This window comes from Enterobacter sp. S-33 (genome assembly GCF_028735835.1).
In the GTDB taxonomy this organism is placed as follows: Bacteria; Pseudomonadota; Gammaproteobacteria; order Enterobacterales; family Enterobacteriaceae; genus Enterobacter; species Enterobacter vonholyi.
In genome coordinates, this window is the sequence record NZ_CP117838.1 from 3,031,879 (window position 1) to 3,089,549 (window position 57,671).

Sequence of the window (57,671 nt, forward strand, 5' to 3'; positions counted from 1 at the left end):
ATTATAACATTTTTCCCAGGAAAACTTTTTCGCTTGAATAAAGCCTTCATTACGTAATTGATGGTAGAGCGCCGTATTTTGTATATCGTTAAGAGCTTGAGAAATTGTGGCTGGGTTAGGCTGTTCCAGTAAAACAGCAGCATTTCCAGCAACTTCTGGAATAGAGGAAACATTAACAGCGATTACGACACACCCGCTGCGCATCGCTTCAATTACAGGTATGCCAAAACCTTCATATAACGAAGGATAAAGTAAACAGAACACACGGTTATAAATTCCATTGAGTTCTTCATCAGTGACACGACCAAGATGTCGGTAGCGTCCAGGGATTTTACTTTCGAGAAGCGCTATTTCGTCACTTGTTAGCTGTCCGCCACCAACAATACTCAATACAAGTGAAGGAGAAAGCGCGAGAGCATCGACAGCCATGGAGAAGTTTTTATAACCACCTCTGGCACCAACAAACAACACTTCGTTAGTTTTAATAGTGTTATCTATTGGATAATATTTTTCCGAAACACCATTATGGACAATACGGATTTTATTTTCAGATACAGGACAAAATCTCATTAAATCATTGGCGGTATTTTGAGAGACACAAAGGATGAGATCGCTATTCCTAATCGCTCGATTTTTCTGCCAAGTATGCATCCATTGAGCTGGGCCACTACGGAAAAGCTCATAGGTAAAATCATGAACCGTCGTAATTATTTTTGACTGTTTCTTATTTACTGGCAAACGATAATGGGTAGAATGAAATATCGCGTCTTGATCAAATTCATTAATATTAACATCACGCCAGCGTTCTTGAATACGTAAAGTGCGATGAGAAACATGAGTATCATTACCGCTTAGCGTTATATTCTCATGACTGTTATTATATCTTATATAGTTTAATTTATGATTATCTTTTTGATAAAACGATAATATCTGCTCAAAATAAACCGTACAACCACCGCCATTTTGTAGGTTCTCAATGATTCCATCAATGACTAGTTTCATAAGAAATCTCTTTTCGCACAACTTTATTAGTTATGAAATATAAAACCGAAACAATTAAAAAGAACATCCCAGGTGTAAAATAACCAGCCCCTCGAATAAAGAATTCAAGGAAGCTTGCTAAATAAAAACTGGAAAAAAGCAATGTCTTTTTATCTATATTAAAGCGTTCTCGTCTCACTGCTATAAAAACTCTGACCCATCCCACAAGATATAGCATTACGATGAGAATACCAAAAAACCCAAATTCACCAATAATCTTTGGCGCAGTTGCACCGCCATCGAACTGATTAATATAAATATTAAGCATTTCGAAAATTTTATTAGATATATTCCCGTATATAGTGGATATACCATATTGCTGAAAACCTGCACCGATTGGACTCTGGTGCAAGGTCAAAAACGCATTATCCCATCCCTGCATGAGAACAAGTGCAGATAAATTATTAGTATCACTGGATAAATCCAACCGTTCTCGATAATAGACAAAAAAATCACTTTCGATAAATATATAAACAAGGATCGCAAACAAACAAAAAATGACAAATGCTGGTAAAAGATGTTTTGCTGAAATTACGTAGGCTAATACCACTGCAAGAATCATAGTGAAATTCTGAATATATACTCCCCAAAGCCCAAATATTAATAGCAAAATTAATCGTAACGGGCTTCTAATATTGCTAAATGAAAAATATATGAGTAAGGGTGCACAGACCAGAGCAAAATGCGAAGGTTCCTGGAATAAGAAGGTCGGTTTTTCCAACATCGTATTGAAAAAATCTATTTTTGTAAGGCTAATCATCGCATTGAAAATAATAACATATAATATGAATAAAACAGTAGAATGGATATCTATTTCCGATGTGTCATTAATTGCGTTTTTAACAACATAAGCAGCACTTGCTGATATAATAATAAAGATGAAACTCAAGAGGAACTTAGGAAAGTCGGGTTGAGCTAACTCTCCACCAAATATTAAATTCACTAGAGTAAAATGCAGAACGATAAAAAAGAAAAAGGATACTAACAGCAGAACGACCATTACATCCTTATTACTAAATACAATTTTTTGCTTATTAACCAGAACTCGCAAAAAAATAATAACAAGTGAACTTATTACTATTCCTATTGTGAATGAAGACTGATGCGCTAGTATCATTAGTAATGAAGGTAAAAATATTACCATGGAAGCCATCAGGGACAAATTGACAACATTCAATCGAATTTTCATTTCATTTTTAAACCATCAATGAGACCTTTGCAAATTGCTTTTTTCTGAGTATTAGAGGTCATCAACACAATATAGATTCTAGTAAGGAGTACAAAACTTAAGGCAATATATCTTTTGAATCCCTTCAAATTTTTTCGAATAAAATAAAGACGATTACGCGTTAAATGATACATTCCGAAATAAGAAAGATCTCCACCGGTACTAGCACCAACTTTATGATAAATAATAAGTGATGAAATAACGTTCACTATAAAACCTGCTTTATAAGCACGGAAAAGGAAGTCTGTATCATCATAATAAGCAAAATATTTCTCATCCATTTCACCGACTGCTTCCCAAAGTCTACGGGATATCATTAAGAAACATGTAGGCGCATAGGCATGCTGGTGAATTTCTTGATAATCAGATATATTATATTCTTTATCGATATTATTATGTGGTGCTAACGCTTTATATTCATCGAAATAACCGCCGCAATACCATATCTTTTTTTCAGGATAATTTAAAATTGTTGGCCCAACCATATCTAGTTTTTTTGTCTCAGCTTCAAAAACTAGTCTTTGCAATATATTTGGATCTTCAAATATCAAATCATTATTAAGAAAAACGATGTAATCACATTCGTGAATATATGCCACCTTCGCCCCTTGATTATTTCCAGCTGCGACACCAACATTCACGCCATGATTATCAATAAAATGGGTTGGAATATTAAAATCTGCACTTAATTTTTTGGCTAACTCTATAGGCTCCGGCGATGAGCTGTTATCTACTACATACAAGAAATAATTATTATAGTTTTGAAGAGCAAGGCTGGAAAAGAAATCTGATAAAACGTCGGGTGAATTATATAAAACAGTCACCAGCCCAATCTTAGGGTTATTCATATTTATAGCTTTCCCATGTGTTACTCTTTAAATTCAATGATTTTATAATTCGTGCAGGATTACCAGCCACTACGCAATTATCCGGTATATCTTTTGTAACAACCGATCGTGCCCCGACTACACAATTTTTACCTATTTTAACGCCAGGGTTGATATGTGAGCCAAAACCGATGAAACTATTATCACCGATTGAGACCGGCAATACTTTATTAGAAATACGATTACCAATTTTGTCTATTTCGTATTGCTCATCGAAAGGATGGATGATATCAACAATAGAGCAACAACCTGTGATAGAAACATTATTTCCAATTTTTATATGGTCTTTTGCTACGATATGCACATACTGTTCGATATTAACATTATCACCGATATCAATAACAACTCCCTTGCCACTATTCAAAACCTCAATTCTGGCACCATTGCGAATAAGAACATTTCGACCTATCGCAACACGCGAAGTATTCACCATAAGTAATGGTTTAATTATACGACTCCCATTGCCAAATTTAGCCATGATAATCCGATATCGTATAAGATCGATAAAATACATAATCTTATTACAGATTTTTTTTAATATCATGGCGCAACCCATTCACCGGTATTTTTATTGTAGTGTTTAATTATACGTGCCGGATTACCAGCAATCATAACAAAACCATCGGGAAAAGATTTTGTCACAACAGCGCCTGTCCCAACGATAGTCCAACTACCCAAGACTACCCCAGGTAGAACTTTTGCACCAAACCCAAGGAATACATTGTCCTTAAGCACTATTTCCCCTTTATCAATATCTTTCTGGGAAAGAATTGGACCAGCAGAAGGCGCCATTCCATGCGCCAATGTGCTTAAAAAAACATAATCGCTTAGTACCGAGTTCTCACCAATGACAATTTTTGAATTTGTATGAATATTAGCATATCGACCGATATAAACGCCGGACGCAATCTCTATTGAAGCTTGCGAATTATCACGGATGATGAACGTTGCGCCATGATGAATAAATGCTGATTTATCGATATTAACTCTGCGATCCGTAAAGTATAAATATTTTATTTTGTAATATACGTTTAATATTCTGCTTAGCACATTACCTCCCTAATATATGTTTTATTTTTATTGTGTTTTTTAAAATAAATATTGCAGTCAACACTAAAAGTACAAACATAGACGTGGAAAAAAGTATATATTCTGTTCCATCTGTTATGTTCATTTTTACCTTCATAAACGAAAGGATTACCGTAAACAAAACTAATGGTCCACCTGCCAGCAGTAACCTATAGCGAAGCCTACTTCCTTCCTGAGCAGAGATTCCTATTAGTTTGAATGAATATATAAGCATGATAAGGGCTGTTGATATTGCCAAGGATATTGCAGAAGCATATATACCGTACTTGCTAACAAACACATATGTAAGAACCACACTTACTACTCCTTCGAGTAATGGTAAATACATAATCTCATTTTGTTTGCCCTTTGCCAGGTAAACGAGTCCCAGCGGGGAACCAATCAATCGAGTTAAGTTAGTCAACAGTAAGAATGAAAAAATGGGGTATGTCCGTATCGCCACATCATACCCTACCCATAATTCCATTACATATTTACCAATACAGAAATTAGCGATTAGGATAAAGAAAGAAAGATATAAAAGTGTTTGTGATAACAAAAACACAAAGCGATCAAGCGAATTTTTATCGTCCCGATGAACCATTTTAATCAAAGGCTGCAATACTGGAGTAATTGCTGCATTCAAAAAACCAACCACAGCAGTTACTAATGTAATCGACAATGCATAATATGCATATTCTTTGAATGCAAACTTGCCAATCAAAACACTATTTAGGTTTACAATTAAGAATGTGGATAGATTAAAAATGAAGACACCCAAACAATAATTAACAAACTCACTGAATTTAAAATTACTTATTGAATTTTTAGCTTGCGTATTCCCAATAGTTTTTAAAACGCTAGCTTTCCTATATAAAAGGTAAGTTATTATATAGGAAAAAATATTTATCAATAAAAATACACATGCCATCGTAAGCATACTGTTTCTTGCTGATAAATATATCCCCACCCCAAGAATTATGCGTGAAGTTAAGTTTATATATGCTGGTATTTCGTTTTTCTCAACCCCGGTAAAATAACCATTATATGAACTGGTAATTAATCCTATAATAAAAGAGAGAGAAACAATAAAAAAAACAACAGGAGCAAAAGGAGAATCTTCCTGCTTTATAGCATTAAAGATTTCATAAAAATTATAATAGCTAAAACAAAGAACAGTAACTGATACCAGCACACCAAGCAAGGATATGATTAATCCGAAATTTATTACACGACGAACTTGTAGTTCATTCTGCTGTGCTTTCGCCAATGTTACGTAACGTGCAACTGATAATTGTCCAGTAAAACCAATTAATGAAAAAAATGCACCAACTTGCAAAGCCAAAGACCAAATGGCAAAATCATTTATTGATAGTATTTTAATCAATAAAGGGGATATAATTATCCCCAAGATTACATTTGAAAACCCATTTATTACATTTGATATGGCATTTTTTATGAGTCGATTAAACCCACTCATTGGTAGTTTACCATCTCAGCTCGGAAACGAGTCACCATATTTTCGATATCATCAAGTACGTTTCTTGGATTATATTCTGGCATAACAGATTTAAGAATACTGATGTCGTTAACGGGAAATACTTCTCTTGGGAAGTTACGCTCGTGCCAGGTTACTGTACAATTTGTTGTTTGAATCAGTACATCAGCAATCTGCTCTGCAGAAATATTATATCCAGCAGCTATATTATAAATATTCCCAGATGTATTCTTATTCTGTGATAAGTTGATGCAAGCTTCCGCCACATCCTCGACCGACACATAATCTTTTTCATAATGTCGATCAATGAACATGTCGATATGACCATTATTAATTGCATTACGTGTAATTGATGGTAAAAATAGCGGGCTATTCAAAGCTACCCCATAAACATTACTTGGTCTGACAATAACAATATCTTTTCCGCTTTTAAGGCATAGCTCTTCTGATACAAGTTTTGTCAGATTAAATAACCGACGAGCATCATCCTCACTAACAACCAAATCGGCATTTTCTCCTGTATCACTGCCATTCATGTAAACACGAGTAGAAGACATAAACACCAAGCGATTAAATTTCGAACGCTGCAAAACTTCAGACAGAAGTGCGCAGTTAGCCTGGAAGACATTAAATGGTGTGTTTTGACAATCACCATTGCCGGCACAATAAATGACGGTGCCCAAGTCTTTTGTAAAGAGGGTTTGCTCGTCTCGTTGTGGAACCCAAACATCGTGTTTTAGTTCTTTTAACTGTTCGACGATCTCGTTACCAATGAATCCCCGTCCTCCAATTACTGTATACTGGGCCATTTTACCATCCCTCCTTAATATTTTTAGTTATTTGTTCTAATGAAGGAAGAATTTTGTCTTTCTCAGATAGAATTGGATCTTTAATTGGCCAATCAATATTCACAATTGAGTCGCTCCAGATTAATCCGCCTTCATCAGATGGATCGTAGAAATCTGTGCATTTATATTGAAAATCAGCACTATCACTTAACACACAAAAGCCATGAGCAAACCCCGGGGGAATGTAAAACTGAATTTTATTCTCTCCGGTTAACACAATAGATTCATACTGGCCAAATGTCGCAGAACCAAATCGGAGATCAACCGCGACATCGAAAACTTCGCCCTGAGTGACTGTTACCAATTTTCCTTGGGGTTTCGTTTTCTGGAAATGGAGTCCTCGTAATACGCCTCCTGTTGAACGAGAGCGGTTATCCTGAACAAATTCCTCCTTAATACCCGCGTCTTTGTAGCGTTTTGCATGAAATGTCTCATAAAAGAACCCACGTTCATCGCCGAAAACTCGAGGCTCAATAACCAGTACACCTTCCAACTTTGTTTTAATAACGTTCATGATGAAATGGACTCTTATTTTACGAGATTTAACAAGTAGTTACCGTAACCAGTTTTAGATAAAGTGTTGCCAATAGACTTGACCATTTCTTTATCTAACCACCCTTGGTTGTATGCAATTTCTTCGAGGCACGCAATTTTAAAACCTTGCCGTTTCTCGACAGTTTGCACAAATTGTGATGCCTCAAGTAACGAATCATGCGTACCGGTATCCAGCCATGCGAAACCACGACCTAGTTGCTCAACTTTCAGCTCACCCATTTCGAGATATTTTTGGTTAACACTAGTTATTTCAAGCTCGCCCCGCTCCGAAGGCTGTACTTTCTTAGCAATATCAACAACACGATTATCATAAAAATAAAGGCCCGTAACGGCCCAATTTGATTTTGGCGCTTTTGGTTTCTCTTCTATGGATATTGCATTAAAATCTTTATCAAATTCAACGACCCCAAAACGTTCAGGATCCATAACTTTGTAACCAAACACTGTCGCACCATTAAGATTTTCGACTGCATGTTTAAGTTGTTTTCCAAAAGACTGACCAAAGAAAATGTTGTCACCTAGCACCAGGCAAACACTATCATCACCGATGAAATCTTCACCCAAAATAAATGCCTGAGCGAGCCCATCTGGAGTAGGTTGAACCTGATACTGTAAATTGATACCAAACTGATTACCATTGCCAAGAATACGTTTAAAGCTTGCCTGATCTTCCGGCGTCGTAATCAATAAAATGTCGCGAATCCCGGCCAGCATCAGCACCGACAGAGGATAATAAATCATAGGTTTGTCATAAATAGGTAATAACTGCTTAGACGTACCCAATGTAATCGGATGCAAACGCGAACCAGAACCGCCCGCAAGAATAATGCCTTTCATTAATTATTATCCCCATATTGTTTTGAAAGCCATGAAGCATATGCTCCACTTTTTACATTATTTACCCACGATTCATTAGATAAATACCACATAACTGTTTTACGAATACCACTCTCGAAAGTTTCTTGAGGATGCCAACCAAGCGCATTGCCAATTTTAGTTGCATCGATTGCATAACGACGATCGTGCCCAGGCCGATCCTTAACATAAGTAATCTGATCGCGATAAGATCCTTCTTTAGGCACAATTTCATCCAGCAGGTCGCAAATCGTATGCACCACCTCGAGGTTCTGCTTCTCGTTATGACCGCCGATATTGTACGTTTCACCCGGTTTCCCCTGAGTGACAACGGTGTACAGTGCGCGCGCATGATCTTCGACATACAACCAGTCACGGATCTGATCGCCTTTACCGTAAATTGGCAGAGCTTTACCTTCCAGCGCATTCAGAATAACCAACGGGATCAGCTTTTCAGGGAAGTGGTACGGACCGTAGTTATTCGAACAGTTGGTGACAATAGTTGGGAAACCATAGGTACGCAGCCAGGCACGAACAAGATGGTCGCTTGAGGCTTTCGACGCTGAATACGGGCTGCTAGGTGCATAAGCCGTGGTTTCGGTGAAGAGCGGCAGCTTAGTTGATGCCGGATGCTCATCAGGATGTGGCAAATCACCATACACTTCGTCGGTAGAGATATGATGGAAACGAAACGCTTTCTTCGCCTGTTCCTCCAGCGTTGACCAATACGCACGAGCGGCTTCCAGCAGCACATACGTGCCGACGATATTGGTTTCGATAAACGCAGCCGGGCCGGTAATAGAACGATCGACGTGACTTTCAGCGGCCAGGTGCATCACCGCATCAGGCTTATGCTTTGCGAAGATGCGATCTATAGCGTCTTTATCACAAATGTCCGCATGTTCAAAGGCATAGCGGTCGCTTTCGCTGACTTCACTAAGCGACTCAAGATTACCGGCATAGGTCAGCTTATCCACATTGACGACATCGTCTTGGGTATTTTTAATAATATGTCGTACAACTGCTGAGCCGATAAAGCCGGCCCCCCCCGTCACAAGAATTTTCACGTTATCTGTTCCGTCTAGTGTATATGTCTGGATACTGGCGTTCTGAAACCTGAGCTTGTATAAGCGGTTTCAGAAATTGAGCACGCTACCGCCCCTGGCTTAACAGCTACCAGTGCACTGAGCGATGTTTGATTAAATGATTTTTCTCGTCTGTTTACAGACAAAAAACTGCCGTTAATTGTCGTCCTAAACGACCTCAGAAACAAGCACAAATCGCTACAAAGCGGTCCAGGAGCGGTCTGGATAACTCTATGTAAATATTGAATTTATAACAAAAAACGGCAGTCATCATTTTGGTTGGATATTAACACACCAAAATAATGACTGCCGCTTGCTCAGGTCGGAGACAGAAATATCAGTCGTTAGCCAGCAGCTTCTCAATGCGGCTTCTGAACTTCGCCCCTTCCTTCAGGTTACGCAGGCCATAGTTCACGAACGCCTGCATATACCCCATTTTCTTACCGCAGTCGTAGCTGTCGCCGGTCATTAACATCGCGTCGACAGACTGCTTCTTCGCCAGTTCGGCAATCGCGTCGGTCAACTGAATACGATCCCAGGCGCCTGGCTCAGTTTTTTCCAGTTCTGCCCAGATATCTGCGTTCAGAACGTAACGGCCTACGGCCATCAGATCTGAATCCAGCGTCTGTGGTTGATCCGGTTTTTCGATAAACTCAACGATGCGGCTCACCTGCCCTTCCGTCTCCAGCGGTTCTTTGGTCTGGATGACGGAGTACTCAGAAAGATCGCCTTTCATGCGTTTCGCCAGGACCTGGCTACGGCCGGTTTCATTGAAACGTGCTACCATTGCCGCCAGGTTGTAACGCAGCGGATCGGCAGAAGCGGTATCGATGATGATGTCCGGAAGAACAACAATGAATGGGTTATCACCCACAACCGGACGGGCACACAGAATAGAGTGCCCCAGACCCAGCGGCTGCGCCTGACGGACGTTCATAATGGTCACGCCCGGTGGACAAATAGACTGTACTTCCGCCAGCAGTTGGCGCTTAACGCGCTGCTCAAGCAGCGCCTCAAGTTCGTAAGAGGTGTCGAAGTGGTTTTCTACCGCGTTCTTGGACGAGTGAGTAACCAGGACGATTTCTTTGATCCCTGCAGCAACAATCTCGTCGACAATGTACTGAATCATTGGCTTGTCGACGATCGGCAGCATCTCTTTTGGAATGGCTTTTGTGGCCGGCAGCATATGCATGCCCAGGCCTGCTACCGGAATGACTGCTTTCAAATTGATCATTATCTCTTCCACCTTAATATGGTTGACGAAGTATAAACTGTGTCAGGAAAAATGCCTGTAGAAGAAAGTCTACTTCGTCGAATGCAAATCACGTTTGGCTCATAACTCTGATTACTAAAGCTCATTACGCTATAAGTGTGACCCAGAATCGTCGGAAACCCTACCAATAAAGAAGAAGAAAAACGTGTTTCCGACAAATCCCAGATTCTAAGTCATTACTCCGAAACGAACGTGATGTCATCTTTCTTCTCATGTACGAACTCATACTTCAACGTACGGTCCAGCCCTTGAGATAAGGTATAAGGCGCTTTAAAACCTGAGGCGTGCACTTTCGTCGCATCAAATTGAGTGGTGGCACAGAATTTTTTGACACGCACGGAACTGATCGCATACTTCTTTCCGGTGACTTTGCTAAGAATATCAAAGCAATAACCGCCAAGCATCCCTAAAGGATAAGGGAGATGAACTGATGGGATTTTTTTGCTAAGGCTCTTTTCTACCTCGGCAACGAGCTGATTCATATTCAGATCGGGTTTATCTACATAGTTGTATACGTCGTAACCAGGTTTGACGTTGCTCAATCGGAATTTGATAAACTCAACAATATTACCGACATAAGCCATAGACTTATAGTTAGTTCCGGCACCTACCATTGCGAATTTTCCACCCGCAATTTGCTTAAGAAGATTGAAGACATTGCCTCGATTGCGTTCACCAAAAATGACCGTTGGACGAACAATTGTCAGAGATCGCTCTTCTGGAGCTTTGTTGAACCATTCGCGCAGTACCTCTTCCGCCTGCCACTTACTTTTACCATAGTGGTTAAAAGGATCGTGCGGGTGAGATTCATCAGGATTGACTTTATTTAGACCATAAACGGCAACTGAGCTGGTAAAAATAATGTTCTTAACATTATTTTTTTCCATAGCTGCCAGTACGTTACGCGTTCCCTGAACGTTTACATCGTAGTAAAGCGAGGTTGGGCTAACATCATCACGATGTTCGGCAGCGAGTAATACTACCGTGTCGAAACCGGCAAGAGCATGATCGAGTTGCTCCTGATTGCGTACATCTCCGGAGACAGTAATCTCAGGGTAGAAATGGCTTTGCTGCTTGTCGAAGTTGGTAACATCAAACTCAGCCTTAGAAATCTCGATCAAACGAGTCCCAACGAAACCGGACGCGCCAATAAACAAAACTTTATCGTTCATAAACCACTCAGTGCGTTATGTGTGTTTGGCAAACCTCCGGTAATCACTGTATTCCCTGAGGTATCGCTAAAGATAAGACAGAACTGACGAAAATGTGGCACGGATTATAAACCCTAAAATCGCTGAGTTCAGTAACAAATTTTAGGGGTTACCGCGCACTCAATGAGATGTGACGTCAATACTTACTTTCTGAAGGAAGGAAGCGCAAAGTTCAGCCTTTCCACATTCACTACCTGCTGGTCGACCCGGTCAATATCCACCGAACTCTGCCCCTTCTCATTCACAGCTTTTATGTTCGCCAGTGACAGCAACGTCTCGTCTTTCGCCATAAACTTGCCCCGCACATCCTTGCGCAGGTCGAAGTTGATCTTCAGGGCAGGACCCACGGCGGCTTCCTGCATCACATTGATATTGCGTAAGAAAAGATGCTGCGGTTTGTTGTGCAGTTCCAGCGTTGCACGCTGCATTTCCACATTGGTTATCGCCACAAACGACGTGGCGTTGCCGGATGAAATCTGTATTCCGCGCAATTTATACGCAAGCTGGCGGTTATCGAGGTGAATATTATTGAGCTTGAAGTTCTGCGGGATGGACAAATAATCGCCTTTTATAACCCCATAGCCGATTAACATTCCGGCACTGTTAACCATGTCGACATTATCAATAATGAAATTATCACAGCCATAAATGGCCACGGTGGCGTTGTCTATTCCCGCTTTTTTACTGAAGTCGGGAGTAATATTTTTGGCTTTGATATTACGAATAACAAAATGCTTACCGTTTTCAACATGCACCAGCTGGCGACAGTTGCTGCCGGTGATGTTTGCCACCACGAAGTTCTTAACGGTTTGTTTTTCCGGGTAGTCGTTGTCGTAGGTGCTGCCGGCGAGGCCAATACCGATGCCCCAGTTGATTTTGCCGTTGGTGCAGTTGATGTTGTCGATAACATGGTCGGAGATCAGGATATTGCGATCGTTGATGGCGACGTTCCACTCGATTGCATCGCCCTGCAGATGGCTAAATTTGCTGTTGGTGATGCGGGCGCCATCCACCTGGTTATGGAAACCCTGGCGCAGAATGGCGTAGTTGGCCTGGCTCACGCTAATGTTATCAATCAGCAGATTGCGCATCACGCTGGGTTTCTTGCCGCCGATGTAGATCTGCGTCACCGGGCCAAAACCGCTCATGGCCAGCCCTTTGATGACGCAGTCAGAGCCGCGAACGTCGAGCGTGATGTTCTCCGTGCGGCCAGCACCTTCGCCTATCACTTTGCTGCCTTCCTGCAGAACAAAGCGGCCGCGCCCGTTGCCGGTTAACGCCCCACGGATCAGCAAGGTTTTACCGTCGGGAATGAAAATGCCCGTATTGATGTTTTCGCAGGTGAGCCCGGCCGGGACCACGACGGTGTCACCGTCATTAAACGCCTGCTTAAAAGCGGCGATCCAGTCGTTGTTATTGTACTGATTGACAGAGACCGTTCTGCCGCTTGCCGCCCGCGCAATGCGGGACGACAGCAGGGGCGTGGCCGCCAGAACGGACAGAGAAGAGACAAAGGTGCGTCGGGTAATCTTTTTCAGCATACATCCTCGGCGTTACAGCGTTTGCAGCAGGCTCGCTAGCTGGCGGTTAATCACCTGCTGGTTAAAATCGGCTTCAACTTTTTGTCGGGCGTTGTGGAGCACGGGCTCCAGCGACTGCTGGTCGATGTCGCTAAAGGCGGCTAAACGGTCCGCAAGGGCCATCGCGTTATTCTCCGGCACCAGCCAGCCGGAATGGTCAGACTTAATCAGCTCAGGGATCCCGCTGTGCAGAGTCGATACCACCGGAATACCTACAGCCATCGCCTCCATCAGCGCCACCGGAATGCCTTCCATGTCGCCATCGGCACCCGTTACGGAAGGCAGCAGAAATACATCTGCCTCATCGAGCATGGCCTTGACCTCGTGGCTCGGCTTAAAGCCCGGCATCTCTACGACATCTTCCAGCTGATACTGTTCGATAAGCGTGCGCAGACGACGCTCCCACGGCCCAATGCCGAGAATGCGGTAGTGGAAATCCACCCCGCGCGCTTTCAGCTGGCGGCAGGCTTCAATCGCCACATGCAGGCCTTTCTTCTCGGTCAGACGGGCTACGGAGATGATCTGCAGCGGTTTGCCCGGCACCTTCACCGGACGGCGGGTAAAGCGCGTTAAATCGACGCCCATGCGCGAAACGGCAATTTTCTCTCCTGGGCAGCCCATGTTTTTCAGGCGTCCGGCCCACAGTTCGCTGATGGGCAGCATCATGTCGCCACGCCGGAAAAGCTGCTGGTATTCCGGCGTGTAGTGGTTCAGCACTTCGCGGCTGGAGATGTCGATACCGTGGAAGATGGTCGCAATTTTACCGTCAATCACGCCCAGTTCGCGCAGCTTCGCGGCGGTGACGCCAGCCGGGCCAAAGTGGGCGATAAATACGTCAGCACGATACGGCTGCGCAGTTTGCCCGCAGATGGCCGACAGGATCAGATTGCGAGATTCCGAACCATAGCGGGAAATATTCAGCGCCCGCCACGTCGACGCGCGGTGGATCCCGCGCAACGTCTGGCTGGCCCGGTGGCGTAGCTTGCTCAGCTTCCCGGACGGCTCATCCTGCAGCCAGCGGGTTTTAGCCTCCAGCCCATACTGGGTATATGCCGCATGGGTATTTTGGGTATCGCCCTTTTGCAGGGCGATAATCTCCACGTCATATCCCATATCGATAAACGCGGTGATTTGGTTCAGGACAAACGTTTCAGACGACAGCGGAAATTTCAGTAAGAAGAAACCAACCTTCATTTCCCCTCCCGCACGCGGTCAAGTACCGATTTCACCATTCCAATGCCTTTTTCGCGCTCGGCTTTCACCGCAACGGCCAGACGCTCGTTGATCGCAGGCAGCTGGCCGAGCGTATCCCCCACCATCGCGCCAAGGGAACCATCCAGCAGATGACGAATATCCACGGCCATTTCCGGCATACCGAGCTGCTGCATGATCCCGGCGGACTTGTGTTCGTAGTTGATGGCTATGGCAGGCGTGCCAAAGTTCATGGAGATAATCGCCGAGTGCAGACGCGTGCCGACGGTCAGGTCGCAGGCGGAGAGCAGCTTGCCCATCTCCAGGTCGTTCAACTCGTCCATCACCACATGATAGCGGGACGGATCGTTCACCAGGTTGCGCAGGTTCAGCGCCACCATACGATCGTCTTTGTTGTAGCTGTCGATGCCGGTACAGGTGGACAGCGCCAGCACCTGGTACCCGCTGTCCAGCACGCGGTTCACCACGTCGGCGAACACTTGCTCATACGCCGCCTGCGTCGTGCCTAAACGTTTATCGAAGGGCGCCAGCTCGCGCAGGGTAATCGCGACGGTTTTCTGTTTCGCCGCCACGTCGAGCCAGTGCTGCACCGCGTAGCTCGGCTGGAAGCTGTCGTCCTGGTGATCCACCAGCCAGGCAGTGTCCACGCCGTGCTCAACTTTTGAGGTGTCTATTTCGCTGCGCTTCATCATGTCGAGGCTGACCGACTCGCGCAGGATCAGCGCGTCGCAGTGGCCGAAGACATAGTTTGCCAGCTGGTTAAACTGCGGATCCTGGAATGGCCCCACGCTGTGGCCAATCATAAACAGCGGCTTTTTCGCCATAAAGGTGCAAAGCGCATGCTCAAACTGCGGCACGCCGTAGAGATCGACGAAGAACGAACCGCCAACCTGGATAATAGCGTCATAGCCGGACAGCAGACGAACAAAGTCGGTGAAGCCCTGGGCGATCGCGATGTTGCGCAGCTTGCCGGTATCGGTCACGCGGGAAAGCAGCACCTGGTGCTGGTAGCGACGACGCAGCACTTTCTTCACGCGGCCCATCACGCCCGCGGCGTTATTGTGCTGTTTCATCTGGCTGTAGAGCGGGTCGCCCATCACCGGGCGGTTCAGTAACCAGGATGAGCTAACCGGATAACGGCTCATCACGTCCACTTCGGTCTCAGGCTTAAGGGTGTTAATTGCATCCAGTAAACCGCGCAGAATGGCGCTGTCGCCACGGTTGCCGCAGGTATGGTTGCCAAGAATTAATAATTTCATAATGGCCTCTTAAATAACTAGCCTGCGCGAAGCAGCGTTTTCATTTTTTCGTTACGGCAAAACTGGCGCTTCATCTCCACCACCAGCGCATTGCGTGACAGCACAATCATCACGCCAAATGCCAGCGCGCCCGCGGCAACCTGCACCGCCAGCAGCGCGGCCAGCGGCAGGTGACCGCTGAGGATGATGCCCAGGCCGTAGCTCACCGCCAGGGTCGGCAACGAGAGATAGAACGGCAGCCACAGGCTCAGGATGTACTGACGGTAGCTGGAGCCCAGCACCGGCTTGATCATGATGAAGTAGCTCAGAACGGTATTGACGATCTGCACCAGCAGGAAGCCCAGCGTGACGCCGATGGCGCCCGCCATATGCCCGCCGACGATAATCGCCGGAATAAACAGGAAGGTTTTGAACACGTTGAACTTAAAGCTGATATCCACGCGCGCTTTTGCCATCAGCAGGGAACCAATCGGATTCCCCACGGAGCGCAGGAGCCCCACCACGCACAGCAGCTGAAGGATCGGGATGATGCCGTTCCACTTCTCGCCAAACACCAGCGGCACGAAGTTGCTGGAAACCACCATCAGCCCCAGCAGCACCGGGAAGTTGATAATCCCCACCACGGAAAGCAGCTTGTAGAAGTTGACGCGCAGCTTCTCGGTGTCGTCCTGAATCTTGGCAAACGCCGGGAACAGGACGCGGGTGATGATCGGGTTCAGCTTCATTGGCGGCACCACCGCGACGTTGTAGGCCAGGTTGTAGCCCCCCGCCACGCTCGCGCCAAGAATACGCGCCAGCACCAGCGTCGACAGGTTGGTATTCACATAGTTGATGATGCTGTCCGCCGTCAGCCACGCGCCAAAGCGCAGGTTGGACGAGACGGACGCAAGAGAGAAATGAAGCCCGGGACGGTAAATTTTGCGGCCAAAGTAGCCGAACAGCAGCGTACGCACGGCAGAGTTAACCAGGTATCCCAGGATTGCAGTCATCGCCAGCGGCCAGAAATGGGCGCTCACGACGGTAAAGGTAAAGCCCGCCAGCACGGCGCTGGTCTCGATCATGCCGATCTTGTTGAACTCCAGCTCTTTCTGCATCAGCGCGCGGAACTGCTGCCCGTGCGGGATCACCACGAAAGCAAAGGACAGCGTGCGCATCAGCGGAGCGAGATCCGGGTTGTGCAACACGCTGGCGATGGTGTCGCTCAGCAGGAATACCAGCACGAACACGAAAATCCCCAGCCCCACGTTCAGCCAGTAGAGCGTGGTCAGCTCAAGATGGCTGATCTCTTTGCGCTGGATAATCGAGTTGGCGATACCAAAATCAGACAGCGTATCGGCCAGCGCGATAATCACCAGCGAGACGGTCAGCAGGCCGAACTGGTGGTTATCAATGATGCGCGCCAGTACGGTCATCTGCACCAGGCCGAGGCCAATGATGACGATGGTCGCCATCGCTGACCACTTCGCCCCGCTGATGGTTTTTTCACGTAAGCTCATCTTAGTACGCCGCTTTGTTCACGAAACCTTTGAAGATGGTCAGAAAAACAATCTTGATATCGAACCAGATACTCCATTCACGGATGTACTCCAGATCGAATTCGATGCGTTTTTCCATTTTTTCCAGCGTGTCGGTTTCGCCGCGCCAGCCGTTGATCTGCGCCCAACCGGTAATGCCCGGCTTCACCTTATGGCGCAGCATGTAGCCTTCAATCAGCGAGCGGTACTGCTCGTTATGCGCCACCGCGTGCGGACGCGGGCCAACAATCGACATTCCGCCGGTAAAGACGTTGATAAACTGCGGCAGTTCATCCAGCGAGGTACGGCGCAGGAAGTTCCCCACGCGGGTGACGCGCGGATCGTTCTGCGTCGCCTGGGTCACCACCTTGTCATTTTCCATCACCTTCATGGAGCGGAATTTCCACACCATAATCGGCTTACCGTCCATACCGTAGCGGGTCTGGCGGAAAATAACCGGGCCGGGAGAGCTCAGCTTCACCGCCAGGGCAATGCAGCACAGCACCGGGGAGATGAGCAGTAAAATCAGCGAGGAGAGCACGATATCTTCCACGCGCTTGAGCACGCGGTTAATGCCCGACAGCGGGGTGTCGTACAGCGGTACCACCGGCACGCCGTTCACCTCTTCAATGCGTGAATGAAGGATGTTGAAGGTAAAGACGTCCGGGATGAGGATCACCGAACAGGTAGTGTCCGCCAGCTCGCGCATCAGCTGCTTAATGCGGGATTCGTCTCTCATCTGCATGGCGATGTAGACGTTGTGAATTTTACCGGCTTTCGCGTCTTCAATAAGCTGTTCGTAATTGCCCGCCCAGTCCGACGGCACGCCGCCCGGCTTCGCATCGTGGTAAATCCCGACCACTTCAAACCCTAACCACGGCTCTTTGCGGAAGCTGTCGAGCAGAACCTTACCAACCGGCAGATCGCCTGCTACGGCAACGAAGCGACGGTTATAGCCGCGGTTACGCAGCCAGCCCGCACCGAAGCGGATCAGAGAACGGCACACCACCATGCCGACGCTGCTTATTAAATACCAGCAGAGATAGGTGACGAGGCGATTATCAAAATCATGGCTGAACGCCACCAGGCCTGCGCTGAAGATCAGGCTGAGGGTCCAGTTCTGCAGCAGCAGCATCAGTTCGGTGGTCATTTTCACGCCGCGCCACGAGCGGTAGAAATCGGTCATTCCGCCAATCATCTGAAACACGACCAGCGCAATCAGGGCCATCAGCAGATGCATGTATAAGAACGGCAGCCCGCCGATCCGACACACCGCCCACAATCCACCGACCATGATGGTGATATCAGAAAAACGCTGCACCATAGAGATTAACGATGCATTCGTTCTCGCTCGTTCGCGTTTTTTTAGATTCGTCATCGTTGTTCCTGTATTCGGTTCCCCCTCCCACCGGGAGGGGCAAGTATTACTGATTCAACAGCGCCAGAATGTCCTTCGTTCGGGCTTCCATCAGCGCGGTGTCAGCACGGGACTCCACGTTCAGGCGCACCACCGGCTCGGTATTGGACGAGCGCAGGTTAAAGCGCCACTGCGGGAACGCCATGCTGATGCCGTCGGTACGGTCAATTTCCAGCGCGTGAATCGCAAAGTGCTGCTCCACGCGGGCAATCGCCTCGGCCGGCTCCGCCAGCTTGCTGTTGATCTCCCCGCTCGCCGGGAACGCCGCCATACGGTCGCGCACCAGCTCGCCCAGCGTCTGTCCCTTCAGGCACAGCAGTTCGGTCACCAGCAGCCACGGGATCATCCCGCTGTCGCAGTAGGCAAAGTCACGGAAGTAGTGGTGGGCGCTCATCTCGCCGCCGTAGATGGCGTCTTCTTCGCGCATGCGCTCTTTGATGAAGGCGTGGCCGGTTTTGGACATCACCGGCGTGCCGCCCGCCGCTGACACCACGTCGACGGTGTTCCAGGACAGGCGCGGGTCATGAATGATTTTCGCACCCGGGTTTTTCTCAAGGAACGCTTCCGCCAGCAGGCCGACAATGTAGTAACCCTCGATGAACTGCCCTTTCTCGTCGAACAGGAAGCAGCGGTCGAAGTCACCGTCAAAGGCGATGCCCATGTCCGCGCCGTGCTCAATCACCGCGTTGCGGGTGTCGTCGCGGCACTCCGGCAGCAGCGGGTTAGGAATACCGTTCGGGAAGTTGCCGTCCGGGGTGTTGTGCACTTTCACGAAGGTCACCGGCACGTTCAGGGCCTTAAAGCGCGCTTCCAGGGCATCGACAACCGGGCCGGCCGCGCCGTTGCCGGAGTTAATCACCAGCTTCAGCGGCTTCAGGTTTGCCACGTTGATGTAGCCCAGCAGGTGATCGATGTACTCTTTCTGCAGGTTGATTTTTTTGTAGCTGCCGCGCTTCGCCTCGTTCACCGGCGGGAAATCGTTGGCTTCCGCCAGGCGCTGCACGTCGCGCAGGCCGGTGTCGCCGCTGATAGGACGGGCGCCCTTGCGCACCAGCTTCATCCCGTTGTAGTCCATCGGGTTGTGGCTGGCCGTCACTTCGATACCGCCGTCCACGCCCAGGTGGAACGTAGCAAAGTAAATCTCTTCTGTTCCGGAAAGGCCGATGTCCAGCACGTCCACGCCCGCGTCCTGCAGCCCTTTCGCCAGGGCCAGCTTCAGGGATTCACTGGTCAGGCGCACGTCGCCGCCCAGCACGATGGTCTGCGGTTTTAAATATTCGCCGTACGCGCGGCCAATGCGCCACGCGATGTCTTCATTCAGCTCTTCGCCCAGCTTGCCGCGAATATCGTAGGCTTTAAAACAGGTTAATTTTTCCATGATGACCCCTTTTTCAGGCAACAGTCGGCCCTGACCACTAAATGGCCAAATTGATTTTTTTTGTCATTCGCAGGCCCGGTAAGCGTAACGCTACCGGGCATAATGCAGAGTGCTACACCCGCCCGTAGCGGTCCTGGAAGCGCACGATATCGTCCTCTTCCAGATACGAGCCGGAGCGCACCTCAATTAAGTCGAGAGGAATTTTCCCCGGGTTCTCCAGACAGTGCGTCGCCCCCAGCGGAATATAGATGGACTCGTTTTCGCCCAGCAGTTTGACTTCACCGTCGATAGTGACTTTAGCGGTACCCGCAACCACCACCCAGTGCTCGGCGCGGTGATGGTGCATCTGCACCGACAGCCCCTCGCCCGGCTTCACGGTGATGCGTTTCACCTGATAGCGGTCGCCTGCGTCGATGGAGTCATATTTACCCCACGGACGGTAGACTTCGCGGTGAATGTGGTGCTCGTGGCGTCCATCCGCCTTGATCTTCTCCACCACTTTTTTAACGTCCTGCACGGCGTTACGGTCAGCAATCAGCACCGCGTCTTTGGTCTGGACCACCACCAGATCCTTCACCCCAACCGTGGTGACCAGGCCGGACTCGGCGTAGACGTAGCTGTTTTCCGTTTTGTGGCTAATGACATCGCCGTGGTGGACGTTACCCTCCGGGGTATGGGCGCTGATCTCCCACAGGGAGGACCAGGAGCCCACGTCGCTCCAGCCCGCATCCATCGGCACCACGACGGCGTCCGCCGTACGTTCCATCACCGCATAGTCAATGGACTCTTCCGGGCAGGCGAGGAACGCCTCTTCATCCACGCGGATGAAGTCGAGATCCGGGTCCACCACCGCCATCGCTTTTTCGCAGGCGTGCAGAATATCCGGGCGATATTTGCTCAACTCTTCCAGATAGCGTCCGGCGCGGAACAGGAACATCCCGCTGTTCCAGTAATACTCACCGCTGGCGACATACGCCTGCGCGGTTTCCAGATTCGGTTTTTCAACGAACTGCGCCACGTCAAACGCCACGCTGTCGTCTTCACCCGGCGTCACGTTGCCGCGACGGATGTATCCGTAGCCGGTTTCCGGCAGATCCGGCACGATACCGAAGGTCACCAGCTTGCCGTTTTCAGCGTAAGGAATGGCTGCACGCACCGCGTCGCGGAAGGCCTCTTCCTGCTGGATGACATGGTCTGCCGCCAGCACCAGCATCAGGGGGTCACAGTTCGGGCTGCTGCGTTTTGCCGCCAGCGCCGCCAGGGCGATCGCTGGCGCAGTGTTGCGTCCGGCAGGCTCCAGAATGATGTTTTCTGTAAGTTTGTTCAGCTGACGCAGCTGCTCGGCAACGATAAAACGGTGCTGTTCGTTACAGATCACCACCGGGCTTTCACACTCCACGCCGTGGAGACGGTTCACCGTCGTCTGCAGCATGGTGAGATCCCCTTTCAGGCAGAGGAACTGTTTTGGATAGAGCACGCGGGACAGCGGCCACAACCGGCTACCAGAGCCACCAGCCATCACAACCGGATACAAAGTGGTTTGACTCATGATTTATCCCCGTATATCTGCAATAAATTGGCTCAGCACGTTCTCTTTCTCGAGCGTGCGTTCGGCATATTCACGTGCCACCGTGTTCACTTTTGGCATGGCAAGTGCTTGCTCAATTCCGGTGACCAGCGCCGGAACCGATTCCGGCTCTACGCACACCGCAATCCCCGGATAGCTTTCACACAGCTGGCCTAATTCAGTTTCGGCTTCGGCCGTAATCACCGCGTTACCGCCCACGGCCAGAATGTTGGTCAGCTTGGACGGCAGCACCGCATCCGCCGCGCCGCGCTTTTGCACCACCAGATGGCAGTCGCCCATCTTCAGCAGCGCAGGCAATGCCTCGTAAGACTGAAGCGGGAAGAATTTCACGTTGGTCAGGCCGCGAACGCTTACCATTTTTTCCAGCCGCGCTTTTCCACCGCCCTGCCCGACAATCACAAACATCCATGGATGTTCGTTCAGCAGTTGAGCCGCCTCGATCACGCTCTCCAGCCCCTGCTTTTCGCCGATATTGCCTGAGTAAAGAATGATTTTTTGATCTTCAGGCAAACCGAGCTGCGCGCGCAGCGCCTGAGCGTCTTGCTCAGTCACGTCGCGAAAACGCGCCACTTCGGACCAGTTCGGGAAGAAGATCACCTTCTCCGCCGGGACGCCTTTCTCCTGCGCCTTGTTCATCATCGAGCGCGAGATAGTTGAGACGTAATCCACGTTGTGTAAGCCACTGCGCTCAAAGGCGCTGGCGAGCTTCGCCACCTTTCCACCTTTGCTTTTGCCTGCCATCCCCAGGCCCAGCATGGCGTCCACTTCATAATCCTGAATGTGCAGCAGGGTGCGCGCGCCGGAGAGTTTGCCCAGCAGGCGCATGCCCGGCGTGCAAAACAGCGTCGGCACCACGCCGATAATGCGATCCGGCTTCCAGCGCCGCTGCGCCATCAGCGGGAAGAAGCTGCTCAGAGCAAAGCTGCCGAGATGAATCAACCGCTTCAGCGTCGAGGGCTGCTTAGGCACATACAGGGGGCAGCGCCAGACGGTCGCTGCGCCCTCTTCGCGACGGTAGCGCCAGCTTGAGTAGCGCTCCCCCACTTTCCATTCCGGGTAGTACGGCGGCGCGGTAATGACCCGCACGTCATGTCCCTGGCTCGCCATCCACTCGACCATCTCGCCGGTGTATTTCCCGATGCCGGTTAATTCCGGCGAGTAGTTGATTCCGTATACGAGGATCTTCATAAGCCCGGCACCCCGGACTGACGTTCAGCGAGGAAATAGGCGCGACTGTTGTCGTGCACATTATCGCTGGCCAGCAGCGCCTCTGGCGTCTGCCAGCGGTAGTCGTCATGCTGAGAATCAGGCAGACGCAGGTCTGCCTCACTCACCTTCAGGCGGAACCCCAGCACGATGTAGTGCGTGGTGAACCCGGTGCCTGAAAAGTTATCGTCATAGAAGTGCTGCCAGACCCCGTAAAACTGGCCCGCTGCCATCGGCAGCTGCAGACCCAGTTCCGCCAGAGTGAGACGCTCAAACGCATCGGCAAGCGTCTCATCCTTTTGCACGCGCCCACCGGGCACGAACCAGAAGCCCTGCGCAGGACGGTTGGTTCGTTTCCCCAGCAAGAACTCGCCGCGTTCGTTCTCCACGATCAGATCAATTGAGATGAGCGGAGTGGAACGCACTACCGTGGCAAAATCTTCCTGACTTAAAAACATCGTTACCCCCGGAAGCGGTGCTGGTTTTCCAGGAACCACTGGTAGGTACTGGCCAGACCCTGCTCCAGTGACACCTCGTGATACCAGCCCAGCTGATGCAGACGGGTCACGTCCAGCAGCTTGCGCGGCGTGCCGTCCGGTTTCGTGGCGTCAAACACCACGCGGCCTTTATAGCCCACCACCTGCGCGATGGTCTGCGCCAGCTCGCGAATGGTGCAGTCCACGCCGGTACCGACGTTGATGTGCGACAGCATCGGCTCGGTGTTCTCCTGCCACACCTCGCGATCCAGCTCCATCACGTGAATGCTGGCCGCAGCCATGTCGTCCACGTGCAGGAATTCACGCATCGGCGTACCGCTGCCCCACACCACCACGTCCGGGGCGTTCTCGGCAGTCGCCTCGTGGAAGCGACGCAGCAGCGCCGGGATCACGTGCGAGTTGCTCGGGTGGAAGTTGTCGTGCGGTCCGTACAGGTTGGTCGGCATCACCGAACGATAGTCGCGGTTGTACTGACGGTTGTAGGACTCGCACAGCTTGATCCCGGCAATCTTGGCAATCGCGTACGGCTCGTTGGTGGCTTCCAGCGTGCCCTGCAGCAGCTCGCTTTCGGCGATCGGCTGTTTCGCCATTTTCGGGTAAATACAGGATGAGCCGAGGAACAGCAGCTTGTTCACGTTGTGCAGATGCGCCGCGTGAATAATGTTGCTCTCAATCATCATGTTTTCGTAGATGAAATCCGCCGGGTAGGTGTTGTTGGCAACAATGCCACCCACCTTAGCCGCCGCCAGATACACCTGGTCAATGCGTTCGTTCGCAAAGAAGTCCTGTACCGCACGGCTGTCGAGCAGGTTCAGCTCGTCGCGCGTGCGGACAACCACTTCGACGTCACCGCGCTGTTCAAGCTGGCGAACAATCGCGGAACCCACCATTCCGCGATGACCGGCGACAAAAATACGTTGTTTTGTCATTCTCAGGACTCCAGCGCGATGGCAACCTCGTAGCCATGAGATTTGAGCAGGGAGTGTTTTTTCGCTGCTTCAAGATCTTTGGCTACCATCTCGGAAACCATCTCCTGCAGAGTGGTTTCTGGTTTCCAGCCCAGCTTCTCGTGCGCTTTGGTTGGGTCGCCCAGCAGGGTTTCCACTTCAGCAGGACGGAAGTAGCGCGGGTCAACCTGCACAATCACGTCGCCTGGCTTCACGCCCGGTGCGTCATGGCCGGTCACGGAAACCACGATGCCCTTCTCTTCCACGCCGGTGCCTTCGAAGCGCAGCTTGATGCCCAGCTGTGCGGCAGCCATTTCAACGAACTGACGAACGGAGTACTGCACGCCGGTCGCGATCACGAAGTCTTCTGGCTGTTCCTGCTGCAGCATCATCCACTGCATTTTCACGTAGTCTTTGGCATGGCCCCAGTCACGCAGGGAATCCATGTTGCCAAGGTGCAGGCAAGACTCCAGACCCTGCGCGATGTTGGCGATAGCGCGGGTGATTTTGCGGGTCACGAAGGTTTCGCCGCGACGTGGGGATTCGTGGTTGAACAGAATACCGTTACAGGCGTACATGCCGTAGGATTCACGGTAGTTCACGGTGATCCAGTAAGCGTACAGTTTTGCCACCGCGTACGGAGAGCGCGGGTAGAATGGCGTGGTCTCTTTCTGCGGGATTTCCTGCACCAGACCGTACAGCTCAGAGGTGGATGCCTGATAGAAACGGGTTTTCTTCTCGAGGCCCAGGAAGCGAATCGCTTCCAGCAGACGCAGCGTGCCCATGGCGTCAACGTCAGCGGTGTACTCCGGGGATTCGAAGGAGACCGCAACGTGGCTCATCGCGCCCAGGTTGTAGACTTCATCCGGCTGCACTTCCTGCAGGATACGGGTCAGGTTGGAGGTATCGGTCAGGTCGCCGTAGTGCAGGTGGAATTTCGGGTTCGCCGCGTGCGGATCCTGATAGATGTGATCCACACGTTCGGTGTTGAAAGAAGACGCACGACGCTTAATACCGTGTACTTCATAACCTTTTTCCAGCAGTAATTCTGCCAGGTAAGAACCATCCTGCCCGGTAACGCCGGTGATGAGAGCGACTTTAGACATGTTTATATTCCTCTACTTATGAATTTAATCAGTTTCAACGCGTTCGCGTATCACCACTGCGGGGTTGCCACGGCAAACTTTATTTGCCGGTAGCGATTTAAAAACGCTGCTGCGGGCACCGACTACCGTGCCATCGCCAACAGAAACACCCGGTGCAACAAAAACATCCGTTGCCAGCCAGCATTTTTCGCCAATCACAATAGGCGAGGCGGTAATATCAAAATGCTGACTCATAAAGTCATGGCTTCCGGTACACAAATAACATTTCTGTGAAACCACCGAATTTTCGCCAATCGTAATCTCGGCAAGGGTATATAACACCGCGTCATCCCCTACCCAGGCATAATCCCCGAGCGTTAATTTCCACGGATAGGTAATTTTCACCGAAGGCCGAATGACTACGTTTTTTCCTATTTTTGCGCCAAACAGGCGCAATAAAAATGCTCGCCAGCGGTACAGTATTTGCGGTGACCAGGCAAATAAGGTGGCCTGAACGGCCCACCATAGCTGCACTTTAATACCGCCCGCCCCCCGAAAACCTTTCGGTACGGAGAAACCGTTCAGATCCTGCATTATGTTTCCTTATATTCAGGCTTTGTTATATAAGGTTTTCGTTTTACTCGTGGTGCGCACGCGTAAAAAATAAGATAATTCCGCCCAGAACCCCGGCACACGTAATATTTTACGCTGTACATTTTTCGCATCCTGGCACAACTCCAGATTATTCGAGGTTGACACGCCGCCCATCGAAAATTCAGATACCAGCCCTTTAATTCGGCGGAACGGGTAACCTGACTTATACAGACTGGCTGCCAGCGCATAATCGGATGACACTTTATACTGCAAATCGTAAGGCTGTTTTTTCAGACCTTTTACCGGAAAGAAAATGGCCTGATGGCTGGCGGGCAAACTATGGTAGATATACCAGCCCGGCTTCGCGCTGCGGCACACTTTATGTCCGTCGCCAAAATCAAGCAGCGCATCGCCAATATACATGGCGTCCTCTTTCTGGCGCGCCAGCTGACGGGCAAACAGCGCCACGTCGTCATGGAAAATATCACCCGAATTCAGGAAGATGGCATAACGGCCTTGCGCCATATTGATGCCTTTGTTCATCGCATCGTAGATGCCTTTATCTTTCTCGCTGATGTAGCGTAAGTTGAACTCACCGTTGAGTTTTTCCAGAAACTCCGCCGTGCCATCGTTCGAGCCGCCGTCGACCACAATCCACTCAAAGGTGAGGCTTGGATCGCGTGCCAGGTTGCGCAGCGAGCGCCAGGTTTTTACCACCCCTTCGTAATTACGAAAAGCGACAGTAATGACGCTAAGAAACATAAATCACCTCATTTCGTCATACATTCGTAATATTAAGCGCTTTGCGCAGAATAAACGGACAGACAATCAAGAAAGCATATTCCGGGCTAAATATTGACCCGGTAAAAAACAGCGACACCGGCGTAAACAGATAAAGCTGAACGCGAAAGTTCTGGTTATCACCAAACGCGTTAATCATCATTTTGAAAACTTTAAACAGATACCACAGCGTCAACAGTACGGCGAACCACGAAAAATAAATAATTAACAGATACAGACCATTGTCTATGGTTTTACCGACATCCGCACCGTTAAAGATTCCGAATGATGCAACATATTCGTAAAGTGAGCCGAATCTTACTACACCATCAATATGGGTTAAGGAATAACCCACCATCACCAGCGGTCCAATGATGCGATAATAGGACGAAGACCCTTCCGTTCCCAAATCACCCAGACGTTCTGAGATGTACGGGAAGGCAAATATCACGCCCACCATAAATACCGTCAGGGAGATAATCGCCAGCGGCAGTTTTTTCTTAATCGCATCTTTGTTCAGGTACTGAAACGCCCATTCCAGCAGGTAAAACAGGATAAATGTCATTACCCCTGAGAACGATCCAGACAGAACAATTCCTGCAAGAATCATAGCATCGGTCTTAGGCGTTTTGATACCAAACTGTTTGATGCTGAGCCAAATTGAGATTAACGCCAGAGCGAAAAACGCCGGTTCAAAATAGAGGGCCGTGGTACGCTTCCCGCCGAACTTGATGAAGTTCAATACATAGCTGTTGCTGTAAATGAGATATTTCGAAATTATCTCCATCAGGCTGCTGCCGCCGGTAAGAATAATTTGCGCCATCTCCATGGCAGCAAGCATAACAATTAACGCAACGGCAATATAAAAGAACCTGAGGATTTTCCGATAATTGTGTGGAGAAATCGTTTTGAAGCGAATACTCCAGACCATTCCGATAATAATAACGATATAAACAAACAGCATGGTCGAGGTGACGTATTTACTGGCATCCAGCGACTGGCCAAAGATGTAGTTAAACAGCGTCAGGCCCGTGCCCAACCCTAAGGCAATCATCAGCTTCTTAAGGTTGATTTTATCGACATACAGCAAAAGCAGAACGGGCAAGAAGGTGACGATGGTTATCGGAAAGCTTTCGCCGAGCTGGGCAATTTTGACGTTGACCAGCAGGTAGATCAGCGGCAGCAGCAGATAACTACAGATTCTGATAGAACGAGACATATTCCTCCAGCATCTGTTGTCCACTGTAGGCCTTGCGGCTGCGGTTGCGGAACGATTCCAGGTCAGTGCCAAAAACGGCCTGAGCGATCTGCGCCTTCGGCAGCTGAACCAGCGGCAGAACCTCCTGCTCGGCAAAAGTTTTGCCGCCGGATTTTTCCAGCACTTCACGTGCCGCATCGCTGTGGGTGGCAATCACCGGCACGCCGATAGAGAGCGCTTCGCAGAGGATCAGCGGGTAGTTATCCACGCGTGAACTAAATACCAGCGCATCCATTTCATTAAGCGCGCTCATCAGCTTGCGCTTATCGGTTTCAAACCCGTGGTTCACCACGTTAGCCCCTTCGAACGGGGAAAATTTGCCGAAGGTATGAAGCTCAATTTTGTCACCCAGCGCCATCATGTCGCGCACCAGCTGCTGGTTGGTTTTCCCGTCGTAGCGCAGGTCATGCGCAACGATAGCGATTTTCGGTTTGCCCGCGGTTTCTGCCACCGGCGTCAGCTCGGCGAGAATGGCTTCCGTCGCCACGTCGATGCCGTTGTTGATAATCTGACAGCGCCCTGCCCCGTACAGGCTGTTGAAGGCATCGGCCACGTGCTGGCTCGGGGAGATAAACGTACAGCCGAGCGACAGCATGTCGCGGAAAAGCTGGCGCTTTCCGGCGACCAGCTGATGCGCGCGATCCACCTTCACCGGCGGGTAGTTGCTTAATGTGGGGCACTTCTGGCAGTTATCTTTCCAGCCTTCGCAGCCGTCGGTAAACGCACAGCGTCCGGTTACGCTCCAGTGATCGTGCAGCGTCCAGACGAAGCGGGTGTCGGGCTTGTGGGCCTGCACCTTCTGACAGAACGCCACCACCTCTTCCAGATTCAGCCAGTAGCTGTGCAGCACGTGAAAATGCAGCACAACCGGGCCGGTGGTACGGGTTACCGTGCGGTACAGCGTGTTCAGGTTGCCAAACAGATCGCGGTTAAACAGACGGAACAGCGCAATGTTAGCAATCGAGGTCAGGCGCGGCGTGTGCTTATGCACCTGCGGGAAATTATCGTGGCTAACGCTTTTCTTGCCGCCTTTGCCATAGCCGTAAATAAAACGAGACTGGAGTCCTTTTTGCAGCGCGCGCTGGTGCAGATCCAACGCCACCCCTGCCGCTCCGCCTTCTGCGAGGCGTACGTTAAATTGCAGAATGTTCATTTAATCACCTTCATGCGGGCTTTTTCTCCCACCACCAGCGCGTTATCCGGAATGCTGTCCAGCACCACGCTGCCAGCACCAATCGTGACGTTATTACCAATCGTAATGTCACCGATGATCACCACGTTCGCGCCCAGCTCGACGTTATTGCCGATAACCGGGCAGGCCAGGCTGTCCGGCCCGCGGTTGCCAATGGTCACCCCATGGCGGATGGTGAAATCATCCCCGGCAACCACGAACTTGTTGATCACCACCGCATAGCCGTGATGGATGGTAAAACGGCGGCCAATGGTGGCAGCGGCCTGAATTTCATAGCCAAAAAAGCATTCGGTAATGATGCGGTACAGCACCAGCACGGGTGCCGCCCAGATATTGTTCAGCACATTTTTCTTGCGCCACACCGAGCAAAAGTGCGCGATGCGGTACGCCAGAACCATGCAGCACGGACGCAGGCTCCAGCTGTTAGCGCGGCAATCTTCCAGAAACATTATTTCCCCCGAAGCCCATCAGCCAGACGCTTGCCGTTACGCACGGACAGCAGCGTCAGCAGCGTGCGCCAGTTCATGCGCTTATTGCGGATCTGATAGAGGGTAAAGAGCTGATATTTACGGCTGGCACGGTCAAACTTGTCCTTGTGCTTGCGGTAAAAATGGAAGTAGCCGGAGAACTTCTTCGGCGAGGAGGTGATTTGCATCTCCCCGTGGTTGATGTGCAGGATTTGCGTAGCCTCTTCCACTTTCCACGGCTCGCCGTATTCCACCACCATTCGCAGGAAGATATCGTAATCCTGCGCGGCCTTGAGTTCGGTATCGAACAGGCACTCTTTGAAGCGCCACGCCCAGGTGAATACCTGGTTACCAATAATGTTGCGCTTGTAGAACAGGCGGCGTGAGTACGGTGATTTCGGGTACAGCGGCAGGCTGGCGGGCTGCGAGTAAACCTCGCCCTGGCAGACATAGTCGTTGGCGTACAGGAAAGCGTGCGTAACCAGCTGTTCTTTATGCGACAGGAAAATAGACAGGCGGTTAGGCGTCCATTCGTCATCGTCGTCGATTCCGGTGAGATACTGCCCTTTGGCCTGCATAATCGCCTGATTACGCACCGCACAGGCGCCGGAGTTGATGGCGTTGTGGGTATAGACCACCCGCGGGTCGTTGAGGTCAGTCACAAACTTTTGCAGCTGTTCATACGAGGAAGAGCAGTCATCAACGATGATCAGCTCCCAGTTATCGTAATCCTGACGTAACACCGACTTGATTGCGCGGATCGCCAGCTGCTGACGATTCCATGTCGGCATATAGATTGAAACTAAAGGGCGTTGTGTGGTCATGATCTTCCCCTGATCCCTCACCCCGCCCCTCTCCCCTCGGGAGAGGGTTAGGGTGAGGGGGATTGTTATTTGCTGTCAGACTTATATTCGTACTCGTAATACCCGTAATCCTGGTACCCGGTCGCGCGGCGGAAGATGGAGTTCAGGATCACCCCTTTCACCTCAATCCCGTTCTGCTCGAAGCGGCTCAGGCTGGTTTCCACCTCTTTGAGGGTATTCACCGCGTAACGCGCCACCATTAGCGTCGTACCCGCATGGCGACCCACAACGGCAGCGTCGGTCACGGCAAGAATCGGCGGCGTATCGATCAGCACCAGGTCGTAGTTTTTGCTCGCCCACTCCACCAGTTCGGTGAAGCGTTCGCTCATCAGCAGTTCGGACGGGTTAGGCGGCACCTGACCGCGTGGGATCAGATCGAATTTCGGCACCGTTGTAGGTTTCGCGCTCTGGCTGATGTCACCTTTACCGAGCAGGATTTCCGACAGACCGTTAACGTTGTTGGTGCCCAGCAGTTCGTGGGTGTAGCCCTTACGCATATCGCAGTCGATCAGCAGCACGCGCTTGTTGGTCTGGCTGACAACGGCCGCCAGGTTGGCGCAGACGAAGGTTTTACCGATTGACGGGCTAACGCCGGTTAACATCAGGACGTTGTTTTTGGCCTGCATCATCGCGAAGTGCAGGCTGGTGCGCAGGCTGCGGATCGCTTCGATAGCAAGGTCGGTTGGGTTACCCACCGCCAGAAGCTGGCTCTGTTTGTAACGCTTAACGCCCTTGATGGTTTTCACGCTGTCACGGGATTTTTGCCACTCAGACAGCGGAATGCTGGCATAGACGTTGATACCGCTCTCTTCCAGCACCTGCGGGCTTTCGATTCCGCGGTTGAACAGCGAACGCAGCAGTACACCGACGATGGAGAGCATCAGGCCGAGAATAATACTGCCGAGAATAATCAGCGCTTTCTTCGGCTTCAGCACCCCTGGCTGGGTAATCGCCGGATCGACGATACGCACGTCACCGACGGTACTGGCTTCGGTGATTTTCAGCTCCTGCTGCTTGTTCAGCAGCTGCATGTAAACCTGCTGTCCGGACTCCACGTCGCGGGTCAGACGCACGATCTCCTGCTGCGTTTTCGGCATCGCGGTCACGCGGTCATTGAGCTTCGCCTTCTCCTCTTCCAGCGTACGGCGTTTCTCCAGCAGCGTGCGGTAGGCCGGGTGGCGTTTGGTATAAAGCTTGGAAATTTCCGCCTCTTTGAAGGTCAGCTCGTTGAGCTGCGCATCAATGTTGACCATCGAATCAAGGACTGATTTTGCCTCCAGCGGCAGGTCAACGGAGTCTTTATCCTGACGATAAGCGTTCAGCTTGTTCTCGGCTTCATCCAGATGGGCGCGCACTTCCGGAAGCTGTTTTGACAGGAACGCCAGGCTTTTCGCCGCTTCCGCCGACTTACGCTCGACGTTCTGCTCAAGGTAGTTGCGGGTAATGCTGTTCAGGATGTCGCGGATTTGATCCTTATCTTCACCGGTAAAGGTCATGCTCAGCACGCCGGTGTCCTTACCGTTTTCGGTGACGGTCAGGTTGTTTTGCAGATTGTTGATCATCCCCAGCGTGGAGAATTTGGTGACGGTGAATTCACCGCCCTCCTGGGCGTTAATCGCGCTGACCATCATGCTGACGCCGTCTTTGGTCAGCATCTGCCCCACTTCACCGCGGGCGCTAAAACCTGCGTCGCTGGTTAGCTGATACTGTTTCGGGCCAAGCACCGTCAGGGTAAACGTCTGATCGGCAGCCCCTTTCGGCAGCACGAAGTCAGTGACTTTCACCGTGTCATTGCTTCGCCCCATCAGACGGTCCCAGCCGGCACCAAAGACTGGGAAGGTATTTTTGGTAACGGAGATATCGAGCCCGAGATCGTGAACCGTTTTACCCAGCACCAGACGTGACTGGATGAGCTGAATTTCAGCGTCGGATGCCGGCGGCTTGTTCGCCAGCGCGGAGCCGATATCCTGCACCAGCGAGTTACCGGTATTCTGCTCGATCTGCACCAGCGCGTCGGCGCTGTAGATAGGGGTGGCGAACAGCGTATAAACGACGGCCGCCGCGGCGAATACGGCGGTAATGCCAAGCACCCACCACTTTGCCTCTACAACAGTGCCGACCAGGCGCCCAATATCAATTTCATCACTGCCCGAAGTCGGGGCGGCAGAAGGTCTTGTTTTTTCTGTCATTGTTATCCCTGCTGAACTTTCAGTGCCTGCGCCCACTGTTGGGCAGACTGGTCAAGTAAGGTGTAAACCGCCTCAAAGGCCTCATGGCTTTTGCGATACGGATCGGGGATTTCACGTTCATTGTCCCAGTGACCAAACAGCATCACCTTGCCGCGCATCTCCGGAGCGATATCGCACAGCGCATGAATATGGCGTTTTTCCATCGTCAGGATCAGGTCATACTCCCGGCACATGCGGCCAGTGACCTGGCGGGCCACGTGACCGTCAAGAGAGAGGTGATGATCCCGCGCTACGCTCGTTGCGCGCTCATCGGCACCTTTACCGACCAGTGCACCCAGCCCTGCCGAATCAACGGTCAGTTCGGGCTGGTAGTGTTTCAACAACCGCTCAGCCGTAGGGGAACGGCAAATGTTCCCCACGCATACCACCAGAATTTTGTTAAACATCGCGGATTACCAGGTATGAATGTCGCGCGCCGTATCCGTCATGTAGCGAACGCCACTGATGGTTGGCAGCAACTGGTTGATCAGACGGTTCCAGCGGGCAACCGGCGCGGTGGTGACGTACACCACATCGTATGGCTGGAGACGGAACTCCGTCGCCATCACCAGAGAGGTCGCATCGGACATATCCAGCTGGTAGATGTTGGCAATCTTGCCTTTCGCGCTGCCCTCACCTTTCAGCGGACGGATCACGAAGATACCGGTCGCGTTAGAGGTCGTCAGATCGATACCCTCAGCATTGCCCAGCGCTTCGGTCAGCGTCATACCGCTGAAGTCCATCTTGAGGGTGCTCTGTTTCTTCACTTCACCCATCACGAAGACTTTCAGATCGTCATTGCGCGGCACGTAGAGAATGTCGCCCGGATAAAGCAGGCGGTTCTGGGTCAGATCGCCGTTTTGCATCAGCGCCTGCAGCGAAATGCGCTGCTCCTTCCCGTTGTGGGTGAGCACGACGTTGCGCCAGTCGGCGCCGTCGGTTAACCCGCCCGCGGCGTTGATGGCATCCAGTACGGTCAGAGGAACGTTGGTGATGGCCTGCTGGCCGGATTTGTTCACCTGGCCGGAGATATAGGCTTTTTGCGAGCGGAATGCGGCGATATTAACGTCCACCTGCGGATCGGCGATGTACTGCGCTAAGCGGCCGGTAATATCACTACGGATCTCGGCAAGCGTTTTCCCCGCAACATGGACTTTACCAATGTAGGGATAGAACATGGTGCCATCTGACTGCACCCAGTTACCGGTGTCGCTTGAGCTGCGGTACTGGCCCGCAGGCGTGGTCAGTTCGGGGTGGTCCCAGACGGTCACGTTGATCACGTCACCCGGCCCCACGCGATACTGGTAGGACGCAATTTCCTGGTCCAGCGACATATTCGGCTGGGCAACATTCGGACGTGGACGTAATTGTTCGACCAGACGAGGCGTAAGTGGATAAACATTCACCATTTTGTCGAGATCAAAATCGGCATCCTGTTGCTTGATCACATCCTTACCCATTGTTGACATATTGCTGCCGGGAAAGACCGTGCAACCACTCATCAAGGTCACAGACACCAATAATGGCATCAATTTCATTTTGGATTTCATCATTGATTATTTATCACTTTGGCAGAGTAATTATCCTGTGCAATTTAAATAAGCTCGAGTCGTATTGGGTTTCAGCATGCAGTTAATCAAATAGAAATATAACTGGCATCAGTCCTAAAAAAAGCTTATTCATCCATTGGCTCTTGACAGAATAATCGAGGCTGATTCACACGCTTTCAGGCACGCTACCGCCCTTGGCTTTCAGTTACCAATCCACTGACTAAACAATGTGTTATGGATAGACACCCTCTTGAGCAAGGTCTTCTGGAAATATATCAGTCGCTTGAGAAACCCGACGAATAATGAATAACCATCCCTGAAGACCGAACATTAATAGCAACACCGAGATTTAACATTTGATGCTGGGAGAATTGTTGCAGCTAACCTAATAGCAGGCAAGGAGACAACTGTCCTAATATCGGTTTTTAAGATTAATATTAATAGCAAATTTTTGACCTTTTAGGATTTTCTTTATATTGACAAAATGAAAGCAAAAATCATCACCTGCGATATATCCTAAAATGCTTTCCCTGTAATTAAATATACGTATTTCGCTTATTTACAGATTATTGAGAATGCTCTCTTTTTTACCCGTCGTATTAAGAGAAATCTCAGCCCGGCATTGCAATTTCCCCCAGCTTTATCCATGATCGAAGTGTGACATTTGTCATATTACAGAAGGTATTGCTATTACTATGGAATGGATTGCCGATCCCTCAATCTGGGCCGGGCTGGTTACGCTGGTCGTCATCGAGCTGGTGCTCGGGATTGATAATCTGGTCTTTATCGCCATCCTCGCTGAAAAACTGCCTCCTTCCCAGCGCGACCGCGCGCGCGTAACGGGTCTGCTGCTGGCAATGGTGATGCGGCTACTGCTGCTGGCCTCTATCTCCTGGTTGGTGACACTCACTCAGCCTCTGTTCTCCATTCACGGTCTGAGCTTTAGCGCCCGCGATTTGATCATGCTCTTCGGCGGGTTGTTCCTGCTGTTTAAAGCCACGGTGGAGCTCAACGAGCGGCTGGAGGGCAAAGACAGCGAGAACCCGACCCAGCGCCGCGGGGCGAAATTCTGGCCGGTGGTGGCTCAAATCGTGGTGCTGGATGCGGTCTTCTCCCTTGACTCGGTGATCACCGCCGTCGGGATGGTGGACCACCTTGCGGTGATGATGGCCGCAGTCATAATTGCCATCACGCTGATGGTAATGGCCAGCAAGGCGCTGACCCGCTTCGTGAACAGTCACCCGACCATCGTGATCCTCTGTCTGAGCTTCCTGCTGATGATTGGCTTTAGCCTGGTGGCCGACGGCTTTGGCTTCCATATTCCGAAAGGCTACCTGTATGCCGCCATCGGATTCTCCGTCATGATTGAAGCGCTTAACCAGCTGGCGATATTTAACCGCCGCCGCTTCCTTTCCGCGAATCAGACCCTGCGTCAGCGCACGGCCGACACGGTTATGCGCCTGTTAAGCGGTAAGAAAGAGGATGCCGAGCTGGACGCCGAATCCTCCGCCATGCTGGCCGATCACAGCGACGGGCAGATCTTTAACCCGCAGGAACGGCTGATGATTGAGCGGGTGCTCAATCTCAATCAGCGGACGGTTAGCAGCATCATGACATCGCGACATGACATTGAACATATCGACCTGACGGCCCCGGAAGCGCACGTTCGCGCCCTGCTGGATAAAAACCAGCACACCCGCGTGGTGGTGACCGGCGGTGAAGAGGAAGATGAGCTGCTGGGCGTGGTGCACGTTATTGACCTGCTCCAGCAGCAGCTTCATGGTGAGCCGCTCAATCTCCGCGTCCTGGTTCGCCAGCCGCTGGTATTCCCGGAAGGGCTACCGCTGCTTTCCGCCCTGGAGCAATTCCGTAACGCGCGCACGCACTTTGCCTTTGTAGTAGATGAGTTTGGTTCAGTGGAAGGGCTGGTCACGCTCAGCGACGTGATGGAAACGATCGCCGGGAATCTGCCTAACGAGGTGGATGAGATTGACGCGCGCCACGACATTCAGAAAAACGCAGACGGCTCCTGGACGGCTAACGGCCACATGCCGCTGGAAGACCTGGTGCAATACGTGCCGCTGCCGCTGGATGAAAAACGGGAATATCACACCATTGCCGGCCTGCTGATGGAGTACTTGCAGCGTATCCCGCAGCCGGGAGAAGAGGTTCAGGTGGGAGACTATCTGCTCAAAACGCTGCAGATTGAAAACCATCGCGTGCAGAAGGTTCAGCTCATTCCGCTGCGGGATGAAGAAGAACTGGATTTTGAGGTATAAAAAAGCCGGGTGGCGCTTCGCTTACCCGGCCTACGATGTTCGGTTTTTGTAGGCCGGGTAAGGCGAAGCCGCCACCCGGCGCAACGGACATCACAGCTTATCCAGCAGCTTCTTCACATCCTTGCCGTCCTGTGAATCTTTATTACGATCCGCCCAGCCGCTAAGCCGACGTTTCGCTTCATCCTGCAGATGCTTGCGCAGGATCTGATCCACCTGCAGGCTGTAATTCAGTGCCTGCCATTTGCCGTATACGGTCAGCGGGACCGGCGTCTCTTTCAGGAAGTCGATGAGCTTGCTTTCACCCTGCCAGCCGGAAAGTACCCGAACGTTAAAGCGCGTATCCGCCGTCTCTTTCACCAGATCCAGCTTGCCTTCACCGGTCACTGATAAGAGTGAAGAGGCGCCCTGCATTCCGTCGAGAGTAAGCTGGCCGTTGTCCAGCGTCAGGTCCGCGGTGAAGCTCTCGAGGCGGGTGGCGCTGTCGTAGTTATCCTGGGCTTTTACATCGCTGCTGCGCTCAACCGCCTGCTGCACCAGCTGCTGGAAGTTAAGCCCTTCCATACGGGAATTTTTCAGATCGAGATGCGCCTGCCCCTGCCACTCGCGGCGGAAAGCATCGGCATCAATTTGCGAACCTGAGAAGTCACCCGCGAGCGTCAACTGCCCCGTCAGGGATATCGGGTAGTTAAAAGCCTTCAGGATGGTGCCTATCTCAACATTGTCGAGACGCGGCTGGAATTCGGCGCTGGCAACGTCTTTACGGACATCCAGCGTACCGGGCAGCGAGAGGTTCCCTGCGCCCATCTTACCGCTCAGTTCGGAGATCACCAGCAAACCGTTATGGTTAAACATCTGGCTGCTCACGTCGGTAAAGTCCATGCCTCGCCAGCGCAGGCTATTGGCTTTCAGCAGAATATCCGCCGTGAATCCACGCAGGGCGTTATAGTCGGGCTGATCGAGATTAGACGAGATAACCGGACGTGATACCGGAGCCTGGCTTTGCCCCGTCTGCGTGGCATCGCTGTCCGTGGCGCTGGCTGGCAGAGGCGGCAACAGGTTTTCAAGGTTGAACCTGTCAAACTGCAGATTCAGCACCCACTTCGGCTTTTCTTCGAGCGTGACGCTCGCCTGCCCCTTCAGGCTACTGTCATTAGCCTGCAGATTGAGATTATCCAGCTCCAGCTGTTTTTGTTCTTCGCGCCATACGGCCTGCAGCGTTCCCTGCCCGGCGATGCCCTGGGCGGGAAGATCGGCCCCCGTCAGCTGCCAGTTAAGCTGCTGGATATCAGCCGTGAGCTGATGCGGGTAGTCTGACGCATTCACATTCGCATTCAGCGACAGGGTCAAATCACGCTGATCGCGATTCACGCGCCCGCTAAACTCTACCGTCGCAAAGTGGTGAGCATCCTGTTCCATCTGTAGGTTAATGTCGCGAACGGTCACCTGCTCCTGGTGTTCATGCTGGAAAACCAACACGCTATCGGCAACTTTCAGCTTGCCGATATCAAAGGACCAGCCAGTATCGGACGGCTCATCAGGCAGGGTATTCTCGCGCGGCGCGACCGGCGCATTTGCATCACGCACGGCTTCGGTTTGTGGGGTGAGCTGAATCACCGCGCCTTTCAGCATCACCTGCTTAACCTGCAGCTGATGGGAAATGAGCGGGATCAGCGCCACATCGAGGCGCATGTTGTCTGCGGACACCAGCGGCTGGGACGCTCCCGGCGCGGTGAGCGACATGCGGCCAGAGAGAATGCTGAGCTGCGGCCAGACGTGCCAGCGCAGCGGCCCGTCAAGATTCAGTTGATAACCACTGCGTGCCTCGACCTGCCGCACCATGTAAGCGCGGAAATCGTTGGGGTTAACCAGCAGAACCAACGCCGAAAGGCCAGCCACCAGCACCACCAGCAAAATCATCAGCGTTGTCAGAACTCTTCTCATGGCATCCTCAATGGGCTAACGATCAGTCTTTATCAATGCGGCTGGCAACCGCGCCCTGCTGGTCGCGATATTTTGCGTCCTGGCGACGGTTATAAGGACGATCTGCCGGGCCTGACAGCGGTTCAAAACTTAACGCGCCGATCATCATTCCCGGCCGCAGCGCCAGCGGCAATTTACCGGCATTGAAGAATTCCAGCACAATACGCCCCGACCAGCCTGGATCGATACGGTGCGCGGTCACGTGAACCATCAGCCCCAATCTCGCCAGCGAAGAACGGCCATCAAGCCAGCCGACCAGGTCCGCAGGCAGGGTTACAGATTCAAACGTCACCGCCAGGGCCAGTTCACCCGGATGCAGATAGAAAGCTTCGCCCTCGTCGATAACGATTTCGTCACTCATCACACGATCGAGCGCAGCGCTGACTTCGTCCTTCGGCCCGCTGAGGTCAATGAACGGTGCGGTATGGCCGCTGAAGGTGCGGAATTTATTCCCCAACCGTACATCAACGGTCACACCATTGATACGCTCAATGGGTGGACGTGGGGTAATAGACAAACGGCCTTCATCCAGCCAGGCTTCTATATCGCGATCACAAAGACGCATGGCACTTTCTCCTTTCATGCATCGTACCCTGAGGCGGTAAGCGCTCAGGGTAAAACCAGGTTATCTCTGAACGGTACACAATTCACGCGGCTTATTCAAAAAACTGGCTGATTTTCGCTTTTAAGATATCTATAGCAATGCGGTTTTTACCCCCGCGCGGCACAATGATATCGGCGTATTGTTTGGATGGCTCAATAAACTGCAGGAACATCGGGCGAACCGTTTTCTGGTATTGCGCCATGACGGAGTCCATCGAACGGCCGCGCTCATTCACGTCACGCTTGATGCGGCGCATCAGGCAGATATCCAGCGGAGTATCAACGAAAATCGAGAAGTTCATGGATTCACGCAGGCGGGCGTCGGTCAGAAGCAGGATGCCTTCGAGGATAATGACCTTTTTCGGCTCGATGCGGATGGTTTCCTGGGTGCGGGTGTGTTCTACGTAACTGTAAACGGGCAGTTCAATCGCCTGGCCGCTTTTGAGCGCTTCTAAATGCTGGAACAGCAAGCTGTGATCCATTGCATTTGGGTGGTCATAGTTCGTTTTAACGCGCTCTTCCATCGACAGATGGGATTGATCTTTGTAATAGCTGTCTTCGGGAATGACGCCGATATGCTCATCACCTACTTGTTCACGCAGTTCGCGATAAAGCGTACTGGCAATTAGACTTTTACCTGAAGCCGATGCGCCGGCGATGCCTATAATGACGCACTGATGAGACTTATCAGTCATAAATTTAGCGACCTGATTAACCTGGATGTTAAGGAAGGACGACGCCGGAGCGTCAAACGCGGCAATTATAGGGATTTCGCGGGCGTGATACCAGTCGAATGCACAGGTTCTGCGAGACTGGCCTAAAAGTGACGTCTTATTCCCTGAGTGAAATTTAAATGAGCGTTTTTTCAGCGTTTAACCGTTTTTTTTCACGGAGCTTCTATTTAATAAGTCTGTAGTGTCAAATTCTGAGCGGTCACCATATGAATTGTAAATTGTTTGTACTAGCATAAACCAAATTATCAAATTCACGCGTTCGGACATCTTCCCTGACGGCATGGCGTCTCTGGATAAAGCGGTAATGAATAAACAATACCAGCGGGTTTTGGTTACCACCCCACATCCTTTAATACGACTTGTCTGTCTGGGCCTGGTCACCTTTATCTTTACCTTATTTTCGCTGGAGCTCACCCGGTTCGGCACCCTGCTGGCCCCGCTCTGGTTCCCCACCGCCATTATGATGGTGGCGTTTTATCGCCATGCAGGAAAAATGTGGCCGGGAATCGCCCTGGCCTGTTCGTTCGGCAATATTCTGGCCACATGGATGCTGTTTTCGTGGGGATCGATAAACCTCACCTACACCTTAATTAACGTGGTTGAAGCCTTTACCGGTGCGTTATTGCTGCGCAAATTGCTGCCGTGGTACAACCCGCTGCAGAATCTGAATGACTGGATCCGGGTGGCCATCGGCAGCGCCGTGATACCGCCCCTGGTGGGCGGCGTCCTGGTGTCTCTGCTGGCGCCCGGCCCTGAACCAGCGCGTAATTTCTTCGTCTGGGTGTTGTCTGAAGCCATTGGCGCGCTGGCGGTGGTACCGTTGGGTCTGTTGTTTAAACCGCATTATCTGCTGCGCCACCGTGACCCGCGATTGCTGCTGGAAACCCTGACCACCCTGGCCGTGACGCTGGCCCTCAGCTGGGCAGCCATTACCTGGCTGCCGTGGCCTTTCACCTGCGTTATCGTTTTGCTTATGTGGAGCGCGGTGCGCCTGCCGCGGATGGAAGCATTCATGGTGTTTCTTGTCACCGTGATGGTTGTATCGCTGATGATTGCCCGGAACCCGGTGGCGCTGACAACCCAACACGTCGGGCCGATGTTGAACGCCCCCTGGCTGCCGTTTCTGATGCTGCTCCTGCCTGCCAACGTGATGACCATGGTGATGTACGCCTTCCGCGCCGAGCGCAAGCACATTACCGAAAGCGAGGAGCGTTTCCGCAATGCGATGGAGTATTCCGCCATCGGTATGGCGCTGGTCAGCATCGAAGGTAAATGGCTTCAGGCTAACAAGGCGCTGTGCAATTTCCTCGGTTACAGCCAGACGGAGCTCCAGTCGCTGACCTTCCAGCAGCTCACCTGGCCGGAAGATCTGAATACCGACCTGGAGCAGCTCGAACAGCTGGTCAACGGCGACATCAACACTTACACCCTCGAGAAGCGCTACTACACCCGCGACGGGGAAGTGGTCTGGGCGCTGCTTGCCGTCTCCGTCGTGCGCCATGCCGACGGCTCGCCGCTCTACTTTATCGCCCAGATTGAAGACATTAACGACCTGAAGCAGACCGAGTGGGTCAATAAGCGCCTGATGGAGCGCATTACGCTTGCTAACGAAGCGGGCGGCATCGGCATCTGGGAGTGGGATCTCGAGCCAGACATCATCAGCTGGGACAAGCGGATGTTTGAGCTGTATGAAATCCCGCCGCATATCAAGCCTACCTGGCAGCTCTGGCACGATACGATGCTGCCGGAAGACCGTGCCCACGCTGAGAAGGTGCTGCGGGACTCGCTGATATCCCGTCTGCCGTTTAAGCTGGAATTCCGCATCCGCGTGAAGGAAGGCGTGCGCCATATTCGCTCCCTGGCGAACCGGGTGCTCAATAAGCAGGGCGAAGTCGAACGGCTGCTCGGCATCAACATGGACATGACCGAGGTTAAGCAGCTTAACGAGGCGCTTTTCCAGGAAAAAGAGCGGCTGCACATCACGCTCGACTCTATCGGTGAAGCGGTGCTGTGCACCGATATCAACATGAACGTCACCTTTATGAACCCGGTCGCGGAGAAAATGAGCGGCTGGCTGCAGACTGAGGCTATCGGCCAGCCGATCCTGAAGGTGTTGCACATCACCTTCGGTGAAAAAGGGCCGCTGATGGAGAATATTCACAGCGGCGATATGTCCCGTTCCGATATCGATCAGGATGTGGTGCTGAACTGCCGTACCGGCGGCAATTTTGATATCCACTACAGCATTACGCCGCTCAGCACGCTGGATGGACAGAATATTGGCTCGGTTATCGTGATTCAGGACGTGACAGAGTCGCGCAAAATGCTGCGCCAGCTGAGCTACAGCGCCTCCCACGATGCCCTGACCCATCTGGCAAACCGGGTCAGCTTCGAAAATCATCTCAAACGACTCCTGCAGACCGTTCGCGAAACGCGACAGCGCCATGCCCTTGTCTTTATCGATCTCGATCGCTTTAAAGCCGTCAACGATACGGCGGGCCATGCGGCGGGCGATGCCCTGCTGCGGGAACTCTCTTCTCTGATGCTGACCATGCTCCGCTCCAGCGACGTGCTGGCGCGCCTGGGCGGGGATGAGTTTGGGTTACTGTTACCGGACTGCAATATTGAAAGCGCGCGCTATATTGCCGGTCGCCTGATTCATGCCATCAACGACTATCACTTTATGTGGGAAGGCCGCCTGCACCGGATCGGCGCCAGCGCAGGTATCACGCTGATTGATGAAAATAACCATCAGGCGTCAGAGGTAATGTCGCAGGCGGATATTGCCTGTTACGCCTCAAAAAACAACGGGCGCGGTACTGTGACGGTTTACGAACCCCAGCAGGAGCGGGATCACAACACGCGCAGCATGATGTCGCTTGATGAACAGTGGCACATGATTAAAGACAATCATCTGATGATGATCGCCCGCAGCGTCGCCTCCCCGCGCATCCCGGAAAGCAGTAATTTCTGGCTGCTTTCGTTACGCCTGTGGACCAGCCAGGGCGAAGTACAGGAGGAGCATGCCTTCCGCTCGGGCCTGGCGGAGCCTGAGCTTTTGCACGCCCTCGACAGACGTATCTTTAGTGAATTTTTCCGTGCCTTCGCCGCGCAGGTGGCCAGTAAAGGCATGGGCGTGGCACTGCCGCTTTCTGAGGCCGGTTTAGCCAGCGTAACGCTGGTCGATGAACTTCTCGAGCTGCTGGATAAAAGCCCCATGCCGGGCCGTCTCCTGCATCTGGTTATCTCTGCCGACGTGGTGTGCAGCCCGGATAAAAACCTGCAACGGGGTCTGCAAAAGCTTCGCCAGGCGGGCTGCCGTGTGATCTTCAGCCAGATAGGACGCGACATGAACGTCTTCACGCACCTGAGCCCGAACATGGCCGACTATCTGATGCTGGACGCAGAGGTGGTCAGCAACGTCTATGGCAATCTGATGGATGAGATGATGGTGACCATTGTTCAGGGCCACGCCCAGCGTCTGGGGATGAAGACCATAGCAGGGCCGTGTAATCAGCCCATCATGATGGATACGCTCTCGGGCATCGGCATTGATTTTATCTATGGCGACACTATCGCCGAGCCGCAGCCATTAGATCTTCTGCTAAACACCAGCTATTTCGCCATCAACTGACGGTGCCCAGCCGTCGGTATACCAGATGTGCAGCAGCGCGTAGGAGCGCCACGGTTTCCAGCGTTCGGCATAACGACGAATTTGCGCGGGCGTCATTCCTGCGAAGCGTTGCTTAATCAGGTAATCATCCGGCAGAAACACATCTTTCGCCTGCCAGCCGCGCAGGGCCAGATAATTTGCCGTCCAGCGCCCTATCCCCGGCCGCTGCTGTAGCGCCTTCATCCCCTCTTCTATATTCACGGGCGGGAAAAGCGGAAACGTTCCGTCGATAACCGACTGCGCCAGATGAATCAGCGACTCCGCGCGTTTTACGGGCATGCCCAACGCTTTCAGCGCCAGCGGGTCCGCAGCCGCCAGCGCCTGCGGCGTGGGGAAGCAGAAATACCCCGGGCAATCCGCCACCGGTTCGCCGCATAACGCCACCACGCGCGACGCCAGCTTCGCCGCCATCGCCACGCTCACGAGCTGCCCGAGGATCGCCCGGACGCCCTGCTCGTACGCATCCATCGATCCCGGCAAACGTAAGCCCGACCTTGCAGCTCCGAGATCGCCCAGCGTATCCGCTATGTGCTGCGGGTTGCAGGAGAGATCGAACAGGCGTTCTATGCGCTCGAGGCATGCCTGCGCAATCGGAATCAACCCCGGACTGAGCGTCACGGTCAGCGTATGGGCAGCGATATCCGGCGTCACGCGAAATATTCCCTGATGCCCTTCGCAGGCAAAACTGCGCTCGTAGTAGTCGCTTGTGACGGTTTCAATGCCCGTCACCGCACGCGCGCCAAGAAAGCCAAACATCCACTGCCAGTCGTAAGGGGGAAGCCAGTTCAGGGTGTACATCGTCTCTCCTTTTGGGTTCTTCACAGCATAAACGGAAAGGTCCTGTTTCGCCTTGCTTTCATATTCCTGTTGTCGCCATGCGGACATTTCGTTAAAGTCTCGCCCCTTCTCACCGGCATGGGGATTCATCGTGTTTATTGGATTTGACTACGGTACGGCAAACTGCTCGGTTGCGATTATGCAAAACGGGCAGCCACGGCTCCTGAAAATGGAAAAAGAGAGCACGCTGCTGCCGTCAATGCTCTGCGCGCCGACGCGTGAAGCGGTGAGTGAATGGCTGTTCCGCCACCACCAGGTTCCGGCCACGGCGGCGGAGACCCAGGCGCTGCTGCGCCGGGCGGTCAGCTTTAATCGCGAGGAAGACATCGACGTTTCGCCGTCCAGCGTGCAGTTCGGCCTCTCTTCACTCGGGCACTACATTGAAGACCCCGAAGAAGTCTATTTCGTTAAGTCGCCAAAATCCTTCCTCGGCGCCAGCGGCCTGAAGCCGCAGCAGGTCGCTCTGTTCGAAGACCTGGTGTGTGCGATGATGCTGCATATTCGCAATCAGGCGCAGACGCAGGTCACCGATGCGATTACCCAGGCGGTGATTGGCCGCCCGATCAACTTCCAGGGGCTGGGCGGCGACGAGGCCAACCAGCAGGCGCAGGGGATCCTTGAACGCGCGGCGCACCGCGCAGGCTTCCGCGATGTGGTATTCCAGTATGAACCGGTTGCCGCGGGGCTGGACTTTGAAGCCACGCTGACGGAAGAGAAGCGCGTATTAGTCGTGGATATCGGCGGGGGCACGACGGACTGCTCGCTGCTGCTGATGGGCCCCGAATGGCATAACCGTCGCGATCGTGAAAACAGCCTGCTCGGGCACAGCGGCTGCCGCGTAGGCGGTAACGATCTCGATATCGCGCTGGCATTCAAAAGCCTGATGCCGCTGCTCGGCATGGGCGGTCAGACGGAAAAAGGCATCGCCCTGCCGATCCTGCCGTGGTGGAATGCGATTGCTATCAACGATGTGCCTGCGCAAAGTGATTTTTACAGCACCGCGAACGGCCGCTTCCTTAACGATCTGGTTCGCGATGCCCAGGACGCCGAAAAAGTCGCCCTCCTCTATAAAGTGTGGCGCCAGCGTCTGAGCTACCGCGTGGTGCGTACCGCGGAAGAGAGCAAAATCGCCCTTTCCGACCGCGCCGAGCATGCGGTCTCCCTGCCGTTTATCAGCGACGAACTGGCCACCGCCATTTCGCAGGACGGTCTGGAGACGGCGCTTGCCCAGCCGCTGCAGCGCATTCTGGAACAGGTGCAGCTGGCGCTGGAGAACGGCAAAGAGAAGCCGGACGTCATCTACCTGACCGGCGGTAGCGCCCGTTCACCGCTGATTAAGAAAGCGCTGGCCGAACAGCTGCCGGGTATTCCGATTGCAGGTGGCGATGATTTTGGTTCCGTTACAGCCGGTCTGGCGCGCTGGGCGCAGGTGATGTTTAGCTAGCGTTGTTGCGGTGCGGCCTGGTGCCCTCACCCCGGCCCTCTCCCAAAGGGAGAGGGATAAAACATCAAAAACGGCAACGGATGTTGCCGTTTTGCGTTTACCTCCATTCAGACCATTCCTGACAGTCTTCCATATTTCCTCCATTTTTCCGCTGTGTTAGCTGACTAAACTAGTATCATTCCCCGAAGTCTTCAGGATGAGAACGTATAACGATGAAAGGCAGTAACAAATCCCGCTGGGCAATCGCCGCTGGCATCATTGTGGTGGCCCTTGCCGCCGCCTGGTACTGGCACAGTCAATCCGCGAACTCCGCAGCTCCCGCCGGTGCCAGCAATCAGGCACAGCGCCCGGCAGGCGGAGGGCGTCACGGCATGCGCGGCGGAGCCCTGGCGCCGGTACAGGCGGCGACGGCGGTGAATAAAGTCGTTCCTCGCTATCTCACAGGTCTCGGGACCATTACCGCCGCCAATACCGCCACGGTGCGCAGCCGCGTCGACGGCCAGCTCGTCGCGATCCACTTCCAGGAAGGTCAGCAGGTCAAAGCCGGTGATTTACTGGCGGAAATCGATCCGAGCCAGTTTAAGGTCGCCCTCGCCCAGGCGCAGGGACAGCTCGCGAAAGACAAAGCCACGCTCGCCAACGCCCGCCGGGATTTAGCGCGCTACCAGCAGCTGGTGAAAACCAACCTCGTGTCTCGTCAGGAGCTGGACACCCAGCAGTCGCTGGTCAGCGAAACGCAGGGCACTATCAAAGCCGACGAAGCCGCCGTTGCCAGCGCCCAGCTGCAGCTGGACTGGAGCCGTATCACCGCGCCAATTGACGGGCGTGTCGGCCTGAAGCAGGTCGATATCGGCAACCAAATCTCCAGCGGCGACACCACGGGCATCGTGGTGATCACCCAGACCCACCCGATTGATTTAGTCTTTACCCTGCCGGAAAGCGATATCGCGACCGTCATGCAGGCGCAAAAAACCGGTAAAGGCCTGGTGGTGGAAGCCTGGGACCGCACCAACAAGCAGAAATTGAGCGAAGGCTCCCTGCTCAGTCTGGATAACCAGATCGACACCACCACCGGCACCATCAAGCTGAAGGCGCGCTTTAATAACCAGGACGATGCCCTCTTCCCGAACCAGTTCGTCAATGCGCGCATGCTGGTTGCGACCGAAGAAAACGCGGTGGTGATCCCCACCGCTGCACTGCAGATGGGTAATGAAGGCAACTTTGTCTGGGTGCTCAACAACGACAATAAGGTCAGCAAGCATCTGGTAAAAACCGGTATTCAGGACAGCCAGACGGTGGTCATCAGCGCCGGCCTTTCCGCAGGCGACCGCGTGGTCACCGACGGTATTGACCGTCTGACCGAAGGGGCCAAAGTGGAAGTGGTTGAACCTGCGAAACAGGGAGAGAAATCCTGATGCAGGTGCTGCCGCCAGGCTCTACAGGTGGGCCGTCACGCCTGTTTATCCTTCGTCCTGTCGCCACCACGCTGCTGATGGTGGCGATCCTGCTCGCCGGGATTATCGGCTATCGCTTCCTGCCCGTATCGGCGCTGCCGGAGGTGGATTACCCAACGATTCAGGTGGTGACGCTGTATCCCGGCGCCAGCCCGGATGTCGTGACTTCCGCCATCACCGCACCGCTGGAGCGCCAGTTCGGCCAGATGTCGGGGCTAAAACAGATGTCCTCCCAGAGCTCCGGCGGGGCATCCGTCGTGACGCTGCAGTTCCAGCTGACGCTGTCGCTGGACGTCGCCGAGCAGGAGGTACAGGCGGCCATCAACGCCGCCACCAACCTGCTGCCGTCGGATCTGCCTAACCCGCCTGTCTACAGCAAGGTGAACCCGGCGGATCCGCCGATCATGACGCTGGCCGTCACCTCCTCCGCAATGCCGATGACCCAGGTAGAGGACATGGTCGAAACGCGCGTGGCGCAAAAAATTTCTCAGGTTTCCGGCGTCGGCCTCGTCACCCTGGCGGGTGGACAGCGCCCGGCGGTGCGCGTCAAGCTGAACGCGCAGGCCATCGCCGCGCTGGGGCTCACCAGCGAAACCATCCGCAGCGCCATCAGCAACGCGAACGTCAACTCGGCGAAGGGCTCGCTGGACGGCCCAACCCGCGCCGTGACGCTCTCGGCGAACGACCAGATGCAGTCCGCCGACGAATATCGTCAGCTGATTATCGCCTACCAGAACGGCGCGCCGGTGCGTCTGGGCGACGTGGCGACCGTAGAACAAGGTGCGGAAAACAGCTGGCTGGGAGCCTGGGCCAACAGGCAGCAGGCGATCGTGATGAACGTGCAGCGCCAGCCGGGCGCGAACATCATCGAAACCGCCGACAGCATCCGCACCATGCTGCCGCAGCTGATCGAAAGCCTGCCGAAATCGGTCAGCGTGAAGGTGCTTTCCGACCGTACCACCAACATTCGCGCGTCGGTCACCGACACCCAGTTTGAGCTGATGCTGGCAATTGCGCTGGTCGTCATGATCATCTATCTGTTCCTGCGCAACGTTCCGGCAACCATTATTCCTGCCGTCGCCGTACCGCTCTCGCTGGTCGGCACCTTTGCGGTGATGGTGTTCCTCGATTTTTCGATCAATAACCTGACGCTGATGGCGCTCACCATCGCCACCGGGTTCGTGGTGGATGACGCCATCGTCGTTATCGAGAACATCTCGCGCTATATCGAGAAAGGCGAAAAACCGCTGGCCGCCGCGCTGAAGGGCGCAGGGGAAATCGGCTTTACCATTATCTCGCTGACCTTCTCGCTGATTGCGGTGCTAATCCCGCTGCTGTTTATGGGCGATATCGTCGGGCGTCTGTTCCGCGAGTTTGCCGTGACGCTGGCGGTCGCCATTTTGATCTCCGCCGTGGTGTCGCTGACTCTGACGCCGATGATGTGCGCCCGCATGCTGAGCCACGAGTCCCTGCGCAAGCAAAACCGCTTTTCGCGCGCCTCCGAGCGCATGTTCGAGCGCATTATTGCCGCCTATGGTCGCGTGCTGGCGAAAGTCCTGAACCATCCGTGGGCAACGCTCGGCGTGGCGCTCGGCACGCTGGCGCTCAGCGTGATGCTGTGGATTTTCATTCCGAAAGGCTTCTTCCCGATCCAGGACAACGGCATTATCCAGGGCACGCTTCAGGCCCCGCAGTCGGTCTCCTTCGCCAATATGGCCCAGCGCCAGCAGCAGGTGTCTGAAATCATCATGAAAGATCCGGCGGTCGAGAGCCTGACCTCCTACGTGGGCGTCGACGGCACCAACCCGTCGCTCAACAGCGCGCGTCTGCAGATCAACCTCAAGCCGCTGGATGAACGCGACGATCGCGTCAACGCCGTCATTGAGCGTCTGCAAAACGCCGTCGCGCGCGTGCCGGGCGTTGAGCTTTACCTGCAGCCGATTCAGGATTTGACCATTGATACGCAGGTCAGCCGCACGCAGTACCAGTTCACGCTGCAGGCCACCACGCTGGATGCCCTCAGCACCTGGGTGCCGCAGCTGGTGAACAAGCTTAACACCCTGCCCCAGCTGTCCGACGTCAGCAGCGACTGGCAGGACAAAGGGCTGGCGGCGTACGTTAACGTCAACCGCGATACCGCCAGCCGTCTGGGTATCACCATGGCGGACGTGGACAACGCCCTGTACAACGCCTTCGGTCAGCGCCTGATCTCCACCATCTACACCCAGGCGAACCAGTACCGCGTGGTGCTGGAGCACAACACGGAGAACACGCCCGGCCTGGCGGGGCTGGACTCGGTGCGCCTGACCAGCAAAGACGGCGGCATTGTGCCGCTGAGCGCTATCGCCACGGTGGAAGAACGCTATACCCCGCTGTCGATTAACCATCTGGATCAGTTCCCGTCCACCACCATCTCCTTTAACGTGCCGGACAATTACTCTCTGGGTGAAGCGGTGGAGGCCATTCAGGCGGCTGAAAAAGAGCTCAGCTTCCCGTCCGACATTCAGACTCAGTTCCAGGGCAGCACCCTGGCGTTCCAGGCCGCGCTGGGCAACACCATCTGGCTGATCGTGGCGGCGGTTGTGGCGATGTACATCGTGCTCGGCGTGCTGTACGAAAGCTTTATCCACCCGATCACCATCCTCTCTACCCTGCCGACGGCGGGCGTGGGGGCACTGCTGGCACTGATGCTGGCGGGCAGCGAGCTGGACGTGATTGCCATCATCGGCATCATCCTGCTTATCGGGATCGTGAAGAAAAACGCCATCATGATGATCGACTTCGCCCTGGCCGCCGAGCGCGAGCAGGGCATGTCGCCGCGCGATGCGATTTTCCAGGCCTGCCTGCTGCGTTTTCGCCCTATCCTGATGACCACGCTGGCCGCCCTGCTGGGCGCGCTGCCGCTGATGCTCAGCACCGGCGTCGGCGCGGAGCTCCGTCGTCCGCTGGGTATCGGCATGGTCGGCGGTCTGCTGGTGAGCCAGGTGCTGACGCTGTTCACCACGCCGGTGATCTACCTGCTGTTTGACCGCCTGGCGCTGTGGACCAAAAGCCGCTTCCCGAAACGTGAAGAGGAGGCATAAGTGAAGTTTTTCGCCCTCTTCATTTATCGCCCGGTGGCGACGATTTTAATCTCGCTCGCCATTACCCTCTGCGGCGTTCTGGGCTTCCGGCTGCTGCCGGTGGCCCCCCTGCCGCAGGTGGATTTCCCGGTGATCATGGTCAGCGCCTCGCTGCCGGGCGCCTCACCGGAAACCATGGCCTCGTCGGTTGCCACCCCGCTGGAACGCTCGCTCGGGCGAATTGCGGGGGTCAACGAGATGACCTCCAGCAGCTCGCTGGGCAGCACGCGCATCATTCTGGAGTTCAGCTTCGACCGGGATATCAACGGCGCGGCGCGCGACGTGCAGGCGGCCATCAACGCCGCACAGAGCCTGCTGCCGAGCGGGATGCCGAGCCGCCCAACCTACCGCAAAGCCAACCCGTCCGACGCGCCGATCATGATCCTGACGCTGACCTCGGATACGTACTCACAGGGGCAGCTGTACGACTTTGCGTCTACCCAGCTGGCGCAGACAATCTCACAAATTAACGGCGTCGGCGACGTGAGCGTCGGGGGGAGTTCCCTGCCCGCGGTGCGCGTGGGGTTAAACCCGCAGGCGCTGTTTAACCAGGGCGTGTCACTGGACGACGTGCGCTCCGCCATCAGCAACGCCAACGTGCGTAAACCGCAGGGGGCGATTGAGGACGGCAGCCACCGCTGGCAGATCCACACCAACGACGAGCTGAAAACCGCGGCGGAATATCAACCGCTCATCATCCACTATAACAACGGAGCGGCGGTGCGCTTAAGCGACGTTGCCAGCGTCACCGATTCGGTGCAGGACGTGCGTAACGCCGGGATGACTAACGCCAAGCCGGCGATTCTGCTGATGATCCGCAAGCTGCCGGAGGCCAACATTATCGAGACGGTGAACAGCATTCGCGCCCGTCTTCCGGACCTGCAGGAGACCATACCGGCGGCGATCGATCTGCAAATTGCTCAGGATCGCTCCCCGACCATTCGCGCCTCGCTGGAAGAGGTCGAGCAAACGCTGGTGATCTCCGTCGCGCTGGTGATCCTGGTGGTCTTCCTGTTCCTGCGATCCGGCCGCGCGACGCTTATTCCGGCGGTGGCCGTGCCGGTCTCGCTGATCGGTACCTTTGCCGCCATGTACCTGTGCGGGTTTAGCCTCAACAACCTGTCGCTGATGGCCCTGACGATTGCGACGGGCTTCGTGGTGGATGACGCCATCGTGGTGCTGGAGAACATTTCCCGCCATCTGGAAGCGGGCGTGAAGCCGCTGCAGGCCGCGCTGCAGGGCACGCGCGAGGTGGGCTTTACGGTACTCTCCATGAGCCTGTCGCTGGTCGCGGTGTTCCTGCCGCTGCTGCTGATGGGCGGGCTGCCGGGCCGGTTGCTGCGCGAGTTTGCCGTCACTCTCTCCGTCGCCATCGGCATTTCGCTGGTTATCTCCTTAACGCTGACGCCAATGATGTGCGGCTGGATGCTCAAGCGCAGCAAACCCCATTCGCAGCCGCGCCGCAAAGGCTTTGGCCGTTTCCTGATGGCACTGCAGGAAGGCTATGGTAAATCGCTGAAGTGGGTGCTGAACCATACGCGTCTTGTCGGCCTGGTGCTGATGGGCACCATCGTGCTCAACGTCTGGATGTATATCACCATCCCGAAAACTTTCTTCCCGGAGCAGGATACCGGCGTGCTGATGGGCGGCATTCAGGCGGACCAGAGCATTTCATTCCAGGCGATGCGCGGCAAGCTGCAGGACTTTATGAAGATCATTCGTGAAGACAAAGCCGTGGATAACGTCACCGGCTTTACCGGCGGGTCACGCGTCAACAGCGGGATGATGTTTATTACCCTGAAACCGCGCGGCGAGCGCAACGAAACCGCCCAGCAGGTGATTGACCGCCTGCGGGTGAAACTCGCGAAAGAGCCGGGGGCAAACCTGTTTTTGATGGCCGTTCAGGATATCCGCGTCGGTGGGCGACAGGCGAACGCCAGCTATCAGTACACGTTGCTCTCGGACGATTTGGCCGCCCTGCGCGAGTGGGAGCCGAAGATCCGCAAGGCGCTGGCTGCCCTGCCGGAGCTGGCGGACGTGAACTCCGATCAGCAGGACAACGGCGCCGAGATGGCGCTGACCTATGACCGCGAAACCATGTCGCGGCTGGGTATTAACGTTGAAGCCGCCAACAGCCTGCTGAACAACGCCTTCGGCCAGCGCGAGATCTCCACCATCTACCAGCCGATGAACCAGTACAAGGTGGTGATGGAAGTTGACCCGCGCTACACCCAGGACATCAGCGCCCTGGACAAAATGTTTGTGATTAACAACGACGGCAAGGCGATTCCACTCTCCTACTTCGCTAGCTGGCAGCCTGCCAACGCGCCGCTGTCGGTGAACCATCAGGGGCTATCGGCGGCATCGACCATCTCCTTTAACCTGCCCGCCGGTTCGTCGCTTTCTGAGGCCAGCGATGCTATCAACCGCGCGATGACGCAGCTTGGCGTGCCGTCCACCGTGCGCGGAAGCTTTGCCGGCACCGCGCAGGTGTTCCAGGAGACGATGAATTCGCAGGTGATTTTGATTCTGGCCGCCATCGCCACGGTTTATATTGTGCTGGGCGTGTTGTACGAGAGCTACGTTCACCCGCTGACCATTCTCTCGACGCTGCCGTCGGCGGGCGTGGGGGCGCTGCTGGCGCTGGAGCTGTTCGGCGCGCCGTTCAGCCTTATCGCGCTCATCGGGATCATGCTGCTGATCGGTATCGTGAAGAAAAACGCCATCATGATGGTGGACTTCGCGCTGGACGCCCAGCGCAACGGCAATCTGTCGCCGGAAGAGGCCATCTTCCAGGCCTGCCTGCTGCGCTTCCGTCCGATCATGATGACCACCCTGGCGGCGCTGTTTGGCGCGCTGCCGCTGGTGATCTCGGGCGGCGACGGCTCAGAGCTGCGCCAGCCGCTGGGGATCACCATTGTCGGCGGCCTGGTGATGAGCCAGCTGCTGACGCTGTACACCACGCCGGTGGTCTATCTGTTCTTCGACCGCCTGCGGCTGCGCTTCTCGCGTAAAAACAGAACCACGGTGACCGAGTAAATGACCGATCTCCCCGCTAACGTTCGCTGGCAGCTATGGATAGTCGCCTTCGGCTTCTTTATGCAGTCGCTGGATACGACCATCGTCAACACCGCCCTCCCCTCCATGGCGAAAAGCCTGGGGGAGAGCCCGCTGCATATGCACATGGTGATTGTCTCCTACGTGCTGACGGTGGCCGTGATGCTGCCCGCCAGCGGCTGGCTGGCCGATAAGGTCGGCGTGCGGAACATCTTCTTTACCGCCATCGTGCTGTTTACCACCGGCTCGCTGTTTTGCGCCCAGGCCAATACCCTCGACCAGCTGGTGACGGCGCGCGTGCTGCAGGGCATCGGCGGGGCGATGATGGTGCCGGTCGGGCGGCTAACGGTGATGAAGATTGTGCCGCGCGAGCAGTACATGGCGGCGATGACCTTTGTGACCCTGCCCGGTCAGGTGGGGCCACTGCTGGGTCCAGCGCTGGGCGGCATTCTGGTGGAGTACGCCTCGTGGCACTGGATCTTCTTAATCAACCTGCCGGTGGGCATCATCGGTGCCATCGCCACCCTGGCGCTGATGCCGAACTACAAAATGCAGACGCGGCGCTTTGATTTCTTCGGTTTTATCCTGCTGGCGTCGGGCATGGCTACACTTACCCTGGCGCTGGACGGGCAAAAAGGGCTCGGGATTTCCCCCCTGACGCTCGGGCTCCTGATCGCGCTCGGCGTTACCGCCATACTGTGGTATCTGCGGCATGCCAGAGGTAACGATAAGGCGCTGTTCAGCCTGAACTTGTTTAAAAACCCCACCTACCGTCTGGGCCTGTCTGGCAGCTTCGCCGGACGCATCGGCAGCGGGATGCTGCCGTTTATGACGCCCGTTTTTCTGCAAATTGGCATGGGCTTTTCGCCGTTCCACGCGGGCCTGATGATGATCCCGATGGTGCTCGGCAGCATGGGGATGAAGCGCGTTGTGGTGCAGGTGGTCAACCGCTTTGGCTATCGACACGTGCTGGTGGCCGCTACGCTGGGGCTGGCGCTGGTCAGCCTGCTGTTTATGGCCGTGGCGCTGATGGGCTGGTACTACGTCCTGCCGCTGGTGCTGTTCTGCCAGGGGATTATCAACTCCATGCGCTTCTCGTCGATGAATACCCTGACGCTGAAGGACCTTCCTGACGATCTGGCGAGCAGCGGCAACAGCCTGCTGTCGATGGTGATGCAGCTCTCCATGAGCGTGGGCGTCACCATTGCCGGCCTGCTGCTCGGCATGTACGGCCAGCACCATCTCAGCGTCGACACGCCGGTGGCACATCAGGTCTTTTTGTATACCTACCTCAGCATGGCGGTCATCATCGCCCTGCCCGCTTTCATCTTCGCCAGAGTGCCGGATGATACCAGCAAGAACGTCGTGATTAGGCGCGGCAAAAGGAGTGGCTCATGAAATTCTGGCGTCCGGGTATTACCGGCAAGCTCTTTGTAGCGATCTTCGCCACCTGTATCGTCCTGCTGATCACCATGCACTGGGCGGTGCGGGTAAGCTTCGAGCGCGGCTTTATTGATTACATCAAGCATGGCAATGAACAGCGTTTACAGGGCTTAAGCGATGCGCTGAGTGAACAGTACGCCCAACACGGCAACTGGCGTTTTCTGCGCAATAACGACCGCTTTATTTTCCAGATCCTGCGCTCGCTGGAGCACGATACCGGTGACGATCGCCCTGGGCCGGGCATGCCGCCGCACGGCTGGCGCACCCAGTTCTGGGTGATCGACCAGGATATGCGCCCCCTGGTTGGGCCGCGCGCGCCGATACCGCCGGACGGCACCCGGCGGGCAATTAAAGTGAATAACGCCACCGTGGGCTGGGTGATCGCCTCGCCGGTAGAGCGCCTGACGCGCAACACCGACATCAACTTTGACCGCCAGCAGCGCCGCACTAGCTGGCTGATTGTCGCCCTCTCCACGCTGCTCGCCGCGCTCGCCACCTTCCCGCTGGCGCGCGGTCTGCTCGCCCCGGTAAAACGGCTGGTGGAGGGTACGCACAAGCTCGCAGCCGGGGATTTCACCACCCGCGTCGATACCCGCAGCCAGGACGAACTGGGCAAGCTGGCGCAGGACTTTAACCAGCTCGCCAGCACGCTGGAGAAGAACCAGCAGATGCGCCGCGACTTTATGGCCGATATCTCCCACGAGCTGCGCACCCCGCTGGCGGTGCTGCGGGGCGAGCTGGAGGCCATTCAGGACGGCGTGCGCCAGTTTACGCCCGAATCGGTGGCTTCCCTGCAGGCGGAGGTGGGCACGCTCACCAAGCTGGTGGACGATCTCCACCAGCTCTCCATGTCCGACGAAGGCGCGCTGGCCTACCAGAAAGCGCCGGTGGACGTGATTAATATTCTGGAAGTGATCAGCGGCGCGTTCCGCGAGCGGTTTGCCAGCCGCAACCTGAAAATCGATCTCTCCCTGCCGGACAGCGCGGTGGTGTTCGGCGACAAAGACCGGCTGATGCAGCTGTTCAATAACCTGCTGGAAAACAGCCTGCGCTACACCGACAGCGGCGGAGGGCTGCACATCTCCGGCAGACAGGAAAACGGGCGCTTTGCCCTCACCTTCGCGGATTCCGCCCCCGGCGTGCAGGACGCGCAGCTGGAAAAACTGTTTGAACGTTTCTACCGTACCGAAGGCTCCCGCAACCGCGCCAGCGGCGGCTCCGGCCTGGGGCTGGCGATTTGCGTTAACATCGTCGAGGCGCATAATGGCACGATCCGCGCCGCCCATTCGCCTTTTGGCGGGGTTAGCATTACAGTAGAGTTACCTCTGGAACGGGATTTATCGAGAGAAGTATGACCGAGTTACCGATTGACGAAAACACGCCGCGCATTTTGATCGTTGAAGACGAACCCAAGCTGGGACAGCTGCTAATCGACTACTTACGCGCGGCCAGCTATGCCCCGTCCCTGATAAGCCACGGCGACCAGGTGCTGCCGTACGTGCGCCAGACTCCGCCGGATCTGATCCTGCTGGATTTAATGCTGCCGGGCGTTGACGGACTGACCCTGTGCCGGGAAATTCGCCGCTTCTCCGACGTGCCGATCGTCATGGTCACCGCCAAAATTGAAGAAATTGACCGCCTGCTGGGGCTCGAAATCGGCGCGGACGACTACATCTGCAAGCCCTACAGCCCGCGCGAGGTGGTAGCCCGCGTGAAGACCATTCTGCGCCGCTGCAGGCCGCAGCGCGAGCTTCAGGTGCTGGACGCTGAAAGCCCGCTGATTGTGGATGAAAGCCGCTTCCAGGCAAGCTGGCGCGGCAAGCTGCTGGACCTGACCCCTGCGGAGTTCCGCCTGCTGAAAACCCTCTCCCACGAGCCGGGGAAAGTCTTTTCCCGCGAACAGCTGCTGAACCACCTGTACGACGATTACCGCGTAGTGACCGACCGCACCATCGACAGCCATATCAAAAACCTGCGCCGCAAGCTGGAAGCGCTGGACGCCGAACAGTCGTTTATTCGCGCGGTGTATGGCGTGGGGTATCGCTGGGAAGCGGATGCGTGCAGGATAATGTGAGAATATTGCCCCGCAGCACTGCGGGGCAGAGACTCCAGACATTAAAACTGTGGCCTTACCAGGAACGAAAAGGTGTAGCATAAGCAAAAAGTCGCGCTAATACATCGCGACGCTCGATGCCAGTTATCATCGCCAGGAAAGCGAAGCTAATAACGTTCAAATCTTGCTGAGAAGGATGTTTATGCATTTTCTTCAAAATAGCATTAACCTTTTTATCATCAAAAAAACTCCAGATAGCCAAAAGTGCCCATCGTTTCCCGGCGGATAAATTTATTATATCGTCTGAAGTATCCCAGTCCGGTGGTAATTCATTAATATTGCTTACACTGTTAATACCGGCAGCAGGAATAATGAAATAATCTGAAAACATATGGACGGCATCTTTCCATGCCTGCAAGAACATAGGTTCATGGATATCATTCATCGCCTTCTCATTTGCATACTGTGCAGCTAAATTAGCATTACAGGCGTAGACCCGTGGCTCGTAGTCACTATAAACATCCGGGACTATCCAACCTGAAGAATGACGCACTGCGTCACAGGATGTGAAGGTGGGCAGTAGAGCAATAAATTGTGGTAATATATTTTGTACTGAGCGAGGAAAAAAACGCTTTGCTAACTGAAAGCCCGCATAATTTTCCAGTAATAAGGTTTCAATATCCTCTGAATTATAAATCTGGTACAAAATCCCTTTTTTAGCTTTCAGTCGCTCCAGTTTTTGCTCAAGTCCGGACGATGCAATGGTGGAATAAAATCCAACAAACTCATCACATTCAAATTCAGCAAGTCTGTCCTGAATGTCCTCTT

The 57,671-nt window shown here is 53.5% G+C and carries 46 protein-coding genes (2 of these 46 only partly in view); 9 read left to right on the forward strand and 37 right to left on the reverse strand.

What is annotated here, in order from left to right:
• From PUP35_RS14420 to PUP35_RS14575, 32 genes are all read right to left on the reverse strand, one after another.
• Positions 1-1,002, reverse strand: partial view of a glycosyltransferase family 4 protein gene (locus PUP35_RS14420; protein ID WP_210867538.1) — the 5' portion only. Its footprint begins 33 nt before the window's first position; 1,002 of the gene's 1,035 nt are visible here — the first part of the coding sequence; the start codon lies at positions 1,000-1,002; its stop codon lies beyond the left edge, outside the window.
• Complete coding sequence (locus tag PUP35_RS14425; protein WP_274240326.1) at positions 986-2,041, reverse strand: hypothetical protein; 1,056 nt, start codon at positions 2,039-2,041, stop codon at positions 986-988. The genes PUP35_RS14420 and PUP35_RS14425 overlap by 17 nt, the downstream gene beginning before the upstream one ends.
• A gap of 185 nt (positions 2,042-2,226) precedes the next feature.
• Positions 2,227-3,117, reverse strand: a complete 891-nt coding sequence (locus PUP35_RS14430; protein WP_274240327.1) for a glycosyltransferase family 2 protein — start codon at positions 3,115-3,117, stop codon at positions 2,227-2,229.
• Positions 3,110-3,634 (reverse strand): acyltransferase, encoded by a 525-nt coding sequence (locus PUP35_RS14435; RefSeq protein WP_274240328.1) that lies wholly within the window; start codon positions 3,632-3,634, stop codon positions 3,110-3,112. The genes PUP35_RS14430 and PUP35_RS14435 overlap by 8 nt, the downstream gene beginning before the upstream one ends.
• A gap of 62 nt (positions 3,635-3,696) precedes the next feature.
• Positions 3,697-4,206 (reverse strand): acyltransferase, encoded by a 510-nt coding sequence (locus tag PUP35_RS14440; protein WP_271369745.1) that lies wholly within the window; start codon positions 4,204-4,206, stop codon positions 3,697-3,699.
• Position 4,207: 1 nt separating this feature from the next.
• Positions 4,208-5,704, reverse strand: coding sequence for an oligosaccharide flippase family protein (locus tag PUP35_RS14445; RefSeq protein ID WP_274240329.1), 1,497 nt, complete (start codon positions 5,702-5,704; stop codon positions 4,208-4,210).
• A complete protein-coding gene (locus tag PUP35_RS14450) occupies positions 5,701-6,531 on the reverse strand; it encodes an NAD-dependent epimerase/dehydratase family protein (RefSeq protein ID WP_271369748.1) in 831 nt (276 codons plus the stop codon). Before PUP35_RS14450 ends, PUP35_RS14445 begins: the two co-directional genes overlap by 4 nt.
• A gap of 1 nt (position 6,532) precedes the next feature.
• Positions 6,533-7,084 (reverse strand): dTDP-4-dehydrorhamnose 3,5-epimerase, encoded by a 552-nt coding sequence (rfbC, locus tag PUP35_RS14455; protein WP_210867544.1) that lies wholly within the window; start codon positions 7,082-7,084, stop codon positions 6,533-6,535.
• Between the two features lie 14 nt (positions 7,085-7,098).
• Entirely contained in the window at positions 7,099-7,962 is an 864-nt protein-coding gene (rfbA, locus tag PUP35_RS14460; RefSeq protein WP_210867545.1) for a glucose-1-phosphate thymidylyltransferase RfbA, read from the reverse strand.
• Positions 7,962-9,047: a dTDP-glucose 4,6-dehydratase gene (gene rfbB, locus PUP35_RS14465; RefSeq protein WP_252093232.1), complete on the reverse strand. Its 1,086-nt coding sequence runs from the start codon at positions 9,045-9,047 to the stop codon at positions 7,962-7,964. Before rfbB ends, rfbA begins: the two co-directional genes overlap by 1 nt.
• A gap of 355 nt (positions 9,048-9,402) precedes the next feature.
• On the reverse strand, positions 9,403-10,299 hold the full coding sequence (galF, locus tag PUP35_RS14470) for a GalU regulator GalF (protein WP_017383282.1): 897 nt from the start codon (positions 10,297-10,299) through the stop codon (positions 9,403-9,405).
• A gap of 215 nt (positions 10,300-10,514) precedes the next feature.
• Entirely contained in the window at positions 10,515-11,510 is a 996-nt protein-coding gene (locus PUP35_RS14475; protein ID WP_211438253.1) for an NAD-dependent epimerase/dehydratase family protein, read from the reverse strand.
• Between the two features lie 182 nt (positions 11,511-11,692).
• Positions 11,693-13,090, reverse strand: coding sequence for a colanic acid biosynthesis protein WcaM (gene wcaM, locus PUP35_RS14480; protein WP_047652462.1), 1,398 nt, complete (start codon positions 13,088-13,090; stop codon positions 11,693-11,695).
• Between the two features lie 12 nt (positions 13,091-13,102).
• Positions 13,103-14,323: a colanic acid biosynthesis glycosyltransferase WcaL gene (gene wcaL / locus PUP35_RS14485; protein WP_274240330.1), complete on the reverse strand. Its 1,221-nt coding sequence runs from the start codon at positions 14,321-14,323 to the stop codon at positions 13,103-13,105.
• On the reverse strand, positions 14,320-15,600 hold the full coding sequence (gene wcaK / locus PUP35_RS14490; protein ID WP_274240331.1) for a colanic acid biosynthesis pyruvyl transferase WcaK: 1,281 nt from the start codon (positions 15,598-15,600) through the stop codon (positions 14,320-14,322). The genes wcaL and wcaK overlap by 4 nt, the downstream gene beginning before the upstream one ends.
• Positions 15,601-15,617: 17 nt before the next feature.
• Positions 15,618-17,096: a colanic acid undecaprenyl disphosphate flippase WzxC gene (gene wzxC / locus PUP35_RS14495; RefSeq protein ID WP_044596701.1), complete on the reverse strand. Its 1,479-nt coding sequence runs from the start codon at positions 17,094-17,096 to the stop codon at positions 15,618-15,620.
• Between the two features lies 1 nt (position 17,097).
• Positions 17,098-18,492, reverse strand: coding sequence for an undecaprenyl-phosphate glucose phosphotransferase (gene wcaJ / locus PUP35_RS14500; RefSeq protein WP_115875793.1), 1,395 nt, complete (start codon positions 18,490-18,492; stop codon positions 17,098-17,100).
• 46 nt (positions 18,493-18,538) lie between these two features.
• A complete protein-coding gene (cpsG, locus tag PUP35_RS14505; protein WP_047647343.1) occupies positions 18,539-19,909 on the reverse strand; it encodes a colanic acid biosynthesis phosphomannomutase CpsG in 1,371 nt (456 codons plus the stop codon).
• 112 nt (positions 19,910-20,021) lie between these two features.
• The gene (gene cpsB, locus PUP35_RS14510) at positions 20,022-21,458 is read right to left on the reverse strand and encodes a mannose-1-phosphate guanyltransferase (RefSeq protein ID WP_274240332.1); all 1,437 of its coding nucleotides are present in this window, start codon (positions 21,456-21,458) and stop codon (positions 20,022-20,024) included.
• A gap of 3 nt (positions 21,459-21,461) precedes the next feature.
• Positions 21,462-22,685: a colanic acid biosynthesis fucosyltransferase WcaI gene (gene wcaI, locus PUP35_RS14515; protein WP_274240333.1), complete on the reverse strand. Its 1,224-nt coding sequence runs from the start codon at positions 22,683-22,685 to the stop codon at positions 21,462-21,464.
• On the reverse strand, positions 22,682-23,161 hold the full coding sequence (locus tag PUP35_RS14520; protein ID WP_115875796.1) for a GDP-mannose mannosyl hydrolase: 480 nt from the start codon (positions 23,159-23,161) through the stop codon (positions 22,682-22,684). The genes wcaI and PUP35_RS14520 overlap by 4 nt, the downstream gene beginning before the upstream one ends.
• Before the next feature lie 2 nt (positions 23,162-23,163).
• On the reverse strand, positions 23,164-24,129 hold the full coding sequence (gene fcl / locus PUP35_RS14525; RefSeq protein WP_013097874.1) for a GDP-L-fucose synthase: 966 nt from the start codon (positions 24,127-24,129) through the stop codon (positions 23,164-23,166).
• A gap of 2 nt (positions 24,130-24,131) precedes the next feature.
• Positions 24,132-25,253, reverse strand: a complete 1,122-nt coding sequence (gene gmd / locus PUP35_RS14530) for a GDP-mannose 4,6-dehydratase (protein ID WP_003863514.1) — start codon at positions 25,251-25,253, stop codon at positions 24,132-24,134.
• A 24-nt stretch (positions 25,254-25,277) separates the two neighbouring features.
• Positions 25,278-25,826 carry a colanic acid biosynthesis acetyltransferase WcaF gene (gene wcaF / locus PUP35_RS14535; protein WP_115875798.1) on the reverse strand — a complete coding sequence of 183 codons (549 nt, stop codon included), beginning with the start codon at positions 25,824-25,826 and terminating at the stop codon, positions 25,278-25,280.
• A gap of 15 nt (positions 25,827-25,841) precedes the next feature.
• The gene (wcaE, locus tag PUP35_RS14540) at positions 25,842-26,588 is read right to left on the reverse strand and encodes a colanic acid biosynthesis glycosyltransferase WcaE (RefSeq protein WP_115875799.1); all 747 of its coding nucleotides are present in this window, start codon (positions 26,586-26,588) and stop codon (positions 25,842-25,844) included.
• A 16-nt stretch (positions 26,589-26,604) separates the two neighbouring features.
• Positions 26,605-27,825 carry a colanic acid polymerase WcaD gene (gene wcaD, locus PUP35_RS14545; RefSeq protein WP_045908624.1) on the reverse strand — a complete coding sequence of 407 codons (1,221 nt, stop codon included), beginning with the start codon at positions 27,823-27,825 and terminating at the stop codon, positions 26,605-26,607.
• Entirely contained in the window at positions 27,800-29,017 is a 1,218-nt protein-coding gene (gene wcaC, locus PUP35_RS14550) for a colanic acid biosynthesis glycosyltransferase WcaC (protein WP_143345305.1), read from the reverse strand. Before wcaC ends, wcaD begins: the two co-directional genes overlap by 26 nt.
• Positions 29,014-29,505 (reverse strand): colanic acid biosynthesis acetyltransferase WcaB, encoded by a 492-nt coding sequence (gene wcaB, locus PUP35_RS14555; RefSeq protein WP_274240334.1) that lies wholly within the window; start codon positions 29,503-29,505, stop codon positions 29,014-29,016. The genes wcaC and wcaB overlap by 4 nt, the downstream gene beginning before the upstream one ends.
• Entirely contained in the window at positions 29,505-30,347 is an 843-nt protein-coding gene (wcaA, locus tag PUP35_RS14560; RefSeq protein ID WP_023312403.1) for a colanic acid biosynthesis glycosyltransferase WcaA, read from the reverse strand. The genes wcaB and wcaA overlap by 1 nt, the downstream gene beginning before the upstream one ends.
• Before the next feature lie 65 nt (positions 30,348-30,412).
• Positions 30,413-32,575, reverse strand: coding sequence for a tyrosine-protein kinase Wzc (wzc, locus tag PUP35_RS14565; RefSeq protein WP_111965784.1), 2,163 nt, complete (start codon positions 32,573-32,575; stop codon positions 30,413-30,415).
• Positions 32,576-32,577: 2 nt separating this feature from the next.
• A complete protein-coding gene (wzb, locus tag PUP35_RS14570) occupies positions 32,578-33,021 on the reverse strand; it encodes a low molecular weight protein-tyrosine-phosphatase Wzb (protein ID WP_023312405.1) in 444 nt (147 codons plus the stop codon).
• A 6-nt stretch (positions 33,022-33,027) separates the two neighbouring features.
• On the reverse strand, positions 33,028-34,167 hold the full coding sequence (locus PUP35_RS14575; RefSeq protein WP_014170829.1) for a polysaccharide export protein: 1,140 nt from the start codon (positions 34,165-34,167) through the stop codon (positions 33,028-33,030).
• A 692-nt stretch (positions 34,168-34,859) separates the two neighbouring features.
• Here PUP35_RS14575 and PUP35_RS14580 point away from each other — a divergent pair.
• On the forward strand, positions 34,860-36,443 hold the full coding sequence (locus PUP35_RS14580; protein ID WP_115875802.1) for a TerC family protein: 1,584 nt from the start codon (positions 34,860-34,862) through the stop codon (positions 36,441-36,443).
• A 90-nt stretch (positions 36,444-36,533) separates the two neighbouring features.
• On the opposite strand, the gene asmA is transcribed toward PUP35_RS14580, so the two are convergent.
• The 3 genes from asmA to udk all read right to left on the reverse strand — a co-directional run bounded on the left by asmA (position 36,534) and on the right by udk (position 39,721).
• Positions 36,534-38,384, reverse strand: coding sequence for an outer membrane assembly protein AsmA (gene asmA / locus PUP35_RS14585; RefSeq protein ID WP_274240335.1), 1,851 nt, complete (start codon positions 38,382-38,384; stop codon positions 36,534-36,536).
• A gap of 22 nt (positions 38,385-38,406) precedes the next feature.
• Entirely contained in the window at positions 38,407-38,988 is a 582-nt protein-coding gene (gene dcd / locus PUP35_RS14590; RefSeq protein WP_111965787.1) for a dCTP deaminase, read from the reverse strand.
• A 91-nt stretch (positions 38,989-39,079) separates the two neighbouring features.
• Positions 39,080-39,721, reverse strand: a complete 642-nt coding sequence (udk, locus tag PUP35_RS14595; protein ID WP_008500855.1) for a uridine kinase — start codon at positions 39,719-39,721, stop codon at positions 39,080-39,082.
• A gap of 343 nt (positions 39,722-40,064) precedes the next feature.
• Here udk and PUP35_RS14600 point away from each other — a divergent pair, with 343 nt between their 5' ends.
• The gene (locus tag PUP35_RS14600; protein ID WP_274240336.1) at positions 40,065-43,394 is read left to right on the forward strand and encodes a diguanylate cyclase; all 3,330 of its coding nucleotides are present in this window, start codon (positions 40,065-40,067) and stop codon (positions 43,392-43,394) included.
• Here the strand turns inward: PUP35_RS14600 and alkA are convergent.
• On the reverse strand, positions 43,365-44,231 hold the full coding sequence (gene alkA / locus PUP35_RS14605) for a DNA-3-methyladenine glycosylase 2 (RefSeq protein WP_274240337.1): 867 nt from the start codon (positions 44,229-44,231) through the stop codon (positions 43,365-43,367). The two genes, PUP35_RS14600 and alkA, sit on opposite strands and share 30 nt — an antisense overlap.
• A 130-nt stretch (positions 44,232-44,361) precedes the next feature.
• Here alkA and yegD point away from each other — a divergent pair, with 130 nt between their 5' ends.
• The 7 genes from yegD to baeR all read left to right on the forward strand — a co-directional run bounded on the left by yegD (position 44,362) and on the right by baeR (position 56,864).
• The gene (gene yegD / locus PUP35_RS14610; RefSeq protein ID WP_127731634.1) at positions 44,362-45,714 is read left to right on the forward strand and encodes a molecular chaperone; all 1,353 of its coding nucleotides are present in this window, start codon (positions 44,362-44,364) and stop codon (positions 45,712-45,714) included.
• Positions 45,715-45,926: 212 nt separating this feature from the next.
• Entirely contained in the window at positions 45,927-47,129 is a 1,203-nt protein-coding gene (locus PUP35_RS14615) for an MdtA/MuxA family multidrug efflux RND transporter periplasmic adaptor subunit (RefSeq protein WP_271368669.1), read from the forward strand.
• Positions 47,129-50,251 (forward strand): MdtB/MuxB family multidrug efflux RND transporter permease subunit, encoded by a 3,123-nt coding sequence (locus tag PUP35_RS14620; RefSeq protein WP_274240338.1) that lies wholly within the window; start codon positions 47,129-47,131, stop codon positions 50,249-50,251. The genes PUP35_RS14615 and PUP35_RS14620 overlap by 1 nt, the downstream gene beginning before the upstream one ends.
• Complete coding sequence (gene mdtC, locus PUP35_RS14625) at positions 50,252-53,329, forward strand: multidrug efflux RND transporter permease subunit MdtC (protein ID WP_115875809.1); 3,078 nt, start codon at positions 50,252-50,254, stop codon at positions 53,327-53,329. It begins immediately after the preceding gene.
• Positions 53,330-54,745: an MFS transporter gene (locus tag PUP35_RS14630; RefSeq protein ID WP_274240339.1), complete on the forward strand. Its 1,416-nt coding sequence runs from the start codon at positions 53,330-53,332 to the stop codon at positions 54,743-54,745.
• Positions 54,742-56,145, forward strand: coding sequence for a two-component system sensor histidine kinase BaeS (baeS, locus tag PUP35_RS14635; protein WP_111965795.1), 1,404 nt, complete (start codon positions 54,742-54,744; stop codon positions 56,143-56,145). The genes PUP35_RS14630 and baeS overlap by 4 nt, the downstream gene beginning before the upstream one ends.
• A complete protein-coding gene (gene baeR, locus PUP35_RS14640; RefSeq protein WP_115875811.1) occupies positions 56,142-56,864 on the forward strand; it encodes a two-component system response regulator BaeR in 723 nt (240 codons plus the stop codon). Before baeS ends, baeR begins: the two co-directional genes overlap by 4 nt.
• Before the next feature lie 55 nt (positions 56,865-56,919).
• Here baeR and PUP35_RS14645 read toward each other — a convergent pair whose 3' ends face one another.
• Positions 56,920-57,671, reverse strand: the 3' portion of a protein-coding gene (locus PUP35_RS14645) for a hypothetical protein (RefSeq protein WP_274240340.1). It continues 250 nt past the right edge of the window; only the last 752 of its 1,002 coding nucleotides appear in the window; its start codon lies off the right edge, out of view; the stop codon is at positions 56,920-56,922.

Coding starts and splice junctions, on each gene's coding strand:
- cpsB (WP_274240332.1), bottom strand. CDS start 21,458: ATGAGTCAAACCACTTTGTATCCGGTTGTGATGGCTGGTGGCTCTGGT.
- PUP35_RS14520 (WP_115875796.1), bottom strand. CDS start 23,161: ATGTTTTTAAGTCAGGAAGATTTTGCCACGGTAGTGCGTTCCACTCCG.
- wcaF (WP_115875798.1), bottom strand. CDS start 25,826: ATGCAGGATCTGAACGGTTTCTCCGTACCGAAAGGTTTTCGGGGGGCG.
- asmA (WP_274240335.1), bottom strand. CDS start 38,384: ATGAGAAGAGTTCTGACAACGCTGATGATTTTGCTGGTGGTGCTGGTG.
- wcaI (WP_274240333.1), bottom strand. CDS start 22,685: ATGAAGATCCTCGTATACGGAATCAACTACTCGCCGGAATTAACCGGC.
- PUP35_RS14425 (WP_274240326.1), bottom strand. CDS start 2,041: ATGGTCGTTCTGCTGTTAGTATCCTTTTTCTTTTTTATCGTTCTGCAT.
- wcaC (WP_143345305.1), bottom strand. CDS start 29,017: ATGAACATTCTGCAATTTAACGTACGCCTCGCAGAAGGCGGAGCGGCA.
- wcaB (WP_274240334.1), bottom strand. CDS start 29,505: ATGTTTCTGGAAGATTGCCGCGCTAACAGCTGGAGCCTGCGTCCGTGC.
- wcaE (WP_115875799.1), bottom strand. CDS start 26,588: ATGTTTCTTAGCGTCATTACTGTCGCTTTTCGTAATTACGAAGGGGTG.
- PUP35_RS14620 (WP_274240338.1), top strand. CDS start 47,129: ATGCAGGTGCTGCCGCCAGGCTCTACAGGTGGGCCGTCACGCCTGTTT.
- wcaD (WP_045908624.1), bottom strand. CDS start 27,825: ATGTCTCGTTCTATCAGAATCTGTAGTTATCTGCTGCTGCCGCTGATC.
- wcaA (WP_023312403.1), bottom strand. CDS start 30,347: ATGACCACACAACGCCCTTTAGTTTCAATCTATATGCCGACATGGAAT.
- PUP35_RS14450 (WP_271369748.1), bottom strand. CDS start 6,531: ATGGCCCAGTATACAGTAATTGGAGGACGGGGATTCATTGGTAACGAG.
- wcaJ (WP_115875793.1), bottom strand. CDS start 18,492: ATGACGAATCTAAAAAAACGCGAACGAGCGAGAACGAATGCATCGTTA.
- PUP35_RS14435 (WP_274240328.1), bottom strand. CDS start 3,634: ATGGCTAAATTTGGCAATGGGAGTCGTATAATTAAACCATTACTTATG.
- baeR (WP_115875811.1), top strand. CDS start 56,142: ATGACCGAGTTACCGATTGACGAAAACACGCCGCGCATTTTGATCGTT.
- wcaL (WP_274240330.1), bottom strand. CDS start 14,323: ATGAAGGTTGGTTTCTTCTTACTGAAATTTCCGCTGTCGTCTGAAACG.
- rfbA (WP_210867545.1), bottom strand. CDS start 7,962: ATGAAAGGCATTATTCTTGCGGGCGGTTCTGGTTCGCGTTTGCATCCG.
- wzxC (WP_044596701.1), bottom strand. CDS start 17,096: ATGAGCTTACGTGAAAAAACCATCAGCGGGGCGAAGTGGTCAGCGATG.
- alkA (WP_274240337.1), bottom strand. CDS start 44,231: ATGTACACCCTGAACTGGCTTCCCCCTTACGACTGGCAGTGGATGTTT.
- wcaK (WP_274240331.1), bottom strand. CDS start 15,600: ATGAAATTATTAATTCTTGGCAACCATACCTGCGGCAACCGTGGCGAC.
- wzc (WP_111965784.1), bottom strand. CDS start 32,575: ATGACAGAAAAAACAAGACCTTCTGCCGCCCCGACTTCGGGCAGTGAT.
- PUP35_RS14445 (WP_274240329.1), bottom strand. CDS start 5,704: ATGAGTGGGTTTAATCGACTCATAAAAAATGCCATATCAAATGTAATA.
- udk (WP_008500855.1), bottom strand. CDS start 39,721: ATGACTGATAAGTCTCATCAGTGCGTCATTATAGGCATCGCCGGCGCA.
- wcaM (WP_047652462.1), bottom strand. CDS start 13,090: ATGCTGAAAAAGATTACCCGACGCACCTTTGTCTCTTCTCTGTCCGTT.
- PUP35_RS14430 (WP_274240327.1), bottom strand. CDS start 3,117: ATGAATAACCCTAAGATTGGGCTGGTGACTGTTTTATATAATTCACCC.
- galF (WP_017383282.1), bottom strand. CDS start 10,299: ATGATCAATTTGAAAGCAGTCATTCCGGTAGCAGGCCTGGGCATGCAT.
- gmd (WP_003863514.1), bottom strand. CDS start 25,253: ATGTCTAAAGTCGCTCTCATCACCGGCGTTACCGGGCAGGATGGTTCT.
- PUP35_RS14600 (WP_274240336.1), top strand. CDS start 40,065: ATGAATAAACAATACCAGCGGGTTTTGGTTACCACCCCACATCCTTTA.
- PUP35_RS14475 (WP_211438253.1), bottom strand. CDS start 11,510: ATGAACGATAAAGTTTTGTTTATTGGCGCGTCCGGTTTCGTTGGGACT.
- baeS (WP_111965795.1), top strand. CDS start 54,742: ATGAAATTCTGGCGTCCGGGTATTACCGGCAAGCTCTTTGTAGCGATC.
- cpsG (WP_047647343.1), bottom strand. CDS start 19,909: ATGGAAAAATTAACCTGTTTTAAAGCCTACGATATTCGCGGCAAGCTG.
- PUP35_RS14580 (WP_115875802.1), top strand. CDS start 34,860: ATGGAATGGATTGCCGATCCCTCAATCTGGGCCGGGCTGGTTACGCTG.
- PUP35_RS14615 (WP_271368669.1), top strand. CDS start 45,927: ATGAAAGGCAGTAACAAATCCCGCTGGGCAATCGCCGCTGGCATCATT.
- fcl (WP_013097874.1), bottom strand. CDS start 24,129: ATGACAAAACAACGTATTTTTGTCGCCGGTCATCGCGGAATGGTGGGT.
- wzb (WP_023312405.1), bottom strand. CDS start 33,021: ATGTTTAACAAAATTCTGGTGGTATGCGTGGGGAACATTTGCCGTTCC.
- PUP35_RS14575 (WP_014170829.1), bottom strand. CDS start 34,167: ATGATGAAATCCAAAATGAAATTGATGCCATTATTGGTGTCTGTGACC.
- dcd (WP_111965787.1), bottom strand. CDS start 38,988: ATGCGTCTTTGTGATCGCGATATAGAAGCCTGGCTGGATGAAGGCCGT.
- rfbC (WP_210867544.1), bottom strand. CDS start 7,084: ATGAACGTTATTAAAACAAAGTTGGAAGGTGTACTGGTTATTGAGCCT.
- PUP35_RS14630 (WP_274240339.1), top strand. CDS start 53,330: ATGACCGATCTCCCCGCTAACGTTCGCTGGCAGCTATGGATAGTCGCC.